The organism is Actinoplanes sp. NPDC026623, assembly GCF_040638275.1.
In the GTDB taxonomy this organism is placed as follows: domain Bacteria; phylum Actinomycetota; class Actinomycetes; order Mycobacteriales; family Micromonosporaceae; genus Actinoplanes.
Map to the genome: position 1 here is coordinate 1 of NZ_JBEZXZ010000033.1, position 57,671 is coordinate 57,671.

A 57,671-nucleotide genomic window follows, 5' to 3' on the forward strand; every position below is an offset into this window, starting at 1 on the left:
GCCGCCGGTACAGCGCGGCGAACACGTCCTGGACGATGTCCTCGGCGGTCGGCAGGTCGTCGACCATGAGCACCGCCAGCCGCACCAGGCTCAGCCGGCGCGCGTGGTAGAGCTCGTTGATCGCCGGTGGGCCGTCCCCGCCGGCGCCGCGCACCGCCGGGGCCGACCCGGACACGATCGAGCGCAGCAGGCGCAGCAGGGGCGCCGGCAGCGGCAAGACGAGGGTCATGGTGGTCCTGGGTTCAGCGCCGGGTCGAGGTGGGCGACGGTACCGCGATCGGGCCACGGGGTGTCGGGGTGGCGGCCGGATCGTGCGGCACCGGTGCGGCGGTCGGACGGCCGGGGCGCGTCGACGCGGTCGGCGCCGGTGCGGCGGTCGGGCGGCCGGGCCGCTTCGACGCGGTCGGCACGGGCGCCGGGTCACCGGGCAGCGACGTCTCGGCCGGCACGGGCCTCGGGCCACCGGGCACCGACGTCCCGGCCGGCGCCGGGTCTTCCGGCAGCGACGTCGAGGTCGGCGTGGGTGCCGCCGAGACGGCTGGGGCGGCCGGGGCGGCCGTCGGCCTCGGCGCGGTCGCCGGTGCCTCGTCCGCGAACGCCCCGGTGGCGGTCAGCGCACCGAGGACGACGACGGCGGTGCCGGCGACGGCGAGCGAGACAGTACGGACGGTCGGACGCATCACGGGAACTCCTGTGCGGTCGGGGGCGGGCCTTCGCAGGAGTAGACGCCCGGGGCCGCGGAAGGTTGGCGGCCGCACGGTGATCCACGCCACACCGCACCGCGCCTCGGCGGGTGGCCAGCCGATCATCGCGGCCCGACGCCGCCTAGACTCGCGGCCGTGCAGCCATCGATCCGCGCCTACGATCCCGCCGACCTCGACGCCGTCTACGACATCTGCATCCGCACCGCCGACGCGGGAGGCGACGCCCGCGGCCAGTACTCGTCCGACCGGCTCATGGGCGACGTCTTCGCCGTCCCGTACGTGACGCTGGAGCCACAGCACGCGCACGTGCTCGACGACGGCAGCGGCAACGCGGTCGGCTACGTGCTGGGCACCGCCGACACGGCCGCCTTCGCGGCGCGCTGCCGCGACGAATGGCTGCCCGCCACCGCCGGGCGCTACCCGGAGCCGCCGACGCCGCCGGTGACGCCGGAGGACGGCCTGCTGTGGCTGCACTTCCACCCGGAGCGCATGGTCGTGCCGGAGCTGGCGGCGTACCCGGCGCACCTGCACATCGATCTGCTGCCGCAGTGGCAGGGCAAGGGCTGGGGGCGCGGCCTGATGAACGCGTTCCTGGCCGGGCTGCGGGCCGCCGGCGTCCCGCGCGTGCACCTCGGCATGGCCGTCGACAATGTCAGCGCACGCGCCTTCTACGACCGGCTCGGATTCACCGAGATCCCGGTGCCCGGCGCCACCACCGTCACCTACATGGGTCGTGGCACCGCCGCGTAGTGGTGCTGCCCCGCTATTCGGCGCGACCGCGGCGCTGACGCACCTTGGCGAGCGCCTCGGCGAGGATCGCCGCGCCGTCGGCGTCGGAGCGCCGCTCCTTCACATAAGCCAGGTGCGACTTGTAAGGCTCGCTGCGCATCCGGCCGGGCGGGTTCTGCCGGTCGAGGCCGCCCGGCTGGCCGCACCGGGTGCAGTCCCACGTCTCCGGGGGAACCACGTCGGCGGCGAATCGGACCTCCACCGGGTGCCCAGCGGCACACCAGTAGGTCACCTGCCGCCGGGGGGCGGGCTCGCTGCGCTCGTCGGGACGCATCGGGCTGGAGCCGACGCGGCTACCGCGGATCGCACTGCCACTGGACACGGAAGTCACTCCTGTCTCGAGGGCGTTTCATCGCCGGGGAAAGCGGCGGTACAAGCGGCGGAAATACAACCGCGCGGCCCGGACCGGACCGCGCGGCAGAGTCTACGACTCACAGAGCGCCTGGAGAAGGGCTCAGCACGAACGCTTGGGAAGCGGACGTTAACTATCTGTTTCAGCCCGCCTGGACGGTCTTCAGCCAGAGCCCAAGGCCGACGATGCAGGCGAACCAGATGACACCCACAAGCACGGTGTAGCGGTCCAGGTTCTTCTCCGCGACCGAGGATCCGGCCAGGCTGGAGGTGACACCGCCGCCGAACATGCTGGACATGCCCCCACCCTTGCCGCGGTGCAGCAGGACGAGCAGGGTCAGCAGGACGCTGGAGATGAGCAGCAACACGATCAACGTGTACGCGAACGCGATCGGCATGGTCGGGTCATTCCTCTCGAAGGGCACAGCAGCGCCACCACAATAGCGGGTGCCCGGCCGCCACCACGAGGCGGCCGGGCATCCGGAACTCAGCGCTGTACGTGCTCGCGGAAACGGACGATCGAGGCGAACTCCTCGGCGTCCAGGCTCGCGCCGCCGATCAGCGCGCCGTCCACGTCGGGCTGCGCCATGATCGCGGCGATGTTGGCCGCCTTCACCGAGCCGCCGTACTGGATGCGCACCGCGTCCGCCGTCTCCGCGCCGTACTTCTCGGCGAGCCGCACCCGGATCGAGCCGCACACCTCCTGCGCGTCGTCGGGCGTGGCGGTCTTGCCGGTGCCGATCGCCCACACCGGCTCGTACGCGATCACGATGTTCTTGACCTGCTCGGCCTTGAGGCCCTCGAGCGCGCCGTCGAGCTGGCTCCCGCAGTGCGCGACGTGCGTCCCGGCCTCGCGGATCTCGAGGCCCTCGCCCACGCAGAGGATCGGCGTCAGGTCGTTCGCCAGGGCCGCCTTCACCTTGGCGTTGACCAGCGCGTCGCTCTCGTTGTGGTACTCGCGGCGCTCGGAGTGCCCGATCACCACGTAGCCGCAGCCGAGCTTGGCCAGCATCGCCCCGGAGATGTCCCCGGTGTAGGCGCCGCTCGGGTTCGGCGACAGGTCCTGCGCGCCGTAGCCGATCAGCACCTTGTCGCCGTCGATCGCCGTCTGCACGCTGCGCAGCGAGGTGAACGCCGGCAGCACGACCGCCTCGACGTCGGTGAGCTGCTGCTCGTTGAGGCTCGCGGCGAGCTTCTGCACCAGAAGGATCGCCTCGAGGTGGTTGAGGTTCATCTTCCAGTTGCCGGCCATGATCGGGCGGCGGGTCACGTCAGCCATGCTTCAGCTCTCCAGCGCGGCGAGACCCGGCAGGGTCTTGCCTTCGAGGTACTCCAGCGACGCGCCGCCGCCGGTCGAGATGTGCCCGAACGCGGACTCGTCGATGCCGAGCGTGCGCACGGCCGCGGCCGAGTCGCCGCCGCCGACGACCGAGAAGCCGTCGATCTTCGTGATGGCCTCGGCGACGCCCCGGGTGCCGGCCGCGAACGGCGCCAGCTCGAAGACGCCCATCGGGCCGTTCCAGAAGACGGTCTTCGCCGAGCCGATCGCGTCGGCGAACAGCACGACGCTCTCCGGGCCGATGTCGAGCCCGAGCCGGTCGGCCGGGATCTGCGACGCGGCGACCGTCACGTGGTCGGCGTCGGCCGCGAAGGCGGTCGCCGCGACCACGTCGACCGGCAGCACGATCCGGCCGTCGGCCTGCGCCAGCAGGTCGGCGCAGGTCGAGATCATGTCCTCTTCGAGCAGCGACTTGCCGACCTCGTGGCCCTGGGCCTTGAGGAAGGTGAAGCACATGCCGCCGCCGACGAGCAGCTTGTCGACCTTCGGCAGCAGCGCCTGGATCACGGCGAGCTTGTCGGAGACCTTCGAGCCGCCGAGCACCACCACGTACGGCTGCTCCGGGCTCTCGCTCACCCGGCGCAGGACCTCGACCTCCTTGATGACGAGGCCGCCCGCGTAGCGCGGGAGCCGCGCCGGGACGTCGTAGACCGAGGCGTGCTTGCGGTGCACCGCGCCGAACGCGTCGTCGACGTAGTACTCCGCCAGCGCCGCCAGCTCGTCCGCGAAGGCGCCGCGCTCGGCGTCGTCCTTGCTGGTCTCGCCCGGGTTGAAGCGCAGGTTCTCCAGCAGGAGCACCTGGCCGTCGGCCAGCGCCGCGGCCGACTCCGTCGCCGAAGGGCCGACGGTGTCGGAGGCGAACACGGCCGGGACGCCGAGCAGCTCACCGAGCCGCGTGGCGACCGGCGCGAGCGTGTACTTGGGGTCCGGCGCGCCCTTGGGACGGCCGAGGTGCGAGCACACGATCACGCGCGCGCCCGCGTCACGCAGGGCGATCAGGGTCGGCAGCACCGCGCGGATGCGGCCGTCGTCGCTGATCCGGCCCGGTTCGTTTTTGTCGAACGGGACGTTCAGGTCGGCGCGCACGAGCACGCGCCGACCCGAGACACCCTCGCCGAGCAGGTCGTCGAGAGTCTTCACGTGTGTCAGCCGACCAGCTTGACCAGGTCGACGAGGCGGTTCGAGTAGCCCCACTCGTTGTCGTACCAGCCGACGACCTTGACCTGGTTGCCGATCACCTTGGTGAGGCCGGCGTCGAAGATGCACGAGGCCGGGTCGGTGACGATGTCCGAGGACACGATCGGGTCCTCGGTGTAGACCAGGATGCCCTTGAGCGGGCCGTCCGCGGCAGCCTTGATGGCGGCGTTGACCTCGTCGACCGAGGTCTCCCGGGCCGCCGTGAAGGTCAGGTCGGTGGCCGAGCCGGTCGGGATCGGAACCCGCAGCGCGAAGCCGTCCAGCTTGCCCTTGAGCTCCGGCAGCACCAGGCTGACGGCCTTGGCGGCACCGGTCGACGTGGGCACGATGTTGAGCGCTGCGGCGCGGGCGCGACGCAGGTCGCTGTGCGGGCCGTCCTGCAGGTTCTGGTCCTGCGTGTAGGCGTGGATCGTGGTCATCAGGCCACGCTCGATGCCGATCGTGTCGTTGAGCACCTTCGCCATCGGCGCGAGGCAGTTGGTGGTGCACGAGGCGTTGGAGATGACCGTGTGCTTCGCGCCGTCGTACAGGTTGTCGTTGACGCCCATCACGATCGTGATGTCCTCGTTCTTGGCCGGCGCCGAGATGATGACCTTCTTCGCGCCGTTCGTGACGTGCGTCTTGGCCTTGTTGGCGTCGGTGAAGAAGCCGGTCGACTCGATGACGACGTCGGCGCCCAGGTCGCCCCAGGACAGGTTCGCCGGGTCACGCTCGGCGAAGGCCTTGAAGGTCTTGCCCGCCACGGTGATCTCGTCCGCGGTGGCCTTGACCTCGTGCGGCAGGCGACCCAGGATGCTGTCGTACTTGAGCAGGTGGGCGAGCGTGGCGTTGTCCGTCAGGTCGTTGACGCCGACGATCTCGATGTCCGCGCCGGAGGCGAGCACCGCCCGGAAGAAGTTGCGGCCGATACGGCCGAAGCCGTTGATGCCAACCCGGATGGTCACAGGTGGATCTCCTCGTTTCGGTCCGCCGGAATCTAGGACCGGCGGATGTCTGCGTGCCGACCGTATCGAGGGCCGGCTGTTGCTCATCTCAGGGCCGCCGCGCCTCCAGGGACAAGCCGCCGCGGCCAGGTCTTACCTGGTTCTTCCGGCGGCGCCCGGCGTGGGCGGCCATGTTGCCGGCTCCGTCGCCGTCGCCGTCACCCTATCCGAGTAGCTGTCCGCCCCTCGAATCGGGGCGCGACCTGATCGTTACCTAAGGTACCGAAAACCCTCCGGTACGACCGGCGAACCGCCGCCCCGGAGGGGGAACGTCAGCAGGCCATCATCTCCGGGGTGACGGCGGCCTCGGTGTCGGGAATGCCGAGGTCGCGGGCGCGCTTGTCGGCGAGGGCGAGCAGACGCCTTATGCGGCCGGCGATCGCATCCTTCGTCAGCGGCGGATCGGCGAGCGCGCCCAGCTCCTCAAGCGAGGCCTGGCGGTGCTCCAGGCGCAGCCGCCCCGCCGAGGTGAGGTGGTTGGGCGCCTCGTCGGCGAGGATCTCCAGCGCCCGGGTCACCCGCGCGGCCGCCGCGACCGCCGCGCGGGCGGAGCGGCGCAGGTTGGCGTCGTCGAAGTTCGCCAGCCGGTTCGCCGTCGCGCGGACCTCGCGGCGCACCCGGCGCTCCTCCCAGGCGAGCACGCTCGAGTGCGCGCCGATGCGGGTGAGCAGCGCGGCGATCGCGTCGCCGTCCTTGATCACCACCCGGTCGACGCCGCGCACCTCGCGCTCCTTGGCGGTGATCCCTATGCGGCGGGCGGCGCCGCGCAGCGCCAGGGCCGCCTCCGGCCCCGGGCAGGTGATCTCCATCGCACTGGACCGGCCGGGCTCGGTCAGCGAGCCGTGCGCCATGAACGCGCCGCGCCACGCGGCGACCGCGCAGCACACGTTCGCGGAGACGACGTGCGGCGGCAGCCCGCGCACCGGCCGGCCCCGCACGTCAAGCAGCCCGGTCTGCCGCGCCAGGGCCTCGCCGTCCTTGACGATGCGCACGATGTAGTGGCTGCCCTTGCGCAGGCCGCCGGAGGCGAGCACGTGCACCTCGCTGGGGTAGCCGTACACCTCGGCGATCTCACGGCGCAGCCGCCGGGCGACCGCGCCGGTGTCGAGCTCGGCCTCGACCACCACCCGGCCCGACACGATGTGCAGGCCGCCCGCGAAGCGCAGCAGGGCGGCCATCTCCGCACGGCGGCAGCACGGCTTGGGCACGTCCACCCGGCTCAGCTCGTCCTTGACCGCTGCCGTCATCGCCATCTTCGAAGTCACCTCATGCTTGTTTCGCGGTACGCCAGTTGCTTAACGATCGGAGCCGAGGAGCGGCACCAGTGCTGTGCCCAACGACTCAGGATCATGCTTGGGGCTACCGTCCGCCACCGCCAAGGATGCCAGGATCAGGCGCGCACCGAGCGCCTCGGCGGCCCGGTGCACCGGGTCCGGCTCGCCGACCCACTTGGCGTCGGCGAGCACCGTGTCGACCCGAAGCTGCGGAAGGTACCAGTGCAGGGCGGCCAGATGATCGGCCACGGAGAGCCCGAGGGTCTCGTTCTCGGCCGCGAGGTTGAGCGTCACCAGCCGCCGGGCCGGGCTGGCGACGATCGCGGCGGCGAGCTCCGGCACCAGCAGGTGCGGAAGCACGCTGGTGTACCAGCTGCCGGGCCCGAAGATCAGCCAGTCGGCCTCGGCGATGGCGGTGACGGCGGGAGGACAGGCCGGCGGCGCCGCGGGAACGATCCGCAGCGCCTCGACGTGACCGCTGGCGACCGCCACGGCGTGCTGACCGCGCACCGTGACGACGTCGTCGGGACGCTCCGGGTCGCCGCCGCGCACGTCGGCCTCGATGCCGACCGCGTGGCAGGCCATCGGCAGCACCCGGCCCCGGGCGCCGACCATGGCGCCGGCGTGCGCGAGCGCCTCGACGGGATCGCCGAGCAGCTCCATGAGCCCGAGCAGAATCAGGTTGCCGACGGCGTGACCGGCGAGCGGATCGTGCCGGCCGCCGACCGAGGCGATCCGCCGGTCGACGCCGCCCCACCCGGCCTTCGCGGCGCCGGATCCCTCGTCGCCCTCGGCGGGACCGTCCGGGGTCTCGTCGCCCTCGCGCTCGTTCCAGGCGGCACCGTCGGCCAGAACCAGGTCGGCCAGGCCGTCGTCGTCACCGAACTCGTAGTCCGCGTCGCCGCCGGCCGAGACGGGGATGCCGTCCGCCTCCGAGCCGCGGCGGGCCGTCCTGCCGACCAGCGCGAAGCGGTGCTGCAGCAGCGCCACCGTGCGCTGATGCGCCGGGTCGTCGCCGGCGAGCGCGGCGAGGGCCATGCGCAGGTCACCCGGCGGCAGCTGGGCGTCCCGCTCGGCGCGCAGCCGGCCGCTGGAGCCGCCGTTGTCGCCCACCGTGACCACGGCGGTGATGTCGAGGTCCAGCTCGGGCGCGCAGTTGCGCAGGCCCCGCAGCGAGACCGCCAGCCCGTGCCCGCCGCCGAAGGCCACGACCTTGATCGGCCGCCCGCCCGCCGCGGATCCGCCGCGCGGCTGCTCCGGATTACCGCCCGGCCCTCCCGGCTGACCCGCCCTCACTCCCGCCCCAGGTCGCGGTGCGAGGAATGTGCGGACAGGCGGATGTCGCGCAGCTGGGCCGTGAGCTCCTCTGCTATCGCGACGCTGCGGTGCTTGCCGCCGGTGCAGCCGATGGCGACGGTCAGATAGCGCTTGCCCTCGCGCTCGAACCCGGGCGCGGTCGTGGCGATGAGCCCGGCATAGGTGGCCACGAAGTCGTGCGCGCCCTCCTGGCCGAGCACGTAACCGCTGACGCCCTCCTCGAGCCCGGTGTGCTCACGCAGCTCGGGCACCCAGAAGGGGTTCGGCAGGAAGCGGGCGTCGAGCACGTAGTCGGCGTCCGGCGGCAGGCCGTACTTGAAGCCGAACGACAGCACGGTGATCCGCAGCCGGCGCGCGTCCTCGCCGCCGAAGAGCTCCTCGACGCGGCGGCGCAGCTGGTTGACGTTGAGGTGACTGGTGTCGATGATCACGTCGGAGTGCTCGCGGGCCTCCTCGAGCAGCTTGCGCTCGGCGGTGATGCCGTCGGCCAGCCGGCCGTCGCCCTGCAGCGGATGCGAGCGCCGCACGGACTCGAACCGCCGGATCAGCACCTCGTCGTCGGCGTCGACGAACACGACCCGCGGCGAGAACCCGCGGTCCTTGAGCGCGCGAACCGCGCCCGCCAGGTCGGTGGAGAACGCCCGGCTGCGCACGTCGAGCACCATCGCCGTGCGCCGGGCGGCGCCGCCGGCCTCGAACGCCAGCTGGGCCATGTCGAGCATGAGAGCCTGCGGCAGGTTGTCGACGACGTAGAAGCCGACGTTCTCGAGGGCCCGGGCGACCGTGCTGCGGCCACCGCCGGAGACCCCGGTGACCACCACGAGGTCGGTACCGGCCTCGTCGGGCGTTGGCTCCGGGGCGAACCCCGGCATCGACTCGGTCACGCAGACTCCTCCTGCACCGCACTGCTCTGCACCCCGTACGGGCGGACACTGCATCCTAGGCCGAAGGGTCGACCCGAGGCCTCCTGACGTCGTGTCCATTACCCGATCCGGTGCCCCGGAGGCACCGCAAGCCGCCCAGAACCACCACCACGGTGGAACGGCGGCCGTTACTCGGTCGGCGCGGGCGGGCGGGCGACCCGTGCGCGGTTCGCCCCGGACCTGGTCTTGCCCGCGCCGCCGGACGGCACGACATCCGGCGCGGCGTCCTTCTCGATCGGCTTCTCCGCGGCGGTCAGCGCCTTGAGGACCGCCTCCGCGGTGCGGCGGCCGATGCCCGGCACCTCGGCGATCTCCTCCGGGGTGGCCTGGCCCAGCCTCTTGAGCGACCCGAAGTGCCGCAGCAGCGCCTTGCGCCGGGTCTCGCCGAGCCCCGGGATGTCGTCGAGCGACGAGGCGGTCATCCGCTTGGAGCGGCGCTGGCGGTGGAACGTGATCGCGGAGCGGTGCGCCTCGTCGCGCACCCGCTGCAACAGGTAGAGGGCCTCCGAGGTGCGGGGCAGGATCACCGGGTAGTCCTCGCCCGGCAGCCACACCTCCTCCAGGCGCTTGGCCAGGCCGCACAGGGCCACATCCGTGATGCCGAGGTCGGACAGGACCGCCGCCACGGCGTTGACCTGCGGCTGGCCGCCGTCGACGACGACCAGGTTGGGCGGGTAGGCGAACCGGCGGGGCCGGCCCGTCAGCGGGTCGATGCCCGGCAATTCGCCGATCGCGGGCTCTCCCTCGCCGATCGCCGGCTCTCCCTCGCCGATCGCCGGCTCTCCCTCGCCGGCCGCCGGCTCCTCCTCGCCCCCGGCCCGGCCGGCGGTCACCGCCACGTCGCCGTTCACCGCCTCGCCGTCACCGGCCACCGCCATGTCCTCGCCGGCCACCGTCTCGCCCTCGCCGGCCACCGCCATGTCGCCGCCGATCACCGCCATGTCGTCGCCGGTCACCGCCATGTCGTCGACGGTGGCCGCCTTGTCCTCGTCGGCTGGGCCGGAGGTCAGCGCGGATTGGGCTCGGTAGCGGGCGAAGCGCCGCCGCATCACCTCGCTCATCGCCGCCAGGTCGTCGGTGCCCGAGCCGTCCGGATTACCCCGGACCGCGAAGCGGCGGTATTCGCTCTTGCGGGCCAGGCCGTCCTCGAAGACCACCATGCTCGCCACCACGTCGGTGCCCTGGATCTGGGACACGTCGAAGCACTCGATGCGCAGCGGCGCCGATTCCATGCCGAGCGCTTCCGCGATCTCGTCCAGCGCCTTGCTGCGGGTGGTCAGGTCGCCCGCGCGGCGCAGCTTGTGCCGGGCCAGCGACTCACCGGCGTTGCGCGCCACCGTCTCCAGCAGGGAACGCTTGTCGCCGCGCTGCGGCACCCGCAGGCTCACCCGGCTGCCGCGGTGCTCGGAGAGCCAGTTCTCCAGCGCGACCGCGTCCGGCGGCAGGGCCGGGACGAGCAGCTCCCGGGGCACGTCGTTCTCGCCGTGCTCGTCGCCGTAGACCTGGGTGCAGAAGTGATGCACGAGGTCGCCGGTGGTCAGGTCCTCGACCTTCTCCACCACCCAGCCGCGCTGGCCGCGGACCCGGCCGTCGCGGACGTGGAAGACCTGGACCGCCGCCTCGAGCGGGTCCTCGGCGAAGGCCACCACGTCCGCGTCGGTGCCGTCGCCGAGCACGACCGTCTGCTTCTCCATGGCCTTGCGCAGCGCGGCGATGTCGTCGCGCAGCCGGGCCGCCTTTTCGAACTCGAGCTCCTCGGACGCGTCGAGCATGTCGCGCTCGAGGCGCTTGACGAACGAGTCGGTGCGCCCGGCCATGAAGTCGCAGAAGTCGTCGACGATGGCCCGGTGCTGCTCGGCGGAGACCGTGCCGACGCACGGCGCCGAGCATTTGCCGATGTAACCGAGCAGGCAGGGCCGGCCGATCTGGCCCGCGCGCTTGAACACGCCGGTGGAGCAGGTGCGGGCCGGGAAGACGCGCAGCAGCAGGTCGAGGGTCTCGCGGATGGCCCAGGCGTGCGAGTAGGGCCCGAAGTAGCGCACGCCCTTGCGCTTCGCGCCGCGCATCACCTGCAGCCGGGGGTATTCCTCGTTGAGGGTCACCGCGAGGAACGGATAGGACTTGTCGTCGCGGTACTTGACGTTGAAGCGGGGGTCGAACTCCTTGATCCAGGAGAACTCGAGCTGCAGCGCCTCGACCTCGCTGCCGACGGTGACCCAGTCGACGGCGGCCGCGGTGGTGACCATCTGCTGGGTGCGCGCGTGCAGGGTCCACGTGTCGGCGAAGTAGGAATTCAGCCGGTTGCGCAGGCTCTTGGCCTTGCCCACGTAGATGACGCGGCCGGTCGGGTCACGGAAGCGGTAGACACCGGGAGCGTCGGGAATGGTCCCGGGCGCCGGCCGGTAGCTGGACGGGTCAGGCACGGCTCAACATTAGTGCGGACCCCTGACATGATTGTCCCGCCGGAGGCCCGTCGCCGCCGCCACGGCGCCGGGCCTCCGGCCGGAGCATTGCTGGGGCCGGCCGTGTCGGCAGGTCAGGCCGGCCCCAAGAATCTGCTAGGCGGAGACGATGTTGTCGCCGTCCACCGTGACCTTCTTCTCCGGCAGCGGCTGCTTCGCCGGGCCGCTGACCGGCGAGCCGTCCTCCATGGAGAACGTGCTGCCGTGGCACGGGCAGACGATCACGCCGCCGTCGACCTTGCTGACGTCGCAGCCCGCGTGGGTGCAGACCTTGCTGAACGCCTTGTACTTGCCCGCGGCGGGCTGGGTGATGACGTAGTCGCCCTTGATGATGCCGCCGCCCTCGGGGATGTCCGCGACCTGGGCCAGCGTGGCGCCGCCGCCGCTCGCGTCGTTGTCCGAGGTCGAGCCGGTGCCGCCGGCCTCGGCACCCTTGCTGCCGGCCGGCGCGGGGTCGTTGCTGTAGTCGCCGCCGTTGGCGCCGTTGCTGCCACCACCGCCGGTCGCGCTCGTCCCGCAGGCCGTCAGCAGGCACCCGGCGCCCAGCGCTCCGGCACCGACCAGCACGACACGGCGGGACTTGACGACTCCCGCACGGGCAGGCTGGTCGGCCGCGGTCTCGGCTTCAGGCCCCGTCTGCACGTCAGTCATATGATCCCGAACCCTTCGTTACCCCTGATCCGCGCGCTCAGGTCACGCGGCGTTGCTTGTAAGTACGCTCTCGCCACCGCAGTGGTTCATGAGCCGCGGGAAATTATGAGCCCGGTTGCTGTGTTTTCACCATGCTCCGAGGCAAACGTGAACGGCCGCACCCCGCCTGAGGTGCGGCAAATCACGTAGCTGTGTATTACCTGAAAGTCAGACGGCGGCCTTGGCCCGCGAGCGGGTCGCGCGCGGCTTCGCGGCGGCCTTCGGCGTGCCGTTGGCCTTGGCCGCGCGGGCCAGCGCCGCCGCCGCACCGGCCGGCTCGCCGGTCAGGCCGAGCATCGGGCGCAGGAACTGCCCGGTGTGGCTGCCCGGCACCTCGGCCAGCTCCTCCGGCGTGCCGGTGGCGAGCACCAGCCCGCCCTTGTTGCCGCCCTCGGGGCCCATGTCGATGAGCCAGTCGGCGTTCTTGATGACGTCGAGGTTGTGCTCGATCGTGATGACCGTGTTGCCCTTGTCGACCAGGCCGTTGAGCACGATCAGGAGCTTGCGGATGTCCTCGAAGTGCAGGCCGGTGGTCGGCTCGTCGAGCACGTAGACCGTCCGGCCGGTCGAGCGCTTCTGCAGCTCGGAGGCGAGCTTGACCCGCTGCGCCTCGCCGCCCGACAGCGTCGGCGCCGGCTGGCCCAGCCGCACGTAGCCGAGCCCGACGTCGACCAGGGTCCGGAGGTGCCGGTAGATCGCGGGGATCGCCTCGAAGAAGCCGGCGGCCTCCTCGATCGGCATCTGCAGGACCTCGGAGATCGTCTTGCCCTTGTAGTGCACTTCCAGGGTCTCGCGGTTGTAGCGGGCGCCCTTGCAGACCTCGCACGGGACGTAGACGTCCGGCAGGAAGTTCATCTCGATCTTGATGGTGCCGTCGCCGGTGCAGTTCTCGCAGCGGCCACCCTTGACGTTGAACGAGAACCGTCCCGGGCCGTAGCCGCGGACCTTGGCCTCGGTGGTCTCCGCGAACAGCTTGCGGACGTTGTCGAAGACACCGGTGTAGGTCGCCGGGTTGGACCGCGGGGTGCGCCCGATCGGCGACTGATCCACGCCGACGACCTTGTCGACGCCGTCGAGGCCGGTGATGCGGGTGTGCCGGCCGGGCACCATCCGGGCGCCGTTGATCTGGTTGGCCAGGACCGTGTAGAGGATGTCGTTGACCAGCGTCGACTTGCCCGAGCCGCTCACACCGGTCACCGCGATGAACTGCCCCAGCGGGAAACCGACGGTGATGTCGCGCAGGTTGTGCTCCCGCGCGCCCTGCACGACCAGTTCCCGGCCCGGCACCTGCGGGCGCCGGGTGGCCGGCGTCGGGATCTTCTTGCGGCCCGACAGGTAGGCGCCCGTCGGCGACTCCCGGTTGGCCAGCAGGCCCTTGACGGAGCCGCTGTGCACGATCCGGCCGCCGTGCTCGCCGGCGCCGGGGCCGATGTCGACGATCCAGTCGGCCGTGCGGATGGTGTCCTCGTCGTGCTCGACCACGATCAGGGTGTTGCCGAGCTTCTTGAGCCGGACCAGCGTCTCGATCAGCCGGTGGTTGTCGCGCTGGTGCAGTCCGATCGACGGCTCGTCGAGCACGTAGAGCACGCCGACGAGGCCGGAGCCGATCTGGGTGGCGAGCCGGATGCGCTGGGCCTCGCCGCCGGACAGCGTGCCGGCGCCGCGGTCGAGGGACAGGTAGTCCAGGCCGACGTCGACCAGGAACCGCAGCCGCGCGTTGATCTCCTTGAGCACCCGCTCGGCGATCATCTTCTCGCGGTCGGTGAGCTCGATCGTCGCCAGCAGCTCGGCGCACTCGCCGACGGACAGGTTGCAGACCTCGGCGATGCTCTTGCCCGCGATGGTGACCGCGAGGACCTCGGGCTTGAGCCGGGCGCCGCCGCAGGCCGGGCACGGGATGTCGCGCATGTAGCCCTCGTACTTGTCGCGCGACCAGTCACTCTCGGTGTCGCCGTGCCGGCGCTCGATCCACTGCACGACCCCCTCGAAGCCGGTGTAGTAGGAGCGCTCGCGGCCGTACTTGTTGCGGTAGCGGACGTGGACCTGGTCCTCGGAGCCGTACAGGATCGTCTTCTGCGCCCGGCTCGGCAGCTGCCGCCAGGGGGTGTCGACGCTGAACTTCTCGGCGGCGGCCAGGGCCTCGAGCAGGCGCAGGAAATACTCCATGGTCGTGCCGCCGGACCACGGCTGGATCGCGCCCTCGCGCAGGCTGCGCTCCTCGTCCGGGACGAGCAGCTCCGGGTCGACCTCCTTCTTGGTGCCCAGGCCGGTGCATTCCGGGCAGGCGCCATAGGGCGCGTTGAAGGAGAAGACCCGCGGCTCGAGGTCCTCGATCGCCAGGGGGTGGTCGTTGGGGCAGGCCAGATGCTCGGAGAAGCGGCGCTCGCGGTGCGGGTCGTCCTCGGGCAGGTCGACGAAGTCGAGCAGCACGATGCCGCCGGACAGCGCCAGGGTCGCCTCGACGGAGTCGGTCAGGCGCTGCTTGCTGCTCGCCTTGACGCTGAGCCGGTCGACGACCACCTCGATGGTGTGCTTTTCCTGCTTCTTGAGCTTGGGCGGCTCGGTCAGCGGGTGCACGACGCCGTCGACGCGGGCGCGGGCGTAGCCCTTGGACTGCAACTCGGCGAAGAGGTCCACGTATTCGCCCTTGCGGCCCCGGATCACCGGCGCCAGGACCATGAACCGGGTGCCCTCCTCCATCGCCAGGACCCGGTCGACGATCTGCTGCGGCGACTGCCGGCTGATCCGCTCGCCGCAGACCGGGCAGTGCGGGGTCCCCGTACGCGCGAAGAGCAGCCGCAGGTAGTCGTAGACCTCGGTGATCGTGCCGACCGTCGAGCGCGGGTTGCGCGAGGTCGACTTCTGGTCGATGGACACGGCCGGCGACAGGCCCTCGATGAAGTCGACGTCGGGCTTGTCCATCTGCCCGAGGAACTGCCGCGCGTAGGACGACAGCGACTCCACGTAGCGGCGCTGGCCCTCGGCGAAGATCGTGTCGAAGGCCAGGCTGGACTTGCCCGAGCCGCTGAGACCGGTGAACACGATCATCGCGTCGCGGGGTAGGTCGAGGTTGACGTCGCGCAGATTGTGCTCGCGCGCGCCGCGGATGATCAGTCGGTCGGCCACAGCCAGCCACTCCGTTTACGTCAGGACGATAGGCGCCGCCACCCTAGCCGCGGGGTACGACAATTTTTCCGGCGCCGAGGTGAAGCGCCGGGGAACGAGCGGGAATTCCCGTCACCCGGAAGGGGTAACCAGGCCCCGGACGTCCCACAACCGCACTCCCCCGACCTCACGCGGAGCGCTGCCGAGCAGGTCGGTCACCAGCGCCTGCAGCAGGTCGTGGTTCGGAGTGCCGGGAACCAGCACCACGACCGCGGCCCGCCAGTAGGTCAGGTCGGTGATCGCGGACCGCCGGTCGGCGTCCGTGACCACCGGCATCCGACCGTACGCCCCCGCGATGCGCAACAGGTCGGAGGTGGGCCGGGGCGCGGCCTTCCACGACCCGGTCCGGTCGCCCGGCGGGTCCGCCGGGCCCATGAAGTAGCCGCGCGGCACCGAGTAGCCGAGCCCGGACAGGGCGAACCACCGCATCCCGGCCCGCCCGGTGGTGACCTCCGGCAGCGGCACCGTGACCAGGGTGCGGTCGTCGGGCACGTACTGCCGCCACATCTGCTGGGCGATGAACGGCGGCAGCGGATCGGCGGCGACCACCGGCAGCGGCTTGGGCAGCACCGGCACGATCGCGACGGCGAGGCCGATCCAGAACGCGATCCGCCGCCGGCGCGGCAGCAGCGGCGCCCGGTCGGCGGCGAGGGCCAGCAGCACCCCGATGATCGTCGCGGGCACCATGGCGAACCGGGTCACGCTCACCAGGTCGATGATCGGCACGTGGCTGATCAGGGCGAACGGCAGCGGAATCCCGGTGTCGTGCCCGCCGGCCCGAAGCTCCGGGCCCATCGAGAAGAGCAGCAGCACCCCGGCGGCGATCGCGGCGGCCCGGGCGGCCAGGTTGTGCCACAGGAGCACCACCGCGATCACCAGCATCACCAGCATCGGCACGCCGAAGAACGTGTTGTCCTCGGTCGGGCTGACGCTCAGCGCCCGGGCGATCGCGCCGTTGCCGGCCAGCGACTGCCGCGCGTACGCGCCGAGGGCGAGCAGGTCGGTGACGAACTTGCCGGGCTCGAACGGCTGCCCGCTGTAGCTCTGCGGGCCGGTGAACTGGAACCACAGCGGGTACGCCAGCGGCACCAGCGCCGTCGCCATCGCGACCGCGATACCCGCGGCGAACCGGCGGGCGTAGCCGAGCACCGTGCGCCACGCGAACGCCGCGTACGCGATGACGAAGACGCCCAGCGTGAGCGCGGTGAACAGCAGGGTCTCCTCGTTGATGAAGACCTGGAGCGTCACCAGCAGCCCGAGCACGATCCCGCCGCGCACCGCCCGGCCGGGCTCGCGCAGCCGCAGCACCTGCCACACGATGAACGGCACGACGAACTGCGAGACGAAGTTGATGTGCCCGTTGGCGTGCGACACCATCGCCGGCGCGAAGCCGCACCACAATCCGCCGACCCAGGCGGCGACCTGGCTGCGGACCAGGTGCCGGGAAAGCACCCAATACCAGGCGAACGCGGTGCCGGCCAGGCCGAGGGTGAGCAGCACCACGACGGAGACGCCCACCCCGAGGAAGTGGGTGACCGGCGCCATCGGCAGGCTCAGCGCCAGCACCGTCGTGTTGGCCATCATGTTGACGCCGTCCGGCACGTTCATCCGGTCGCTGAACAGCGGGTTGGCGCCGTGGAAGAGCACCCGCTCGCCGTGCGCCATCACGAACGAGAAGAATCCGTGGTCGTCGTCGTTGGAGGCCAGCACCCGGGTGCCCGGGCTGAGCCACAGCTGGATCAGGACCAGCACCCCGAGCACTAGGTAGCTGAGCGAGGCCCAGGCGTCAAAATACCCACGGGTGTGCATTTCGGGCGCCGTCTCGATGGAGATTCCGGGCTTGTCCAGGACCTCCTCCACCGCGGGCACCGGTGAATTGTGCCAGAGCCGCTCACTCGCGCGCCCTGCGCGGCGACCGGCCGGCCGCACCGGCCAGCCGCACCGCACGCCGCCGGCTCTCGACGGCGACCTCGCGCTGCAGCTTGCGCCAGCTCTCCAGCCGCCGCGGCGGCAGCGTCCCGGCGGCCAGCGCGGCGGCGACCGCGCACCCCGGCTCCGCGTCGTGATGACAATCACCGAAGCGGCACTGAGCGGCCAGGTCGGCGATGTCGGCGAAGGCCCGGTCCAGCCCCTCGGCCGTGTCCAGCAGGCCGACCCCGCGGATCCCCGGCGTGTCGAGGACGGCGCCGCCGCCCGGGACCAGGACCAGATTCCGGTACGCGGTGGTGTGCCGGCCCTTGCCGTCGGCGCGCCGGATCTCCTGTACGCCCATCACGTCGGTGCCGGCGAGGGCGTTGACCAGCGACGATTTGCCGGCGCCCGAACGGCCCAGCAGGGCCAGGGTGCGCCCCGGCGCGACGTACCCGCGCAGCTCCTCCAGTCCGGTGCCGTCGTGCACGCTGACCGGCAGTACCCGTACCCGGGGAGCCACCCGCGAAAGCTGACGCGCGATCGCCTGCGGGTCGACCGCGGTGTCGCTCTTGGAGAGCACGATCAGGGGCTCCGCGCCGGACTCCCAGGCCAGCGCGAGGAGCCGTTCGACGCGGGCGTCGTCGGGCGCCGGGAGCATCGGCTCGACGACCGCGACGGCATCCATGTTGGCGGCCAGGACCTGGCCGGAGGCGTCCTTGTCGGCGGTACGCCGGATCAGCGCGGTGCGCCGCGGCAGCACACACTCCACGGTGGTGCGGCGGTCCGGCCAGCGGCGCAGCACCACCCAGTCGCCGGCGCAGGGCAGGTTGGCGGGGTCCTGGGCGGCGCCGAGCAGCACGCCGCCGGCGAGGCTGGCCCGGGTGACGCCCGACGGGTCGAGGACGGTGCAGACGCCGCGGTCGGCGCGCAGCACGCGGCCGGGCAGGGCGTCGGGACGGTCGAAGTTTCGGTAGGCGGAGGCGAACGTCTCGCCCCAGCCCAGCGCGGACAGGTCAGACATGAGTAACCCTTTGGGTGTGAGGAGGCGCGGCCCGACGGGTGTCAGGCCATGGCCTCCGGGCGAAGCCGGGACGCACAGATGACGGACAGCACGGTTCCCCACCCCCTCCGAGGTTGTCGTGATCGCGTCAGAAACGACGGTACGGTCGCCGCTACCGGCGCGAAAGCGAATTCCGGTGCCCCGGCGTCGTAGGCGGCCACTAGGGTCGAGCCGTGAGTCAAAAACCCTCCCCAGTCCGATGCGGCCGGTCATGACGACAGACCCGCTGGCCCTGATGACCGACGTCGATCAGGCGACCGAGCGCCTGATCCGCACCGCCGAGCGGCTGGACGACGCCGCGGTGACCGCGCCGTCCGCCCTGCCCGGCTGGACGACCGGCCACGTGCTGACCCATGTGGCCCGCAACGCCGACGCCTACACCAACCTGCTGACCTGGGCCCGCACCGGCGTCGAGACCCCGGCGTACGCGTCGCCGGCCGCCCGGGTGGAGGGCATCGACGCCGGGGCGGGGCGGCCGCTCGCCGAGCAGATCGCCGACCTCCGCGCGGCGCACGAACGCTTCGCGGACGCGGGCGCGGCGATGCCCGCGGAGGCGTGGACCTATTTCCTGCCGTCGACCGGCGCCTCCGCGGCGGCGGTGCCGTGGGCGCGGCTGCGCGAGGTCGAGGTGCACCACGTCGACCTCGGCGCCGGCTACACCCCGGAGGACTGGACCGACGCGTTCGCGCTGCGGCTGCTGCGCGAGATCGTCAGCGGGGCCAAGGGCGACGACTTCGCCGTGGTGCTGCGCCCGCACGGCGTCGACCACCCGCTGAGCATCGGCGCCGGCGACGGCGCGCCCACCGTCGGCGGCCCGACCCGCTCGATCGCCGCCTGGCTCGCCGGCCGCGGCGACGGCGCCGACCTGACCGTCTCGCCCGACGGCCAGCTTCCCCAGCCACCGAGGTGGAAATGACCTACACCGGAGACGTGACACACGGCGGCGGACCCGCGGTCCGCGAGCTCACCGGCCTCACCATGAAAAAGGTGTCGGTCGGCCCGATGGACAACAACGCCTATCTGTTGACCTGCCGCTCGGACGGTTCGCAGCTGCTGATCGACGCCGCGAACGACGCGGACACGCTGCTGGACCTGATCGGCCCGGCCGGGCTGACGACGGTCGTGACGACACATCGCCACTACGACCACACCGGCGCGCTGAAGCAGGTGGTGCAGGCCACCGGCGCACGCTCGGTGGCGGGCGCCGACGACGCTGCGGAAATCCCCGTCGTCACCGACACGGTGAGCGACGGCGACACCATCGCGGTCGGTGACTGCACCCTCGAGGTGATTCACCTGGTCGGCCACACGCCGGGCTCGATCGTGCTGCTCTACCGCGAGCCGGACGGCATCGCACACCTGTGGACCGGGGACAGCCTGTTCCCCGGCGGCCCCGGCGGGACGCGCAACCCGCAGGACTTCGCGAGCCTGATGGGAGACCTGGAGACCAAGGTGTTCGGCCGGCTGCCCGACGACACCTGGTTCTACCCGGGCCACGGCAAGGACAGCACGCTCGGCGCCGAACGCGCGTCCATCCCCGAATGGCGCGCACGCGGCTGGTGACCGGACGGCGGGACCGGCGTGCCGGGTTCGGCACCCGGCACCGCCGGACACGATCAGGCGCCGCCGAAGGTCTCGATCAGGATCTCGCGCTCGCCCTCCGTGAGGTTGGTCGCCAGCAGCTTCTTCTCCATGCCGTGGAAGCGCTCGCCCAGCCGGTCGAGGTCGCCCTCCTCGGTCACGATGAACAGCGCCGAGCTTCCCTCGGTGACCTCGGTGCGGATCGTCTCCAGCTGCTGCTTGGTGATCCCGACGTCCTCGGTCGACTTGGCGAGGGCGCCGATGGCGGCGCCGGCGACCCCGCCGGCCACCGGGACGAAGAACAGCGCCCCGACCAGGACGCCCCAGAACGCGCCCCATCCGGCGCCGCGCTTGTTCTCCTCGTGCGAGTGGGTCGTGGTCGGGTGCTCGGCGCCGACGGGCCAGCTGACGACCGCGTGATCGAGAATCCGGACCAGCCCGTCCCGCGCCGCGTCCCGCAGGACCAGAGCGGCCCGGTCGGCGCGTTCCGGACCGTCGAACTTCCACACCGTGAAAGTGGTCATAGTCCTACCCTTTCGAGAGTGGGAGGCATCCGTAGGTAGCAACGCACGCCCCCGGCCGTTCGCCTGCCATCCTGGCGGCCCGGCGGGGCACCCGACCTCATCCCGGCGGAAGGATATCCATCGATGCCGGCCCGCCCCGGTACGGCCACGGCAACGGCCACGATCGGCACGGGCAACAGCCCCCGGTGGCGGCGTACCGGAGCACACCCCGGCGCCCGGAATTCATCCCTGCTGGATGACGCGGCCGAGCGCGCCGCGGCTTAGAGAGCGGCGGTGACCCGGCCCGAATCCATCGGCAGCGAGAACATCGGGTAGTCGTACGCGATGGCGTTGTCGTGCTCCTCGTTCGAGGTCGCCGCCGTGCAGTCGGTCAGAGTGATGACCCGGTAGCCGTTCTCGTACGCGCTGCGCATCGTCGACTCGACGCAGCAGTTCGTCAGGAAGCCGGCGAGGATCACCGTGTCGATGCCGCGGCCGCGCAGGATGAAGTCGAGGTTCGTGCTGGCGAAGGTGTCCAGGCCGCGCTTGCCCTCGATGAGGATGTCGTCCTCGGCCGGCGTCAGGTCGTCGACGATCGCCGCACCCCAGGTGCCCTTCACGAACGCGTTGCCGTCGACGACTCCCTTGAGGATCCCGTACGGATGCCGCGACAGCTCGCCGTAGCCCGGCGCGAACGTGATCGGCGCGTGCATGATCGTTACGCCCGCGGCGCGGGCGGCGTCGACCAGGGCGACCGTGTTGGCCAGCATGCCGGTCTTCTGCATCACCGGCGCGACGGCGCTGTGCAGCACACCACCGTCCGAGGTGAACTCGTTCTGATACTCGATCAGCACGAGCGCGGTTCTGGCGGGATCAAGCTGCAGCGTCTCGGACATCGCGTCTCCCGGTGTGCGTTGGCTCACACCGACTCTAGTCCTAGCGCCTGCTTCGAAAAGAGGCTCGAGGCCCCCATTTCGAAAGAGGTACCAGTCCGCCCACGGCAGAACTGCGCGGCGATCGGGCCGGCGGCTACCTAGACTCGGGGAACCCCTCGACCCGCGGAGGCCCGGTGACACCCCACCTGCGATGGCAGCCCTCCCCCGTCCCCCAGCAGCCCGAACCCTGGCAGGGCGGGCCGGCCGTGCCGGGCTGGCTCGAGGAGCGGCTCTTCGACCAGCGCATCGTCATGATCCGCGGGCCGCTCACCGCGCAGGCGGCCTCCGGCATCGCCGCGGCGCTGCTCACCCTCGACGCCGCCGGGCCCGCCCCGATCCAGCTGCACATGGCCGGCTCCGGCGGGGACCTGAACGCCGCACACGCCGTCATCGACGTCATCGACGCGATGACCGCCCCGGTGCACGCCGTCGTCACCTCGGAGGCCGGCGACGCCGTGCTCGCGGTGCTGGTCGCGTCCGAGCGGCGCTCCGCGTACCGGCATGCCCGGTTCAAGCTGGCCGAGCCGCGGTCGGCCGCCGTCACCGGCACCGCCGACGAGGTGGCCGCCGCCGCCGGGCAGCACCTGCGCGAACTCGAGGAGGTCGTGCTGCGCCTGGTCGAGGTCACCGGGCAGTCGCGCAGCCGGATCGAGGACGACCTGTCCGCCGGGCGGACGCTCACCTCGATCGAGGCCCGCGACTACGGCCTCATCGACGACATCGTCGGCGACAAGGGCGAATGACGAACGGCGCGGACCCCACTCGGGGCCCGCGCCGTTCAACGCTCTATCGAGCTGCCTACTCTGCGACCTTGACGCCCATCGAGCGGGCGGTGCCGGCGACGACCTTGACTGCGGCGTCGACGTCGTTGGCGTTCAGGTCGGGGAGCTTGCGCTCGGCGATCTGCTTGATCTGGTCGGCGCTGAGCGTGCCGACGGTCTGGGTCAGCGGGTTGGAAGCGCCCGACTGGATGCCCAGAGCCTTGCGGATCAGGAAGCTCGTCGGAGGCGTCTTGTAGACGAGCTGGTGGCTACGGTCCTCGAAGACCGTGACGACGACCGGGATGATCTCGCCACGCTGCTTCGAGGTCGCCTCGTCATACTCGACCTTGACCGCGCGCATGTTGGCACCGGTCGGGCCGAGCATCTTGCCGAGGTCGACCATCGCGGCGTTACCCGCCTCAAGCGCGAGGGTTACCTCATGGGTCTTCTTCTTGGGCGGCATTACGCAACGGCTCCTTAGTGTGTGCTGCACGGGCCTAAGTCAGGAGCTCGCCAGCATCATCAACGCACGACAACCCCGAGACTTTACTACCGCGCTCGTTGGTGGGTCAAAGCGGCGGGCACAGTCCCGGGTTCCGCCGACAAGTGTAACCGGGCCGGTCGGGGGCCGATTACCCGGTGGGTGGACTAGTAGCGGTCGCAGTAGCAGGACTTCATCAGCGAACGGACCACGTCCACGTACTCCGGGTTCGGCAGCCGCCCGGACGCGTAGGTCTCGTCGACGGCCGCCCGGCCCGCGTTGTAGCCGGCGATCACCATGTTCAGCAGGCACATGCTCTCGTGGGTCTTGCACTTCTTGGCGCTCAGGTTGTAGCTCTTCTTGAAGTACTGGTCGCCGAAGGCCTTCGTGAGCCACGCCAGGTAGTTCGCGCCGAGCACCGCGTTCTGCCGGTAGTCGGTGCTCTCGAGGGACTCCCCGAAGCGCTGGTTGATGAACGCCTCGGTGTCGGGCATCACCTGCATCAGCCCGCGACCGCCGTCACAGTTGACGATGTTCGACGTCCAGCCGCTCTCGTGCCACGACGTGGTCAGCACCAGCCGGGACGGCACCTTGAGCCCCGGCGCCGAGGTCGGCCAGTATTTCTTCGCCGCGGCGGCGGTCAGCGCCGACTTCGCCTTCGCCTTCGACACCTCCTTGCCCTCGCGGTGCGCACACGGGGGAAGCTGGAAGTTGTTGGGGTCCTCGGTCGGCGTCGCCTTCGGCTTCGCGCGGCTCCTCGACGGCGGGGGAGACGCCGTCGTGGGCACCGGATCCGGCTCATCGGACTCGATCACCGGGTCGAAGACGTCCTCCGTCACGGACGCCGACGGCGCCGCCGCCGCGGGCACCGGATCGTCGTCGTTTCCGCGCACGAAACCGCAGCCGGCGACCACGATCAGCGCGGTCAGCGCCGTGACATGCAACAACATCCTGCGATTCATCGACGAAGTCCCTCCCCACGCCCGCCACCAACGATGGAACGCTAGCAGCGGGACGATCACGGCGTGGCCCGGAAAAACGGACGTTAGGGACGAGGTCCGCAACCGGTTCCGGGTATTGACCCCGGGACGCCGCCCGTTATAAACGCCGGGGACAATGGTGGTCATGCAGACCCGCACCGACCTACGCAACGTCGCCATCATCGCCCACGTCGACCATGGCAAAACCACCCTGGTCGACGCCATGCTGCGCCAGGGGAGCCAGTCCCACGCGCGTGGCGAGATGGCCGACCGCGCCATGGACTCCATGGACCTGGAGCGGGAAAAGGGCATCACCATTCTCGCCAAGAACACGGCGATCAGCTACCAGCCCGCCGACGGTGGACCCGTCACCATCAACATCATCGACACCCCCGGCCACGCCGACTTCGGCGGTGAGGTCGAGCGCGGCCTCACCATGGTCGACGGCGTCGCCCTGCTGGTCGACGCCAGCGAGGGCCCGCTGCCGCAGACCCGCTTCGTGCTGCGCAAGGCGCTGCAGGCCAAGCTGCCGATCATCCTGATCATCAACAAGGTCGACCGCCCCGACGCCCGCATCAAGGAGGTCGTGGACGAGACCTACGAGCTCTTCCTCGACCTCGACGCCGACGAGCACCAGATCGAGTTCCCCATCGTCTACGCGTGCGCGCGCGACGGCATCGCCTCCCTGACCCAGCCGAAGGACGGCACCGTCCCGGAGGACAGCACCGACCTCGAGGTGCTGTTCAGCACGATCCTGGAGACCATTCCGGCGCCGACCTACACCGAGGGCGCGCCGCTGCAGGCGCACGTCGTCAACCTGGACGCCTCGCCGTTCCTCGGCCGCCTCGCGCTCTGCCGCGTGCACGAGGGCACGATCCGCAAGGGCCAGACCGTCGCCTGGTGCAAGACCGACGGGACGATCGCCAGCGTCCGCATCTCCGAGCTGCTGATCACCGAGGGCCTCGAGCGCAAGCCCGCCGAGAGCGCGGGCCCCGGCGACATCATGGCCGTCGCCGGCATCGCCGACATCATGATCGGCGAGACCCTCGCCGACGCGGAGAACCCGATCCCGCTGCCGCTGATCAGCGTCGACGAGCCGGCCATCTCCATGGTGCTGGGCACCAACACCTCGCCGCTGGTGGGCAGGGTCAAGGGCGCCAAGGTCACGGCCCGCATGGTCAAGGACCGCCTCGACAAGGAACTGGTCGGCAACGTCTCCCTGCGCATCCTGCCGACCGAGCGCCCGGACGCCTGGGAGGTGCAGGGCCGCGGCGAGCTCGCCCTGGCCATCCTGGTCGAGCAGATGCGCCGCGAGTCCTACGAGCTGACCGTCGGCAAGCCGCAGGTGGTCACCAGGACGATCGACGGCAAGGTGCACGAGCCGGTCGAGCGCCTGACCATCGACGCCCCCGACGAGTTCATGGGCGCCATCACCCAGTTGCTCTCCACCCGCAAGGGCCGGATGGAGGAGCTGATCAACCACGGCACCGGCTGGCTCCGGATGGAGTGGCTGGTTCCGGCGCGCGGCCTGATCGGCTTCCGAACCGAGTTCCTCACCGAGACCCGCGGAACCGGCATCATGCACCACCTGTTCGAGCGCTACGAGCCGTGGTTCGGCGAGCTGCGCACCCGCAACAACGGCTCGCTCGTCGCGGACCGGGCCGGCGTGGTCACCGGGTTCGCGATGATCAACCTGCAGGAGCGCGGTCAGCTGTTCGTGGAGCCGACCACCGAGGTGTACGAGGGCATGATCGTCGGCGAGAACTCCCGCGAGGACGACATGGACGTCAACATCACCAAGGAGAAGAAGCTCACCAACATGCGGGCCGCGAGCGCCGACAACACCGAGCGCCTGATCCCGCCGCGCAGGCTGTCGCTGGAGCAGGCTCTCGAGTTCTGCCGCGAGGACGAGTGCGTCGAGGTCACCCCGTCCGCCGTACGCATCCGCAAGGTCGAACTCGACCAGCAGATCCGCGGCCGCGCCGCCGCGCGACGCAAGCACCAGTAGCAACGAGAAAAAGGGGGGTACGGGGCGCTGCGCTCCGTACCCCCCTTTTCTGTACCTATGCTCGGACCCGGGCCTCGATCAGTTCCCTTTTCCGGTCCCGGGAGGATTTGTAGAGGCTCGCGAACGTGGCGATGCCCAGCGTGCCGATGATGACCAGCAGCGACAGCCAGATCGGGATCTCCGGCGCCCAGTGAACGCCGTGCCCGTCGTTGATGAACCCCAGCGTGTTGGTGTGCAGCGCCTCGAGGAAGAGCTTCACGCCGATGAACGCGAGCACGAACGCCAGCCCGATATTGAGGTAGACCAGCCGCTCCAGCAGCCCGCCAAGCAGGAAGTACAACTGGCGCAGGCCCATCAGGGCGAAGACGTTCGCGGTGAAGACCAGGTACGGCTCCTTCGTGATGCCGAAGATCGCCGGAATCGAGTCGAGCGCGAAGATCAGGTCGGTGGTGCCGATCGCGATCATGACGATCAGCATCGGCGTGAACAGCCGCTTGCCGGTCTCGGTGATCAGGGTCATCCTGCCGCTGTCGAACGACGACGAGATCGGCAGCGCCCGCTTCGACCAGCGGATGAGAACGTTCTCCTTGAAGTCGTCCTCGTCGTTCTCACCCTGCCTGAACAGCGAGATGGCGGTGTAGACCAGGAACGCGCCGAAGATGTAGAAAACCCAGGAGAACTGCGTGATCAGCGCGGCGCCCGCGGCGATGAACGCGCCCCGCATGATCAGCGCCAGCACGATGCCGATGAGCAGCACCTTCTGCTGGAACTGCCGGGGCACGGCGAAGCGGGCCATGATGATCACAAATACGAAGAGGTTGTCGACCGAGAGGCTGTACTCGGTCAGCCAGCCCGTGTAGAACTCGCCCGCGGACTGGCCCCCGGAGACGAGCCACACTCCCGCACCGAACAGCAGCGCCAGGCCGACGTAGAAAGCAACCCACGCCCCGGCCTCGCGCATGCTCGGCTCGTGCGGTCGGCGGCCGACAATCAGCAGATCGACGGCTAGGACAACGACCAGGGCGATCAGGGTGGCGATCCAAACCCAGGCGGAAACGTTCAACGAGAACCTCCGGCAGACACGGTCCATCGCTGCGCCCGCTCTTTTCGAGGGTCACAGCGACGTGCGACTGTCGGAGGTCTCTTCCGCCACCGCCCGGCGGGCGGCGACCACCGGCCCCGGGCTCACCGCGAGGGTGAAGACCGTGCTGACGAGACCGGCGCAGAGGAATACTCCCCTCCTACGGGGCTATTGTGTCGCATCCACGACCGGATCCCCACATCACCCGGTCAATCGTGTTGCGCCTCTCGCGTTTTCATGCCACAGAACCGGACAGCGAGCGGGTTATCTCCTTCAGGTGTCGTGGCACACACTTCTCGGATGCCGTGATGTGCACCACTCTGAGAGTGGCTGCGCACCGCCTTCCGGGGCGGTGCCGGCCTCGGACCTGGGCACACGGGTGCCATTGCACACCACGGGTGAGCATCCTAGGAGGCTAGCTCTTTCGAATCGGCGGCGTGGCGGGTCGTTTCCGGCCATTGATGGGTCCAAATCGACCGGGATAATCCCAGGCCGCCGTAACGGCCGAGGCCACGGGAAATCCTGGCCAGGTGACGGCCGCGCCCACTGCGACAGCCCAGGCCGGGTGACGGCCGGGGACAACCACGGCCGGGAGACACCCGCCACCGCGATAGCCCAGGCCAGGTGACGGCCGGGGACAACCACGGCCGGGAGACACCCGCCACCGTGACGGTCGAGGCCGCTGCGATAGGTCCAGGCCCGCCGTGGCAGCGAAAGCCACCGCGATAGTCGAGGTCGTGGGACCGCCGAGACCATCGTGACAGTCCAGGTCGCTGTGACGGCCGGGACGACGGCGAGCGGGGCAGCGGCCAGTGCAAACGGTCCAAGTCACCAGGGTCCAAGTCGCCACGAACGTCCAGGCCGCGTGACGGCCGAAGTCACCGCGATAGCCCAGGCCGCCATGACGGTCCGGGTCACCGCGATACTCCCGGCCGCCATGACGGCCGAGGTCGCCGTGATCGCCTGGGCGGAGTTTGGTTCCGGCCGGACAGTCAGGTGGTGGTCGACGGGAAGCGGTAGCGAGCCCGGCGGCCCCGGTGCTCGAAACCCAGCTTCCGGTAGAGGCGGACGGCCGAGTTGTCGACGTTGACGTCGAGCCAGGCGTAGGTGCCGCCGTCGGCGCGCATCCGCCGCAGCGCCTCGGCGACGAGCGCTCCACCGATACCGCGACCACGGGCCGCGGGCACCACGCCGACCTGCACGATCCAGTCGACCGCCGCCGTCACGAAACCGGCGTCGCCGAGGCCGGGCGCGGTCGCCAGCACGGACCAGGCCGGCCGGAACTCGTCGTCCTCGGTCACGTCGGCGATCCACTCCTCGGCGGTCGACCCCGGAAATCCGGGCCGCTCACGGAACGCGGCGTCGTAGACCGCATGAAAGCGGCCCGTGGTCGCCTCCGCCCAGCCGGTCAGGATCGTGCCCGCCGGCCAGACTGGATCCGGCGCGGCGGCGGTCAGGTCGACTCGCATGACGTCTTCGGCGAAGACCTGCCGCAGTCCCCGCGCCGCGAACAACGCCTCGGCCCCATCGGTGAGCGATTCGGTCTCGACGGTGACCGGCCCCACGTGACGGCCGGCCTCCGCCAGACCCCAGCCGAGCAGGTGGGCGCCGAGCCCACGCTCCCGCGCGGCCGGATCGACCATCCCGGTGAACGTCGCGCCGTCACCGGCACCGCCGGGCCGCACCGCGCCCGCGGCGACGAGCATGCCCTCCTGGTCACGCGCCTGCACGGTCACGATGCCCGGGGCCGCCCAGCGGCGGCGCAGGAAACCGGGGTCGGCCGCCAGCGGCAGCCCGCCGTCGAGCTCAAGACACCGCCGGGCCAGCGTGATCAGGTCGGCGTCGTCCCGCGCGCCGCCCGGCCGCCGTTCGCGCCCGTTCTCGAACGCCGGCGGCACCCAGGTCACGCCATCGGGAACAGACACCCGGCCAGCCTAATGGCCAGTCACCAGCCATCCCCGCGACGTCACCTCCGCCCGCCGTCGCCGCAAACCCGTGCCAAACGCCGGCCGTCACGCCAGCCGACAGCCGCGCCCGGCTCCCGTCGCCGTCACGCCCGCCCACGGCAGGCCCGCGTTGCCGTCACCATCGCAGCAGCCCATCGCCCGCGCATGGCGCCAGGCCCGCGTTGCCGTCACGGCCACAGCAGCCGACAGCTTCCCTCGCCATCACGTCGGCGAGAGCCGCGCACAGCCCCCGTCACCATCGCGCCCGCGCATGGCGCCAGGCCCGCGTTGCCGTCACCATCGCAGCAGCCCATCGCACGCGCATGGCAACCGCGGCCGCGCTCCCGGTGTCACCGCAGCCCCTGGCTACCGCTCGCAGTCGCCACAAACGCGCTGCTGCGGGCGGTTGTCGCGGCTCCGTCACCGCCTGGCATCGCCGCGGACTCCGACGCCGCGCGCGGTTACCGCGACACCGTCACCGTCCGCGGATCTCGTCAGCGAACGCCGGCCACGTCCATGCCGCGGAGTTCCTTCTTCAGGTCCTTCACCTCGTCGCGGATGCGGGCCGCCAGCTCGAACTGCAGCTCGCGGGCCGCCGCCAGCATCTGATCGCTCAGATCCTGGATCAGCTGGGCCAGCTCGGCGCGGGCCATGCCCTCGCGGGCCGGCACCGCCGATCCGCGGGACTTCGAGCGGGTCTCCGGGACCGGGCCCTTGCCGCGGGACATCTGCCGGCCGCCGCCGCCCACCACGTGACCGCCGGGGCCGTGCCCGCCGATCGCCGTGTCCGTGTCCTCGGCCTCGCGGTAGATGTCGTCGAGGATGTCGTGGATCTTCTTGCGCAGCGGCTCGGGGCTGATGCCGTTCGCCTCGTTGTGGGCGATCTGCTTCGCCCGGCGGCGGTCGGTCTCCTCGATCGCGTTGCGCATCGACGGGGTCATCTTGTCGGCATACATATGGACTTCGCCGGAGACGTTGCGGGCCGCGCGGCCGATCGTCTGGATCAGCGAGCGCCCGCTGCGCAGGAAGCCCTCCTTGTCCGCGTCGAGGATCGCCACCAGCGACACCTCGGGCAGGTCGAGGCCCTCCCGCAGCAGGTTGATGCCGACCAGCACGTCGTAGTCGCCCTTGCGCAGCTCCTTGAGCAGCTCGACGCGGCGCAGCGTGTCCACCTCCGAGTGCAGATAGCGCACGCGGATGCCGTTCTCCAGCAGGTAGTCGGTGAGGTCCTCGGCCATCTTCTTGGTCAGCGTCGTGACCAGGATCCGCTCGTCCTTCTCCGTGCGCAGCTTGATCTCGTGCATCAGGTCGTCGATCTGGCCCTTGGTGGGCTTCACCACGACCTGCGGGTCGACCAGGCCGGTCGGGCGGATGATCTGCTCGACGAACTCCCCCTGCGCCTCCTGCATCTCCCATGGTCCGGGCGTCGCGGACAGGAAGACGAGCTGCCCGACCCGCTCCAGGAACTCGTCGAAGCGCAGCGGCCGGTTGTCGGCGGCGCTGGGCAGCCGGAAGCCGTGCTCGATAAGGATGCGCTTGCGGGAGGCGTCGCCCTCATACATCCCGCCGATCTGCGGGATCGTCACGTGCGACTCGTCGACGACGGTGAGGAAGTCGTCCGGGAAGTAGTCGAGCAGCGTGTATGCGGGGTCGCCGGGCGAGCGGCCGTCCATGTGCATCGAGTAGTTCTCGATGCCGTTGCAGAAGCCGACCTGGCGCATCATCTCGATGTCGTAGGTCGTGCGCATCCGCAGCCGCTGCGCCTCGAGCAGCTTGCCCTGGCGCTCGAGCTCGGCCAGCCGCTCGGCCAGCTCGGTCTCGATGTCGCGGATCGCCCGCTCCATCCGCTCCGGACCGGCCGCGTAGTGCGTCGCCGGGAAGATCACGAGCTGGTCCACCTCGCGGACGATCTCGCCGGTCAGCGGGTGCAGGTAGTAAAGCTTCTCGATCTCGTCACCGAACAGCTCGATGCGGATCGCGAGCTCCTCGTAGGCCGGGATGATCTCGAGGGTGTCGCCGCGGACCCGGAACGTGCCCCGCTGGAAGGACATGTCGTTGCGGGCATATTGGATGTCGACCAGACGGCGCAGCAGCTTGTCGCGGTCGATCTCCTGGCCGACCTTGGCCCGGACCGCGCGGTCCAGGTATTCCTGCGGGGTGCCCAGGCCGTAGATCGCGCTCACGGTCGCGACCACGATCACGTCGCGGCGGGTGAGCAGCGACATCGTCGCCGAGTGGCGCAGCCGCTCGACCTCCTCGTTGACCGACGAGTCCTTCTCGATGTAGGTGTCGGTCTGCGCGATGTAGGCCTCGGGCTGGTAATAGTCGTAGTAGCTGACGAAGTATTCGACCGCGTTGTTGGGCATCAGCTCGCGGAACTCCTTGGCGAGCTGGGCGCAGAGGGTCTTGTTGGGCGCGAGCACCAGCGCCGGCCGCTGCAGCTTCTCGATGAGCCAGGCGGTGGTGGCGCTCTTGCCGGTGCCGGTCGCGCCGAGCAGCACCGTGTTGCGGTCGCCGCGGCGCACCCGGCGCTCCAGCTCGGCGATGGCCGTGGGCTGGTCACCGGCCGGTTTGTAGTCGCTGATGACCTCGAACCGGCCATCGAGTCGTGGGATGTCGAGCGCCATGGGAACCACCGTACGTCGGGGGTGTGACAACTTTCAGCGGCTGCCGCCAGGGCCGGTTCAGAGGGTGCACATTCGGCCGCCGGAAACGGCATTGTCCACCGTTCGGCGCGGCGTTAACGTGATCAGGTAGGCCGCTCGCGGCGGCCGCCCGGCCCGGTCCGACACCACCACACGGTGCGGCTGCGCTGGCACGCAGGTTGCTGCCCCGACTCTGCTCGGCGCGCGCACCTGATGATGGTTCCGCTCTGCGCGGACCGGCCGCCGCGGGCGCCCCTTCCTGTCCGCGGGCCCGACCTAGTCGATCAGGCCCAGCGACTCGGCCTGCTCGGCACTGCCTTCCGGCCCGAGCGCCGTCCCAACGAGCGCCTTCCCACCGCGAAGCGCCTTCCCGCCGAAGCGCCCTCCCGCCGAAGCGCCCTCCCGCCGAAGCGCCCTCCCAGCATGGCCGGCCGCCCTGGCGCCTTCAGCCGCGGCGGTTACCCGCCCGACATGCCCCGCCGTGTCGAGTGGGCGGTCGACTACGGTCTTAGCCGGTCGGGTGCCGGCTGCCAGCCGGTCGCCCGGACCCACTCGTCGGCGGCCGCCGCCTCGGAGTCGAACCACGGCTCCTTCGCCTCCGCGTAGCTCTCGGTGTCGGCGTGCCGCGCCGTCCACCGCTGCTTCGCCGCGGCGTATTCGTCACGCGCCGCCGGGACCGCGCGCAGGTGGTCGCGCATGAGCAGCGCGAAGCGCCAGCCCGGCGACCCGGTCACCCGGATGTGCAGGTTCACCGGCCGGCCCGGATCCGCGTTCCCGTGCAGCCGCTTCGGCCAGGTCTCTCCGGGCAGGCCGCGGGCGTTGTCGTGCCACGGCCCCGACCGGCGCGGCAGGCCCGCGCGACCGAGCGCCTCCGCGAGCCGGTCGGCCTCCTCCAGCGTCGGCACGCCGAGCATCAGATCGAGGAGATCCTTGGCCGGCAGCCCGGGCACGGCCGTGGACCCGATGTGCGAGACCTCGGCGTCTCCGCCGAGCTGCTGCCGGATCCGGGCGATCACCCGGCCTGCCTGCTCCGGCCAGCTCGGATCCGACGGTACGACGTGCAGCGCGCCGTCGCGCGGGGCAGATCGCCCGAGGCGGAGATTCTCCTCGTACGGCAGCAGCCGGTCCCGCCACAGCCGCTCCACCTGTGCGTCGAGCTCCGCCAGGCCGGCATCGTTGACGAGCAGGGCGTCCGCGGCGGCCCGCCGCACGGCCTCGTCGGCCTGGACGGCGATCCGGGCGGCCGCCTGCTCCCGCGTCATGCCGCGGAGCGACACGAGGCGTTCGATCCGCAGGACCGGGTCGGCGTCGACCACGACGACCAGGTGGTACGACGGCGCCAGCCCGGTCTCGACCAGCAGCGGCACGTCGTTGACCACGATCGCGCCGGGCGCGGCCGAGGACATCAGTTCGGCCGTACGGGCGCGTACCCGGGGATGAATGATGCTCTCGAGCCGGCGCCGGGCCGCGTCGTCTCCGAAGACCCGCGCGCCGAGCGCGGGCCGATCGAGCTCGCCGTCCGGGCCGAGGACCTCCGGGCCGAACGCCTCGACGACCGCGGCCTGGCCGTCCGTGCCGGCGGCGACGACCTCGCGGGCCAGCTTGTCGGCGTCGATCAGGAGCGCGCCGCGCTGGACGAGGCGCTGCGCGACCGCGCTCTTGCCCGCGCCGATTCCTCCGGTGAGACCCACTTTCAGCACGCCGCAAGTATGCCGAAGGGCCGCCCGCGATCGCGGACGGCCCTAGGGCCTTGCTAACTGCCGACTAGCTGACTGCCGACTACGAGCTGGGTCAGCTCTTGCCGCCGGCGAGCTTCTCGCGCAGAGCGGCGAGCGCCTCGTCGGTGGCCAGGGTGCCGGCCGGCTCCTCCGCCGCACGCGCCGGCGAGGACGAGCTCGTCGACGTGGAGGTGGAGGTGGAGGTCGACGAGGTGGTCACGCCACCGGCCGGAACCGGGTTGAGCGCGGCTTCGGCGTCGGCCTCGCGGGACGCCTGCACCTGCTTGGTGTGGGCCTCCCAGCGCTCGCGAGCGTCGGCGTACTGCTTCTCCCACACCTCGCGCTGCTTGTCGAAGCCCTCGAGCCACTCACCCGTCTCGGGGTCGAAGCCCTCCGGGTAGATGTAGTTGCCCTCGTTGTCGTAGGTCGCAGCCATGCCGTAGAGGGTCGGGTCGAAGTGCTCCTCGCCCTCGACGAAGTTCTCGTTGGCCTGCTTGAGCGACAGCGAGATCCGGCGACGCTCGAGGTCGATGTCGATGACCTTGACCATGACGTCGGAGCCCACCTGGACGACCTGCTCGGGCAGCTCGACGTGCCGCTCGGCCAGCTCGGAGATGTGCACCAGGCCCTCGATGCCGTCGTCCACGCGGACGAACGCACCGAACGGAACCAGCTTGGTGACCTTGCCCGGCACGATCTGGTTGATCGCGTGGGTCCGGGCGAACTGACGCCACGGGTCTTCCTGGGTCGCCTTCAGCGACAGCGAGACGCGCTCGCGGTCCAGGTCGACGTCGAGCACCTCGACCTCGACCTCCTGGCCGACCTCGACAACCTCGGACGGGTGGTCGATGTGCTTCCAGGAGAGCTCGGAGACGTGCACCAGGCCATCCACGCCACCCAGGTCCACGAAGGCACCGAAGTTGACGATGGAGGACACGACGCCCTTGCGGACCTGGCCCTTCTGCAGCTTGTTGAGGAACTCGGTGCGAACCTCGGACTGGGTCTGCTCGAGCCAGGCGCGGCGGGACAGGACCACGTTGTTGCGGTTCTTGTCCAGCTCGATGATCTTCGCCTCGAGCTCCCGGCCCACGTACGGCTGGAGGTCGCGGACGCGGCGCATCTCGACCAGCGAGGCCGGGAGGAAGCCACGGAGGCCGATGTCGAGGATGAGGCCACCCTTGACGACCTCGATGACGGAGCCGCGAACGACGCCGTCGTCCTCCTTGATCTTCTCGATGGTGCCCCAAGCGCGCTCGTACTGCGCGCGCTTCTTCGAGAGGATCAGGCGGCCTTCCTTGTCCTCCTTGGTGAGGACGAGGGCTTCGATGTGGTCACCAACCGACACCACTTCCGCGGGGTCCACGTCATGCTTGATCGACAACTCGCGCGAGGGGATGACGCCCTCGGTCTTGTAGCCGATGTCGAGCAGGACCTCGTCCCGATCGACCTTGACGACGGTGCCTTCGACAATGTCGCCGTCGTTGAAGTACTTGATGGTCTCGTCGATGGCTGCGAGGAATGCTTCCTCCGAGCCAAGATCGTCGACGGTGACCCTGTTGGCGCTCGAGGTGGCCTCGATGCTGCTCGTCATGTGGACTGTTGCTCCGAACGGATGGTGTCGTGGTGACTCTCGCGCCCCGCGGAACTGCCGGCGGGCACAGCACGAGCATCCGGTGATCACGACAACTGAGGTCAGATCAGGCGAGCAGGATCATGCTGGGACCGACGACTTGCGGAACCTGCTCCCTGCCGAGGCACACGATCCGCGAGTGCATCGACTAGCTTACCGTGCGCATTACCACAGGTTGCAAGGCCTCCTGATGACCGAGGCACATTGTTCAAGGCAAACTCCGTACCGAGGGCTTTTTGTGCCCTTTTACGCCCATCCGGCCCTGGCCTGGGAGGTGTCGGAGGGCACCCGTACCGTCTGAACGGTGATCGAAGCGCAACCATCTCCCACGGCCGGCACGCTTCGCCGGGCGGTGACCGACGACGAAAGCCGCGCGGCCAGCCGGCACTGGTGGGACCTCGACGCGGACGACTACCAGGAGGAGCACGGCCCGTTCCTCGGCGACGTGGACTTCGTCTGGTGCCCGGAGGGGCTGCGGGAGGCTGACGCCCGCCTGCTGGGCGAGGTCCGCGGCAAACGGATCCTGGAGCTGGGCGCCGGCGCGGCAGCGGGAGCGCGCTGGCTGGACGGCCAGGGCGCCGACGTGGTCGCGCTCGACCTGTCGGCGGGGATGCTGCGCCACGCGCGCACCGCGGCCGGCCGCTGCGGGGTAGAGGTGCCGCTGGTCCAGGCCGACGCGCTGGCGCTGCCGTTCGCGACGTCGGCCTTCGACGTGGTCTGCACGGCGTTCGGCGCGATCCCGTTCGTGGCGGACTCCGGCGCGGTGATGAAGGAGGTCGCCAGGGTCCTCAGGCCCGGCGGCAGATGGGTGTTCTCGATCACCCATCCGATGCGCTGGATCTTCCTGGACGAGCCGGGCGAGGAGGGCCTCGTCGCAATGCACCCGTACTTCGACCGCCGGCCGTACGTGGAGCAGGACGCGGACGGGGTGCCGAGCTACGTGGAGCAGCACCGGACGCTGGGCGACCGGATCCGCGAACTGGTCGGCGCGGGGTTCGTGCTGACCGACCTGGTCGAGCCGGAATGGCCGGAGGGCCACGAGCAGATCTGGGGCCAGTGGAGCCCGCTGCGCGGCCGCCTCTTCCCCGGCACGGCGATCTTCGTCAGTCATCTGCCCTCGTAACCGCTCACGTCACGACCTCCGCCCTCGGCGCGGGCCGGGAGCGGGACGATCCGGATACCCGACCGTGAGCAGGAGGAGAGACCGCGGCGGCCGGGGACCGGGGCATGCTCACCGCCGTCTGCTCACCACGACCGGAACACCTGTTCAGCCGCTGGACCCGGCAGCCTGACCCGGACGATCCGCCGCGGCCAGGCGCACCGGGCCGCCCGGCGCGGCCTCGCCTGAACCCGCTCGACGTGACCGGGGTGGTCGGCACGAATGCCGCGACCAGCGACCCGGCCGGCCGGACGCCAAGCCGGACCAGGTGATTCCGGCGCAGGCCAGATGGAACCGTTGCGGCGGTGCGGCGGACCGGATCAGACCGTCGCGATGACGTCGCTGACGTCGAGGAGCCCGGCGAGCAGGGCGAGCGCGCCCGGGACGAGGCGGTAGTAGACCCACGTGCCGCGGCGGTCGCTGTCGACCAGGCCGGCCTCACGCAGGACCTTGAGGTGGTGCGAGATCGTCGGACCGGTCAGCTTGAACGAGCCGGTGAGGTCGCAGACGCAGACCTCGCCGCCGCCGGCGGACGCGATCATCGACAGGAGCCGAAGGCGCACCGGGTCGCCCAGCGCCTTGAACATCGGCGCGAACGCCCGCGCCTGGTCGGCATCGAGCGACCCCTGGACGACGGGCGCCCACACGCTCGACGACTTCGTCAATTCGATCGTTGAACTCGACATCAGCCCACCATTGCAAACCGAAGCAAGTTTCGGGTATCCGCAAAATGACTATGACTGCGGACAGCCGCCTTCTCGTCGCACTAACGACAGAATGCATTACCTGCCAACGAATTCCGCGTCGTACCGGAACAACGCCCCGGCCGATGCGGAATCCGAGGTGGACGGTGGTTCCGGAGGCCGATCCGGCGCCGGCACCGAGGCCTCGCCGGCCGTCGTTCACCTCGGACACCCGGGCCGGGACCTGACGCGGCACACGGCAACAGTGGCCGGGATCACCAGCGCCGAGGAGCGGGAGTTGCGGGAATCGTCGCCGCCGCGAGCTCAGGAGAGCCCATCTGGTCAGCGCCTGATCAGGGTGGGTGCGCTCGGTGAGGGTGGCCGCCGACCGCGGTTCGGCATGCGATCTGAGGTCGGCGGGACGGCCGTGCGCGAGACCGTCGCCAGCGGGGTCCGCACGGCGGCGGAACAGCCGGCGGTGCGGTGGCAGGCGCAGGCGGGTTCACCGGGCGGGCGTTCATTGTCAACCAGACTTCTCGCTCGAATTCACCTTCCAGTGAACAAGTATGTTTCTGATAGGCGTGCGGACGCGGCCGGGTGGACCTGTTTCGATCGAAGTCACCGAAGGTTGCCTGGAAACGGTGAACTCCGACCCCCCGACTTTCGCGCTATTGAAGCGGCGCAGCCGCAAGCCGGGCCGGTGGGTCCAGCCCGCCGACGCACCCCGTCAGCGGGCCGAACCGCAGGTGACTACCGCCCCGCGCGGGGCTGAGCGCCGGAGGTCCTCAGTGGTCGGCCGCGTTCCAGTCCTGGCCGCCGCCGACCGACACCTCGAGTGGCACCGACAGCGGGTAGGCGCCGCCCATCTCGCGGCGGACCAGGGCCTCGAGGGCCTCCTGCTCGCCCGGCGCGACCTCGAAGACGAGTTCGTCGTGCACCTGCAGCAGCATCCGGGACGTCAGGCCGGCCGAGCGCAGAGCAGAGTCGACGCGGAGCATGGCGACCTTGATGATGTCGGCGGCCGAGCCCTGGATCGGGGCGTTCAGGGCCATGCGTTCGGCCATTTCGCGGCGCTGGCGGTTGTCGCTGCTCAGGTCCGGCAGGTAGCGGCGGCGGCCGAGGATCGTGGCGGTGTAGCCGTCCTGCACGGCGCGGCGGACCACCGCCTGGAGGTAGTCGCGGACGCCGCCGAAGCGCTCGAAATACTCCTCCATGAGGGCGCGGGCCTCGTCGGTGCCGATGTTGAGCTGGTTGGAGAGCCCGAAGGCGCTCAGGCCGTATGCGAGGCCGTAGTTCATTGCCTTGATCTTGCGGCGCTGGTCGGGGACGACGTCGGCGACCGGGACGTGGAAGACCGACGAGGCGGTGGCCGCGTGGAAGTCGGCGCCGGAGTTGAATGCCGCGATCAGGGCCTCGTCGCCGGACAGGTGCGCCATGATGCGCATCTCGATCTGGCTGTAGTCGGCGGTCATCAGCCGCTCGTAGCCGTCGCCGACCACGAACGCCCGGCGGATGCGGCGGCCCTCCTCGGTGCGGATCGGGATGTTCTGCAGGTTGGGGTCCGTCGAGGACAGCCGGCCGGTCGCGGCGACGGTCTGGTTGAACGTGGTGTGGATCCGGCCGTCGTCGGAGACCGACTTCAGCAGGCCATCCACCGTGGACTTGAGCTTGGCGACGTCGCGGTGCCGCAGCAGGTGCTCCAGAACCGGGTCGCCGGTCTGCGCGAACAGGCTCTGCAGCGCGTCGGCGTCCGTGGTGTAGCCGGACTTGATCTTTTTGGTCTTGGGCAGGTTGCGCTCGTTGAAGAGGATCTCCTGCAGCTGCTTGGGCGAGCCGAGGTTGAACTCGCGCCCGACCACCGCGTGCGCGCCCTGCTGGGCCGCCTTCACCTCGGCGGCGAAGTGTGCCTCGAGCTCCGACAGGTAGCCCGTGTCGGCGGCGATGCCGACGTGCTCCATCTCGCCCAGCACGATCGCCAGGGGCTGCTCGACCTCGGCGAGCAGCCGGTGCGAGGCGCCGTCGTCGCGGGACAGCTCCTCGGTGATCGTGTCGGCCAGGTCGAGGGTGGCGCGGGCGCGGAGCATGACGTTCTGCTCCGCGGTGCCCTCGTCCTCGCCGAGGCCGTCGAGGGTGAGCTGGCCGTTTTCGGGGGCGTCGACGCGCAGCTCGCGCTTGAGGTAGCGCAGGGCCAGGTCGGTCAGGTCGTAGGCACGCTGGTCGGGCTTGGCGAGGTAGGCCGCGAGCGCCGTGTCGACGCGCACGCCGGCCAGGGACCAGCCGTGTGCCCGGAACGCGAGCATGGCCGACTTGGCCTCGTGGATGGCCTTCGGCCGGGCGGCGTCGGCCAGCCAGGCCGCGACCGTGCGCTCGTCGCCCTCGTCGAGGGTGGTGGGGTCGAACCAGGCGGCCGGGCCGTCGCCGGTTGCGACGGCGATGCCGGTCAGCTCGCCGGTGCCGCGGCCGAAGCGGCCGGTGACGGCGACGCCGACCGGGGCCTCCCGGGCGTGCTCGGCCAGCCAGCCGGCGACCTCGCCCGCGCGCAGCACGACGCCGGACAGGTCGAAGCCGGACTCGGCCTCGGGCTCGACCGCCTCGAGGTAGGAATAGAGCCGCTCGCGCAGCACCCGGAACTCGAGCGCGTCGAAGACCTGGTGCACGGCCTCGCGGTCCCAGCCGTGCCACTTGACGTCCTCGGGGCCCAGCGGCAGCTCGAGGTCGCAGACGAGCGCGTTGAGATCGTAGTTGCGCATGACGTCGGCCAGGTGGGCGCGCAGGTTCTCCCCCGCCTTGCCCTTGATCTCGTCGGCGCGCGCGATGACGCCCTCGAGCCCACCGTATTGATTGATCCATTTTGCGGCGGTCTTGTCGCCGACCCCGGGCACGCCGGTCAGGTTGTCGCTGGAGTCGCCGACCAGGGCCGCCTTGTCGCGGTAGCGGCCGGGCGGCACGCCGTATTTGGTCTCGATGGCCTCGGGGGTCATCCGCCAGACCTCGGACACGCCGCGCACCGGGTAGAGGATCGTGACGTGCTCGCCGGCGAGCTGGAACGAATCCCGGTCGCCGGTGGAGATGACGACCTCCATGCCGGCGTCGCGGGCCTGGTGGGCGAGCGTGCCGATGACGTCGTCGGCCTCGTAGCCGGGCTTCTCCACCACCGGGATGCGCAGCGCCGCGAGGATCTCCTTGATCAGGCTGACCTGGCCCAGGAACGGCGTCGGGGTCTCCGCCCGGCCGGCCTTGTATTCGGCGTAGCGCTCGGTGCGGAACGATTTCCGCGAGACGTCGAAGGCGACCACGATGTGCGTGGGCTTCTCGTCGCGCAGCATGTTGATCAGCATCGAGGTGAAGCCGAACACGGCGTTGGTCGCCTGGCCCGTCTGCGTCGAGAAATTATCCACCGGCAGCGCGTGGTAGGCACGGAAGGCCAGCGAGTGCCCGTCGAGCAGCAGCAGGCGGGGGGTCTGGGCGTCGTCACTCACGGGTCAGAACTCTAGTCTGCGGGTACGACAGCTTCGCGGAAAGGCTTGCCGGGAACGGCACAGGGCGCCTCCGGCCGGAGACGCCCTGTGACGAGAAGCCAGGTGTCACGCGACACCCAGGTACGCCTCCTTGACCGCCGGGTCGACGAGCAGATCCTGGCCGGATCCCTCCTTGACGATCCGACCGGTCTCCAGCACGTAGGCGCGGTGTGCCCGCGACAACGCCTGCTGGGCGTTCTGCTCGACGAGCAGCACCGTGGTGCCCTGCTGGTTGATCTCCGTGATGATGTCGAAGATCTGCCGGATGACCATGGGCGCGAGTCCCATCGACGGCTCGTCCAGCAGCAGCAGCTTCGGCCGGCTCATCAGCGCCCGGCCCACCGCGAGCATCTGCTGCTCGCCGCCGGACAGGGTGCCGCCGGCCTGCTTACGCCGCTCCTGCAACCGCGGGAACAGGCCGAAGACCCGTTCCAGGTCGGACGCGATCGCGGCGCTGTCGCGGCGGGTGTACGCACCCATGTCGAGGTTCTCCGCCACGGTCATGCCCGGGAAGATGCCCCGGCCTTCCGGTGACTGGCAGATCCCCTTGACCACCCGAAGATCGGCCCGCATGCCGGTGATGTCGGCGCCATCGAAAAGGATCTTGCCCGAGGCCAGCGTGTTCAGGCCGGAGACGGCACGCATCGTGCTGGTCTTGCCGGCGCCGTTCGCGCCGATGAGCGCCACGATCTCGCCCTCTTCGACCTGCATGGTGATCCCGTGCAGAGCCTCGATGCGGCCGTACCGCAGGGTGACGTCCTGCAACTCAAGCAGCATCGGTGGACTCCCCCAGATAAGCGGCGATCACCTTCGGGTTGTCCCGGATCTCCGCCGGGCTGCCCTCCGCGATCTTCTTGCCGAATTCGAGCACCACGATCCGGTCGGTAACACCCATGACCAGCCGCATGTCGTGCTCGATCAGCAGCACGGTGTACCCCAGGTCGCGGATCTTCTTGATCAGCTGGTTCAGCTGTTCCTTCTCCGCGGGGTTGAAGCCGGCCGCCGGCTCGTCGAGGCACAGCAGCTTCGGCTCGGTCGCCAGTGCCCGGGCGATCTCGAGACGACGCTGGTCACCGTACGGCAGGTTGCGGGCCAGGTCGTTCGCCCGGCCCTCGATGCCGACGAACTCGAGCAGGTCGCGCGCCTTACGCTCGCCCGCCCGCTCCTCCAGCGTGTGCCGGGACAGACCGAAGATCTTCGCGGACGTGCGACGAAGCTGCTGAATGGCCCGCACCACGCCGTTGGACGCGTTGACCCGGGGCAGTTCCTCCGGCTTGGGCCGCACCCGGTACAGCCGGAACAGCGCACCCACCACGCTGGTGAAGTGCTGGGAGTCCGCACCCACCATGACGTTCTCGAGCGCCGTCATCTCGGGGAAGAGCCGGATGTTCTGGAACGTCCGGGCCACACCCATCCGGTTGATCTCGTGCGGCTTACGACCGGTGATCCGCTGCGAGTCGAACTTCACCGCGCCGGACGTCGGCTTGTACACGCCGGTCATGACGTTGAAGCACGTCGTCTTGCCGGCACCGTTCGGGCCGATCAGCCCCAGGATCTCGCCCTTGTACAGGCTGAAGCTGACGTCGTTGAGCGCTACCACGCCGCCGAACCGCAGCGTGACGTGGTCGACGTCGAGCAGAACTTCCCGCTTTTCGTCAGACACCCGCAGCCACCTCCTCCTGACGATCCTTCAACTCACGCGTACGCCGCCGGCTGGGCAGCAGGCCCTGCGGACGCAGCAGCATGACCAGCACCAGCGCCAGGCCGAAGACGAGGAACCGGTACTCCGCGAAGTCACGGAACCGCTCCGGCAGGTACGCCAGCAGCACCGCGCCGAGTGCCGCACCCGCCATGTTCCCCGAACCGCCGACGACGACCATCGCGACGAACAGGATGGAGAGGTTGGCGTTGAACTGGTTCGGCTCGATGAAGCCCTGCCGGCTGGCGAACAGGAAGCCCGACAGGCCGCCGAGGGCAGCGCCGATCGCGAAGGCCCACAGCTTGAACTTGAACGGGTTGACACCCATCACCGCGGCGGCGTCCTCGTCCTCGCGGACCGCCAGCCACGCCCGGCCGACCCTGCTGTTCTCCAGCCGCCGTACCAGGAAGACCACGACAAGCACCACGCTCAGCGCCAGCCAATACCACGGCTTGGGGTCGATCAGACCGAAAATGTTGTTGTCCGCCGACGGCTCGCCCTGCGGGCCGGGGATGGCCGCAACGCCGGCCGGGCCACCGGACCAGCCGACCGAGTTACGCACGACGATCCGGATGATCTCGCCGAAGCCGAGCGTGACGATCGCGAGGTAGTCACCGCGCAGTCGCAGCGTCGGCCAGCCCAGGATCACGCCGGAGATCATCGCCAGGGCCAGCGCGATCGGGATGCAGATCGCCCAGGCGATCGCCCACTCCGGTGGCAGGTCGTACTTCTCCTGCAGGGCCTGCACGATCGGCGACTGCCGGGATCCGAACAGGGCGACGCTGTAGGCGCCGATCGCGAAGAAGCCCACGTATCCGAGGTCGAGCAGGCCGGCGAGGCCGATCACGACGTTCAGGCCGATCGAGATGAGCACGTAGATGGCACAGGTGAAGAGCACACCCGCCCAGTTGTTGCCGCCCTCGATCGAGTCGGTCCGCAGCCAGGTGAGACCGGGGATGCCGAGCAGGGGGAGGTAGTACAGGAACACCACGAAGGCGAGGAAGCCGGTGACGCGCTGCCACTTCGGCAGGCCCCGGAACCGGTTGCCGACGTCACCGAAGTTCCTGCTCATGAAGCTCGGGCGTCCGCCACTATCTTGATCGACGGTCATGCGCGTGCCCTCCCCAAAGACTCTCCGAGCAGACCCGTGGGCCGGAACAACAGCACCACGACAAGCACGACGAACGCAGCGACGTCTTCCCAGTTGGACTGGGTGAGGGTGGCCGCGTAGACCTCGACCACGCCGAGGAGCAGACCGCCGACCAGCGCGCCACGCAGGTTGCCGATGCCGCCGAGAACAGCGGCGGTGAAGGCCTTGAGGCCGAGCAGGAAGCCGACGTTGAACCGCGTGTTTCCGTACCGAACGGAGTACAGCAGCGCGGCGGCGCCGGCCAGCAGGCCGCCGAGCAGGAAGATGAGCATGATGACTCGGTCTTTGTTTACACCCATCAACGCGGCGGCGTCCGGGTTCTGAGCCACCGCCCGCACTCCCCGGCCGTACCGGGTGCGGTTGATGAACTGGTCGAGCGCGACCATCATCACCAGCGCCGCCACCACGGTAATGAGCTGCGTGTTGGTGACGTCGGTGCCGAAGAAGCTGAAGACGACCTTCTGACGGACGAGCGTCGGCATGCCCAGGACGAGTCGGCCCTGCCAGATACCGAAGGTCTCCGACAGCACCAGCGAAACGCCGATCGCCGTAATGAGGAAGATCAGCGGTGGTGCGTTCATCCTGCGCAGTCTTCGGTAGGCCACCCGCTCGACGGCTACCGCCGTCACACCGGATGCCAGGGCCGCCCCCAGCAGACCGGCAGCGAGCAGCAGGAGGGTCATGCCCACGCCCTCGTTGCCGGTAGCGCCCATCAGGTTCCACACCCCGAGAACGGCAAAGGTGCCGATCATGAAGACCTCGGAGTGTGCGAAGTTAATCAGCTTCAGTACGCCGTAGACCAACGTGTAGCCAAGCGCGACGAGGGCGTAGATAGAGCCCTTCGCCAAGCCGTCCACCGTGTGCTGGCCCAGGTGCCCGAAGAGTTCATCGAAGTTCACGAAATCCCCTTTGCACCAGACGCGGCCGGAGGCTTTCGCCTCCGGCCGCCTCATAGAACCAACGTCAGCTGAGCTTGATCTCCTCGCGAGGCTTGAAGCCCTCGCCCACAACGTCGTACGACCAGACGACGACCTTGCTCTTGTCCACGTCGCCGTTCTCGTCGAACTTCAGGTACTTGGAGACGCCAGGCTTGTCGTACGACTTGACGAACGCGAGGATGTCCGCGCGCGACGTCTTGCCGGCCTTGTAGGCGTCCAGGATGATCGTCGCGCCGTCGTAGCCCTCGGCACCGTAGGAACCCGGCGCGACGCCGAACTCCTTCTGGTAGTCGGCGGCGAACGTGCCACCGGCCTTGTCGGCGGGCAGACACGGGCAGGTCACGATCGCGCCCTCGGCGGCCTTACCGGCACCCTTGGCGAAACCGGGGTCGTACAGACCGTCGAAGCCGAGGAACTTGGCGGTGATGCCCGCGGCACGCGCCTGCTTCAGGAACGGAGCGGCCTCGTTGGTGTAGCCACCGAACGAGATGATGTCCGGACCGGCCGACTTGATCTTCGAGATCGTCGCGTCGAAGTTGGTCTGGTCCGTCTGGACCTTGTCCGAACCGACGACGGTCGAGCCGAGGCCCGCCTTGATCCGGTTGATGATGCCCACGCCGTAGGGCTGGCCGTCGTCGATGACGAAGACCTTCGTGCCCTTGAGGGTGTTCTTGATGTATGTGACGGCCGCGTCGCCCTGCGTGTTGTCGTTACCGACCACGCGGAAGAAGTTCTTGCTGCCGAGCGTGGTGAGCTCGGCGGCGGTCGCCGACGGGCTGACCATGACGAGGCCGGCGGCCTCGTACGTCTTCATCGTCGCCTTCGTCTCACCGGAGAAGTGACCGCCGATGACAGCGTTGAACGACTGGTCCTGGGCGACCTGGTTCGCGATCGGGGTGGCCTGCTCGGCGTTGCCCTGGGTGTCGTACTCCTGGAGCGTGACCTTGCAGTCGGGGTTAGCCGCGGTGAACTGCTTGACCGCCAGCTTCGCGCCGTTCAGCGACGGAAGGACCAGGCCGGCGTTGGCGCCGGTGAAGGCGCCGAAGATGGCGATCTTGCCACCGCACTTCGCAGCGGTGGCGGTGTCGCCGCCGCCCGAGTCCTGGCAAGCCGTCATTCCCAGCAACGCCGCGGCAAGACCGACAGCGCCGAGGGCCCGTACGTAGTTTCGACTCAAGGCTCATGACCTTTCATTCAGGTGCAGGCGCGGCGCCGCGGACGTAGTCCCACCACGTGTCCGTTGCCGTATCCGTCGTGTCCGAACCGCGAAACCTGCTTACTGCTTGTGATGGCGCAGCGTACTTGGCTCAGGAATTGCCACGTAAGTCATAGGGCCCACGCTTGCCAAACCGTTACCTCCAGGCCCGCGGCCACAAAACGATCAGGGGCATTGATCCCTCACCGTCCGTTTCGGGCTGACCGCTTCGTCCCTCGTGGCGGGTTCGGTGTATCGAGCGCCGTTTCGGGCGTACCCGGTCCTCCCGGCGCCGGAACGCTCTTTGCCCGGTCCCTGCGCCGGCCCGGAGGTCGCGTTCGACGCCCACGGCGGAGTCCGATCACACAGGAAGGGCTGCCGGCCGGGACGCCGCACACGGGTGGTGCTAGCCGTCGGTCCTGGCCAGGTAGATCCGGCCCCGCACACCATCGTCATGGAGCAGGAGCAGCTGCCGGTCCGCGCCGACCACCGCAACCGCACGGTCCGCACCTACCGGCGCGGCCGCCGGCAGACCCGCCCGCCGCCACCCGCCGCCGCCGTCGGTGGACACCCACAGCGAATGCGACTGATCGTTCGATGTCACGCAGAACAGACTCGCGCCGGCGACCGTGAGCGACCGGACGCCCGACTTCCCATCCAGCCGCACCTGCCCGAACGAGGCGCCCGGATGCCACTTGTCCCCGTCGAGGCGCCACACACCGAAGGCGGTGCCCCGCACGCCCACCGCGACCGGCGACGTATCCAGGGCCACCCGCTGCAGCTCCTCGTAGACGGGCTCGGCGTCGACGGCCGGCAGCCGCCGCCAGCTGACACCGTCCGCCGACTGCCAGCCCACCGCGTCGCGATCGATCCGGCCCTCGGCCTGCTCGCCTCCGACCATCGTCCAGCCGCCACCCGCGGCCACCGCGTCGAAGGACCAGGTCTCCCCCGCGGCGCTCGACGCCAGAACGGGCGCCCGCTCGACGATCCGGAACGCCGCCGCATCACGCGACACCCACGCCGCGGCGCCGCTCATCCGATTGCCGGAGATCAACCACCCCGGCGGGCCGGCATCCAGCCGCGCCACATTGACCGCCTGGGGGCCACCGAACAGCTCGAACGGCGCACTCACCTCGTGCAGCACCCCGTCCGGCGTCTCACGCCAGGAACTCGTCCGGGGATAGCCGTGCGCCCCGCCCGGCTTCGCGCCCAGCGCGGCCATCCGGCCGTCACGGCACGCCACCGAATAGAACACGTTCTGCCGGCCGTAGTAGGACCGGGCGTCGATCTTCATCGAGGTCCACGCCTTGGCGTCGGCGCTCGACCACGCCGCGGGCACCGTGTCGCCGGCGGGGGTCTGCATCGTGCCGACCACGAACCACCGGCCCTGACACGTGGCCGCGTCTTTGAGCACGATCCGCCCGGCCGCGCCCGCGGGCACGGGCAGCACGGACTCCGTCCATTGCAGAGCCACCGTCGGGACGGAAACCTCCGGATCGGGTACGCCCCGGGCCGAACACCCCGCCGGCACCAGTCCGGCCGTCAAAAGGATCGAGAGAATCCTGAACCGTGTCGTCACACCCGTCACAGCCCAGACACTAACGCCGGGCTGGTACTAAGGCTGTGCCCCGACGCCCGGAGACTCCTCGCCCTCCGCGAGGATCCGGTCGGCGACCTCACGCATAGTCATCCGGTGATCCATCGCGGTGCGCTGGATCCACTTGAACGCCTGCGGCTCGGTCATCGAGTACTTCGTCATGAGCTCGCCCTTGGCGCGCTCCACCGACTTGCGCGTCTCGAGCCGGTCGGTGAGCCCGGCCACCTCGGCCTCGAGCGCCGAGATCTCCGAGTACCGCGAGAGCGCTATCTCGATCGCCGGCACCAGGTCCGACTTCTGGAAGGGCTTCACCAGGTACGCCATGGCACCGGCGGCGCGCGCTCGCTCGACAAGATCGCGCTGGCTGAACGCCGTCAGGATCACGACGGGCGCGATGCGACCGGCGGCGATCCGCTCGGCGGCGGCCAGGCCATCCATGATCGGCATCTTGATGTCGAGGATGACCAGGTCCGGCCTCAGATCCTCGGCCAGCCGGACGGCGGTCTCGCCGTCGCCGGCCTCACCGACGACGTCGTAGCCCTCCTCCACGAGCATCTCGGCAAGATCCAGCCGGATGAGCGCCTCGTCCTCGGCGATCAGCACCCGCCTGCGCTCAGCGCTCGCTTGCGTGTCGGCCACGTAACCCCTACCCCCAACGCTCCCGATGTCGCGACACCCGGGTATCTGGGTGCCCCCGCCCTCAGCGTAGTGGGTAGGCTGTCAGGTGCTCGGCATGGAGTCGCCAACTCGCGATCAAAGCCGGGCGTCGTTGTCCCCGTATTCCAACGGCAGAGAAGATGGTCTCAAACACCATACAGTGTGGGTTCGAATCCCACCGGGGACACAAAGCAGACCATCCGCGGCCCGGGGCATCCATTTCTGGACATCGCCTTGGAAGCCGCAACGTGGAGAGAACCGGCCGAGCCGGAAAGCCCGCCCATTGAGACTTTCCCGGGTACGGGCGTTGCGTTCAGTGACGTTGTCGGGCGGTACGGCCGTGTTGGATGTGCGGGGCCACGAACGCCGCGGCGATGGTGTCGCAGAGCCTTGAATGTGTTCTCCGCGTTCACCGATAGCGCGGACGGGCGTCAGTGCAGGTGACGTGCTTCGGATTGTCGCTAGCACCTTCGTGGCCGAGATCGCCGAGCACGCGCAGGTGATCGTCGGTCCAGGTGGGGAACAGGGGCAGGATCTCGCCGTGCGCGCAGGCGGCGGCATCGCGTTTCCCGCCGGCTTGCCCGGATGAGGTCAAGAGCGGCCAGCCGTCCCGGGCCTTATTGACTTACTCACCATACGCGTGAGACATCCGGCCGAAGTATCCCGCCGAGCATCCCCGCACCAACTGCCGGTTGCAAAGATATTCAGATTGGCCAGCAGGCTTCCTCGTCATCTCATCAGGGTGTGCAAGCGCCGGCGGCCGAGGCTGCGCCTGCCGTGAAAGTCGCGATCGCCGATCGGTCCTTTCCTGTCAGATCCAGGGGCCTGCATCAGGCCTTTCAGGGCAGCGCCTCACCCAATTTGGGGCTGGACCGCCTACCGCGGAAGGAAACTCCGGACGATGACGGCGTCATTTCCTTTGGACGCAGCTCAAAGTCGGCGCACGGACATGGCCGAATGCGGCGAGCTACCGCGACTCGCCCGCCTGACTCACCGAACACGATCGATGCCTGCCTCGATACATCCGCCCGCGCATAAATCGAAGGCCATTTTGAGTTCCCAAGCTACCTTGTCTGCGCGGCAATTGTAGCTACACTCCAGCCCATTCCCCACAGAATATGATTTGCGGCCATCAATTAGATGCTCGCGTTTCACCGCGGCTCGGAAGGACTCGCCGATACCTTGACATTCAACGAATCAAGCAAGGTCTGATTTATATGGACAGGATTTACCGAAGGCTGCGGTCGGCGCGATAGCTGCGAGCCCACCCGAGACCGCAACACTGCTGTTCCGGAAAGCGTCGACGAACCGTAAGGGTAGCCGCCGGCAACGCAGGACGGGATCGAAGGTCACCCCTTCCGGGGCAGATGCGCCACCGAACCACAGGTCAATTGGTAAGTCGACAACGTTCATGCGCGCGCCTCGGGCGAACAGGTGTTCCATACCACAGCGGGCGTCGCCGAGCAGGCGGCTCATATCGGCGGTTCGCCCGGCGGTCCGGGTCGACTCAGGTCGGTCTGCAGGGCGCCCCGTACGCGCCACGGATGACGTGATCCACCACGACAACGACCGCGGCGCTGGGGACATCGCGATGAGGGGCTCGCGCGCCGAACGGTCAAACGTACCGAGGCGCTGGCTACACCCATCACGACCTAGGACAAGCGGTCAGCGACCGCTCGGTTTCCGCGAAAGACCGGTCTGCCGCTCCCGCCAGTGTTGTCATGGCATTACCAGCACCGGTAGGAGGCTCCATGTTGTGGTCCGGCTCCGCACCCTTGACCGTCGTGCGTGACGGAATGTGGGGGTTCCTCCTATTTTCAGGCGTGGCGTGGCTGGCGATCGCCTGGAGCGTGCTGCGGCTCGAGCCCGTCGACATCGTGAACGTGGCCGGGCCGGTGATCCTGTTCGGCGCCGCCACCGAGGTGCTCCGCGCCCTCGCCGGGACCCGGACCTGGTGGCTGAACGCCGGCATGGCCGTCCTGTTCACCGCCACCGGGTTGATCCTGATGATGGACAGCGGCAGCACCTGGACGTCGCCCGCGGCGCTGATCGGCTGGTACCTGATGGTGCGGGGCGCCGCCGACCTGGCCATCTCGATGATGACCCGGGAAACCGACCGGATCTGGGGCCTGCTGACGGTCCTCGGCGTGGCCGAGCTCGCGCTGGGCTTCTTCGCCGCAAGCTCGTACGCCCGCACGGCCGAGGTGATCGTCCTCGTGCTCGGCGCCACCGCGCTGCTGCGGGGCACCGCCGACCTCGTCGCCTCGATGCGGCTGCGCGAGGTCTCCGTGGCGATGGATGACGACCGGGTGCTGCAGCTGACGCCGGAGCGGGCGATCGGGGTGGCCGGCTACTCGGCAGGGCTGACCGACTTCGAGGCCGGGAGCCCGCCGCGGGGCGCGCGCCCCCGGCACCGGGCGGCGACCACGGCCGTGCCCGACGTGTCGGCGCCGGGCGGCACCGGCCCGCTGGAGCCGCAACCGCAGACCGCCGCGCCGCTGCCGCCCGCGGCGTGGGAGGCGAGCCAGGACCCGTCGGCCCGGCCGCCGGACAGCTTCCACGACGAGGTGCTGCGTACGACTGCCGACCTGGACGCGATGCTGGCCCAGGCCGGGGTGACCGGCGCGATCATGCCGGGTCCCGCGGCGCAGGCCGCTGCCGAGGAGCGGGTCGAGGTCCCGGACACCGCCGAGGGCGCGGAGCTGCCCGACCCGCACGAGGCGGCCGACGCGGCCGCCGAGGTGGCGCACCGTCAGGTCGCCGCCGAGATGGACGACTCGACCCTGCCGCTGCTTGACTCGGCGGCGCGTGCGGCCGAGACGGCCGCGCCGGGCCCCGACGACACCGCGATCATCGCGAAGCGCTGGGTCGACTAAGCCCTGTTTCACAAGGGATGGCCCGCCGCAGAACGGCCATCCCTGGTGAGACAGGGCCTAGGTCTATCGAGCGCCGACGCGGCGGAGCAGGCCTTCCTGCACGGCGCTGGCGATGTGCCGCCCGTCCTCGGTGAACATCCGGCCGCCGGCCAGTCCCCTGCTGCCGCTCGCCGACGGGCTGCTGCAGTCGTAGAGGAACCATTCGTCCGCGCGGAACGGCCGGTGCAGCCACAGCGCGTGGTCCAGGCTGGCGCCGATCACCCCGCCCGGCCCCCAGACCTCGCCGTGCATCGAGAGCACGGCGTCGAGCAGCGACAGGTCGGACGCGTACGCCAGGGCGCACGCGTGGATCAGCGGATCGTCCGGCAGCTTGCCGTTGATGCGCATCCAGACCCGCTGCTCGTCGGCCGCGTCCCGGTCACCCGGCGGCACCCAGCCGGGGGTGCCGACATAGCGGACGTCGACCGCCTGCGGCGACGCCTTGAAGGCCGCCGCGCGGTCCGGGTAGCGGGCCAGCCAGTCCCCCATCGTCGGGGTCTCGTCCGGCCCCGGCACGCCCTCCGGCGCCGGCGAGTGGTGGTCGAGGCCCTCCTCGACGACCTGGAACGACGCGGACATGAAGAAGATCGTCCGGCCGTGCTGTTTCGCCGTGGACCGGCGCACCGAGAAGGAGCGTCCGTCGCGGATGTTCTCGACGGTGAACTCGATGGGGACCGTGGGGTCGCCGGGGCGCACGAAGTAGCCGTGCAGCGAGTGCACGAAGCGCTCCGGTTCGACCGTGCGGCCGGCCGCCACCAGCGCCTGGCCGGCGACCTGCCCCCCGAAGACGCGCTGGGCGCCGGTCTGAGGGCTCTCACCCCGGAACGTGGCCGCGTCGATCCGCTTCAGGTCGAGAATGTCGAGGAGCTGATCGACGGCGGCCTGTCCCACCAGTGGGGTGTTGTTCACTTGACCGTGGTCACCGTGACCGGGTCGACGAGCGAGCCGAGCTGGTGCACCCGCAGGGTGTTGGTGGAGCCGGGTGCGTTCGGCGGGCTGCCGGCCACGACGACCACGTATTCGCCCGGCTTGGCCAGCCCGAGTCCGAGCATGGCCTGGTCGACCTGGCGGAACATGTCGTCGGTGTGCTGGACGAAGTCCGTCAGGAACGTCTCGACGCCCCAGGAGAGTGCGAGCTGGTCGCGGACCTCGGGGACCGGGGTGAAGGCGAGCAGCGGGAGCTCGCAGTGCAGCCGGGAGAGACGGCGCACGGTGTCGCCGGTCTGCGAGAACGCGACCAGGGCCTTGGCGCCGATGTTGCGGGCGATGCGGCTGGCGGCGACGGTCAGCGCACCGCCGTGGGTGCGCGGGTCGTGCTGCAGGACCGGCACCCCGAAGTCGCCGCTCTCGGTGGTGGTGACGATCTTCGCCATGGTGCTGACGGTGAGGACCGGGTACTTGCCGACCGAGGTCTCGCCGGAGAGCATCACGGCGTCGGCGCCGTCGAGGACCGCGTTGGCGACGTCGGAGGCCTCCGCGCGGGTCGGCCGGGAATTCTCGATCATCGAGTCGAGCATCTGGGTGGCGACGATGACCGGCTTGGCGTTCTCGCGGCAGAGCTGGACGGCGCGCTTCTGCACCAGCGGGACCTGGTCGAGCGGCAGCTCGACGCCGAGGTCGCCGCGGGCGACCATGACGCCGTCGAAGGCCAGCACGATGGCCTCCAGGTGGATCACGGCCTCCGGCTTTTCGACCTTGGCGATGACGGGGAGGGTCTTGTTCTCCTCGGCCATGATCTGGTGCACGAGCTTGATGTCGTCGGGCGAGCGGACGAACGACAGGGCGATCAGGTCGACGCCGAGGCCGAGGGCGAAGCGCAGGTCCGCCTCGTCCTTGTCGCTCATCGCGGGGACACTGACGGCGACGTTCGGCAGCGAGACGCCCTTGTTGTTGCTGACCGGGCCGCCCTCGGTGACCAGGCAGCGGATGTCCTCGCCCTCGACGGCGGTGACCTCGACCGCGACCTTGCCGTCGTCGATCAGCAGGCGGTCGCCGACCTTGACCTCCTTCGGCAGCTTTTGGTAGGTGCAGCTGACCCGGTCCGGGGTGCCGAGGATGTCCTCGCTGGTGATGGTGACGACGTCGCCGGTGCGCCACAGGTGCGGGCCGTTGGCGAACCTGCCGAGGCGGATCTTGGGACCCTGCAGGTCGGCGAGGACCGCGACGGCGCGGCCGGTCTCCTTCGCGGCGGCGCGGACCATGTCGTAAATCTTCTGGTGATCATCGTGGCTGCCGTGGCTGAAGTTCAGCCGGGCCACATCCATGCCGGCCTCGACCAGTCCGAGCATGCGCTCGGGGGAGGCGGTGGCAGGACCCATGGTGCAGACGATCTTTGCGCGGCGTGTCACAGCCATCAGGCTAGTCTCTCTTTCGGGTCGGCTCGCTGGCCGACCCTCGTCATAAGGATGAACTGCGAATGGCGACGCCCCGGCGGTCCGTCGGGCGCGCTTCGATCAGCAGGGGCCGCGGGCGTCAGCGACCGCAATCGTCTTCAGCTTATCGGTCTGCTTCCGGCGACCGCCGGGAGATGGCCCGACCGGGTACGGCCCGGCCTCGTCGCCACCCGCGATGGACCCAGGTGACGATGCCCGGCGAAGTGCGGGCGGGTGGCCGAACTGTCGAAAAGTCGTCAAATCGGCGGGCGTCAGCGACCGCAACGGCCTCACCCTATCGGTCCCCGCGGGGCCGCTCACCAGCGGCGCGGCGCGCGCGACTGAACCCGAACACCGAAAGTCACGTGTTGACAGCAGTCGGTTAAATCGGGGCAGCGGCATGGGGGTGCGCGATGGCGGTTCGGTGGTGGGAGATCAGGCGGCAGCGGGTGCTGGAACGCGCGGCCCGCGAGCAGGAGCGCGAGAGCGAAGCGGCCCGGCAGCGGCTGCTGTGCCACGCGGCGCAGTGCGGCGGCGCCCGGCGGGTGCCGCGGCCGAGGACGGCCCCGGCGGCGGCCCGCGCCTGATGGGCGCGACCCGATCGATCACGGGGCGGCAGAACCGCCCCGTGATCAACGGTGAGCAGCTGTCAACCTGGGCCGTCGACCTCCGCAGCGCGCTGCCGCCCGGGCCACGTTGAAAAGGCTCAGTCAGCGGATGGCGGCCAGCGGCTGCGACGACGGCTTCACCGGTGCCGGCAGCTCGCCGAATCCGCCCAGGTAGGTGTGGATCGCCGCGGCGGCCGCCCGGCCCTCCGCGATCGCCCACACGATCAGCGACGCGCCGCGGTGCATGTCGCCCGCGACGAACACGCCCTCGGCCCCGGTCTGCCAGTCGTCGCCGGCGTCGACCGCTCCCCTGCCGTTGCGGCTCACCCCGAACTGGGTGAGCAGCGGCTGCTGCTCGGTGCCGTCGAAGCCGATCGCCAGCAGCACCAGGTCGGCGCGCAGGTCGCGCTCCGAACCCGGCTGGACGGTGACCGTACGGCGGCCGTCGATGCGCTCGACGGCGACGTCGGCGACGCGAACCGACACGACGTTGCCGTTGCCGTCGTCCACGAACTCCTGCACGGCCACGCCGAAGACGCGTTCGCCGCCCTCCTCGTGGGCCGGGTAGTTGCGCAGGATCACCGGCCAGGTCGGCCACGGGTGCAGCTCGCCGGCCCGGACCTCGGGCGGGAGCGGGTACTGGTCGAGCTGGATCACGCCGGCCGCGCCCTGGCGGTGTGCGACGCCGAGGCAGTCGGCGCCGGTGTCACCGCCACCGATGATCACGACGTGCCGGCCGTTGGCGTCGATCGGCGTGGTGTCCTGCAGGCCGGCCACCACGCGGTTGGCGGGCACCAGGTGCTCCATCGCGAGGTGCACGCCCGCGAGCTGCCGCCCCGGGGTGCCCGGGGTGTCGCGCCCGGCGAGGGCACCGCAGGTGAGCAGCACCGCGTCGAAGCGTTCCCGCAGGTCGTCGGCGGTCACGTCGACGCCGACGTTGACGCCGGTCTCGAAGATCACGCCCTCGGCCGCCATCTGGGCGAGGCGCTCGTCGATGCGCACCTTCTCCAGCTTGAAGTCCGGGATGCCGTAGCGCAGCAGGCCACCGATCTTGTCGTCCCGCTCGTACACGGTGACGGCGTGACCGGCGCGGGCCAGTTGCTGCGCGGCGGCGAGCCCGGCCGGGCCCGAGCCGACCACGGCGACGCTGCGGCCCGACAGGACGACCGGCGGCTGCGGCACCAGGCCGGCGGCGAACGCGTGGTTCGCGATCTCCACCTCGACCTGCTTGATCGTCACCGGGTCGTCGGAGATGCCGAGCACGCAGGCGGCCTCGCACGGTGCCGGGCAGAGCCGCCCGGTGAACTCCGGGAAGTTGTTCGTCGCGTGCAGGCTCTCCGCGGCCGCCGCCCAGGCGTTCGTGCGGACCAGGTCGTTCCAGTCCGGGATGCGGTTGCCCAGCGGGCAGCCCTCGTGGCAGAACGGGATGCCGCAGTCCATGCACCGGGTGGCCTGGTCGCGGATGAGCTCGCCGTCGGCCGGCGGGTACACCTCGCGCCAGTCGCGGATGCGTACCGGCACCGGGCGACGCTTCGGCAGTTGCCGCTCGTAACGCAGGAAACCGTTCGGATCAGGCACGGGTGACCCCCATAACCGCCTCGTCGATGTTCCGACCGGCGGCTTCGGCGGTCCTGATCAGCTCCATCACGCGCTTGTAGTCGCGCGGCACCACCGCGGTGAACTCCGCCACCGCCGTCTGCCAGTCCTTGAGCAGCCGCTCCGCCACGGCGGAGCCGGTCTCGGCGAAGTGCTTCTCCACCAGGTTGTGCAGTCGTTCCCGCTCCTCGCCGGTGAGCGGCGTGAGCTCGACCAGCTCGGGGTTGATCCGGCTCTGTTCGAGGTTGTGCACGAACGCCGTGCCGCCGCTCATGCCGGCGGCGAAGTTGCGCCCCACGGGCCCGAGCACGACCACGGTGCCGCCGGTCATGTACTCGCAGCCGTGGTCGCCGACGCCCTCGACGACCGCCGAGGCGCCGGAGTTGCGCACCGCGAACCGCTCGCCGGCGCGGCCACGCAGGAACACCTCGCCGCTGGTGGCGCCGTACAGGATGGTGTTGCCCGCGATGATGTTCTCCTCCGCGACGAACGGCGCGTTCGCCGCGGGGCGCACGATCACCCGGCCGCCGGAGAGCCCCTTGGCCACGTAGTCGTTGGTGTCGCCGATCAGCCGCAGGGTGACGCCGCGCGGCAGGAACGCCCCGAACGACTGCCCGCCGGTGCCCCGCAGGGTGAACCCGATGGTGTCGTCGGGCAGGCCGTTGCCGCCGTAACGGCGGGTGACCTCGCCACCGAGCATCGCGCCGACGCTGCGGTGGTCGTTGCGCACGAGCACCTCGGCGCGGACCTGGGCGCCCGCCTCGAGCGCGGGCGCGGCCAGCGCGATGAGCTCGTTGTCGAGCGACTTCTCCAGGCCGTGGTCCTGCTTGACGATGCCGCGGCGCGCGGCACCCTCGGGCAGCTCCGGCACGAACAGCACCGGCGACAGGTCCAGGCCCTTGGCCTTCCAGTGCGACACGGCCGGCTCGATCTCGAGGATCTCGGCGTGCCCGATGGCCTCGTCGATGGTGCGGAAGCCCAGCTCGGCGAGGTAGCCGCGGACCTCCTCGGCGAGGAACAGGAAGAAGTTTTCCACGAACTCGGGCTTGCCGGTGAACCGCTCGCGCAGCACCGGGTTCTGCGTGGCGATGCCGACCGGGCAGGTGTCCAGGTGGCAGACCCGCATCATGATGCAGCCCGAGACGATCAGCGGCGCGGTCGCGAAGCCGAACTCCTCGGCGCCGAGCAGCGCCGCGATGACCACGTCACGGCCGGTCTTGAGCTGGCCGTCGACCTGCACGGTGACCCGGTCCCGCAGCCCGTTGAGCAGCAGCGTCTGCTGCGCCTCGGCGAGGCCGAGCTCCCACGGGGAGCCGGCGTGCTTGAGCGAGTTGAGCGGGGACGCGCCGGTGCCGCCGTCGTGACCCGAGATCAGGATCACGTCGGCCTTGAGCTTGGCCACGCCCGCCGCGACGGTGCCGACCCCGATCTCGGAGACCAGCTTCACGTGTACGCGCGAAGCCGGGTTGACGTTCTTGAGGTCGTGAACGAGCTGAGCCAGGTCCTCGATCGAGTAGATGTCGTGGTGCGGCGGGGGCGAGATCAGCCCGACGCCCGGCGTGGCGTGCCGGGTCTTGGCGATCCACGGCCACACCTTGTTACCGGGCAGCTGGCCACCCTCGCCGGGCTTCGCGCCCTGCGCCATCTTGATCTGCAGGTCGTCGGCGTTCACGAGGTATTCGCTCGTCACACCGAAGCGCCCGGAGGCGATCTGCTTGACCGACGAGCGGCGCTGCGGGTCGTAGAGGCGCTCGACGTCCTCGCCGCCCTCGCCGGTGTTGGACTTGCCGCCGAGGCGGTTCATCGCGATCGCGAGGGTCTCGTGCGACTCGGCCGAGATGGAGCCGTAGCTCATCGCGCCGGTGGCGAAACGCTTGACGATCTCGGAGGCCGGCTCGACCTCGTCCAGCGGCACCGGCTCGCGGTCCCTGAAGCGGAACAGCCCGCGCAGCGAGCCCGCCGCCTCGGCCAGCCCGTCGACCTTCGCCGTGTACTGCCGGAACACGTCGTACTGCTTGCTGCGGGTCGCGTGCTGCAGCAGGAAGACGGTCTCCGGGTTGAAGAGGTGGACCTCGCCCTCGCGGCGCCACTGGTATTCGCCGCCGACCTCGAGGCGGCGGTGGCTGCGCTCGGCCGGGTTGCGCGGGTACGCCTTCGCGTGCCGGGCGGCGACCTCCGCGTGGATCTCGGCCAGGCCGGAGCCGCCGATGCGCCCGGAGGTGCCGGCGAAGTAGCGCTGCAGCAGCCGGTTGTCGAGGCCGACCGCCTCGAACACCTGCGCGCCGCAGTACGACGACACCGTCGAGATGCCCATCTTGGACATGATCTTCAGGACGCCCTTGCCGAGCGCCTTGACGTAGTTGCGGACCGCCTTCTTCGACTCCATGCCCGCGAGCGGGCCGGTGGCGATGAGGTCGTCCACGCTCTCGAACGCCAGGTACGGGTTGACCGCCGCGGCGCCGTACCCGATCAGCACGGCCGCGTGGTGCACCTCCCGGCAGTCGCCGCTCTCCACGACGAGCGCCACCTGCGTGCGGGTCTGCTCGCGCACCAGGTGCTGGTGCACCGCCGCGGTGAGCAGCAGCGACGGGATCGGCGCCAGGTCGGCGTTGGAGTCGCGGTCGGAGAGCACCAGGATGCGTACCCCGTCCTCGATCGCCTCGGACACGTGGCGGCAGATCTGCGTCAGCCGCGCCTTGATGCCCTTCGCGCCCTCCCGCAGCGGGTACAGGCCGGAGACCCGGACCGCCTTGAAGCCGGGCAGGTCGCCGTCCTCGTCGATCGAGAGCAGCTTGGCCAGCTCGTCGTTGTCGATGACCGGGTACGGAAGGACGATCTGCCGGCAGCTCGCCGGGCCCGGGTCGAGCAGGTTGCCCTCGGGCCCGATGGTCGTCGACAGGCTGGTCACCAGCTCCTCGCGGATGGCGTCCAGCGGCGGGTTGGTCACCTGGGCGAACAGCTGGTGGAAGTAGTCGAACAGCAGCCGCGGTCGGGTCGACAGCGGCGAGATCGGCGTGTCGGTGCCCATCGAGCCGAGCGGCTCGGCGCCGCTGCGGGCCATCGGCGCGACCAGGATCTTCAGCTCCTCCTCGGAGTAGCCGAAGATCTGCTGGCGGCGCATGACCGAGTCGTGGGTGTAGATGATGTGCT

The 57,671-nt window shown here is 70.2% G+C and carries 44 protein-coding genes, 1 tRNA gene and 1 pseudogene (1 of these 46 running past the window's edge); 9 read left to right on the forward strand and 37 right to left on the reverse strand.

The features are described 5' to 3' along the window. Together AB0F10_RS13095 and AB0F10_RS13100 are read right to left on the reverse strand one after the other, a co-directional pair. A pseudogene (locus AB0F10_RS13095) lies at window positions 1–229 on the reverse strand (sigma-70 family RNA polymerase sigma factor); the annotation flags it as partial. Between the two features lie 13 nt (window positions 230–242). Next, window positions 243–683, reverse strand: coding sequence for a hypothetical protein (locus AB0F10_RS13100; RefSeq protein ID WP_360623270.1), 441 nt, complete (start codon window positions 681–683; stop codon window positions 243–245). A gap of 156 nt (window positions 684–839) precedes the next feature. On the opposite strand from AB0F10_RS13100, the gene AB0F10_RS13105 reads away from it, so the two are divergent. After that, the gene (locus AB0F10_RS13105; RefSeq protein ID WP_360623272.1) at window positions 840–1,454 is read left to right on the forward strand and encodes a GNAT family N-acetyltransferase; all 615 of its coding nucleotides are present in this window, start codon (window positions 840–842) and stop codon (window positions 1,452–1,454) included. 13 nt (window positions 1,455–1,467) lie between these two features. On the opposite strand, the gene AB0F10_RS13110 is transcribed toward AB0F10_RS13105, so the two are convergent. From AB0F10_RS13110 to rsgA, 13 genes are all read right to left on the reverse strand, one after another. After that, on the reverse strand, window positions 1,468–1,815 hold the full coding sequence (locus tag AB0F10_RS13110; protein ID WP_360623274.1) for an RNA polymerase-binding protein RbpA: 348 nt from the start codon (window positions 1,813–1,815) through the stop codon (window positions 1,468–1,470). A 172-nt stretch (window positions 1,816–1,987) separates the two neighbouring features. Beyond that, complete coding sequence (secG, locus tag AB0F10_RS13115; RefSeq protein ID WP_360623276.1) at window positions 1,988–2,242, reverse strand: preprotein translocase subunit SecG; 255 nt, start codon at window positions 2,240–2,242, stop codon at window positions 1,988–1,990. An 89-nt stretch (window positions 2,243–2,331) separates the two neighbouring features. Further along, a complete protein-coding gene (tpiA, locus tag AB0F10_RS13120; RefSeq protein WP_360623279.1) occupies window positions 2,332–3,123 on the reverse strand; it encodes a triose-phosphate isomerase in 792 nt (263 codons plus the stop codon). Between the two features lie 3 nt (window positions 3,124–3,126). After that, window positions 3,127–4,323 (reverse strand): phosphoglycerate kinase, encoded by a 1,197-nt coding sequence (locus AB0F10_RS13125; RefSeq protein WP_360623281.1) that lies wholly within the window; start codon window positions 4,321–4,323, stop codon window positions 3,127–3,129. A 5-nt stretch (window positions 4,324–4,328) separates the two neighbouring features. Then, the gene (gene gap / locus AB0F10_RS13130; RefSeq protein ID WP_360623283.1) at window positions 4,329–5,324 is read right to left on the reverse strand and encodes a type I glyceraldehyde-3-phosphate dehydrogenase; all 996 of its coding nucleotides are present in this window, start codon (window positions 5,322–5,324) and stop codon (window positions 4,329–4,331) included. A gap of 311 nt (window positions 5,325–5,635) precedes the next feature. Next, complete coding sequence (whiA, locus tag AB0F10_RS13135) at window positions 5,636–6,616, reverse strand: DNA-binding protein WhiA (RefSeq protein WP_360623357.1); 981 nt, start codon at window positions 6,614–6,616, stop codon at window positions 5,636–5,638. 42 nt (window positions 6,617–6,658) lie between these two features. Then, window positions 6,659–7,846, reverse strand: coding sequence for a 2-phospho-L-lactate transferase CofD family protein (locus tag AB0F10_RS13140; protein ID WP_360623285.1), 1,188 nt, complete (start codon window positions 7,844–7,846; stop codon window positions 6,659–6,661). A gap of 83 nt (window positions 7,847–7,929) precedes the next feature. After that, window positions 7,930–8,826, reverse strand: coding sequence for an RNase adapter RapZ (gene rapZ, locus AB0F10_RS13145; RefSeq protein ID WP_360623359.1), 897 nt, complete (start codon window positions 8,824–8,826; stop codon window positions 7,930–7,932). A gap of 179 nt (window positions 8,827–9,005) precedes the next feature. After that, window positions 9,006–11,300, reverse strand: a complete 2,295-nt coding sequence (gene uvrC, locus AB0F10_RS13150; RefSeq protein ID WP_360623287.1) for an excinuclease ABC subunit UvrC — start codon at window positions 11,298–11,300, stop codon at window positions 9,006–9,008. Window positions 11,301–11,435: 135 nt separating this feature from the next. After that, a complete protein-coding gene (locus AB0F10_RS13155) occupies window positions 11,436–11,990 on the reverse strand; it encodes a Rieske (2Fe-2S) protein (protein WP_360623289.1) in 555 nt (184 codons plus the stop codon). Between the two features lie 207 nt (window positions 11,991–12,197). Beyond that, a complete protein-coding gene (gene uvrA / locus AB0F10_RS13160; RefSeq protein WP_360623291.1) occupies window positions 12,198–15,155 on the reverse strand; it encodes an excinuclease ABC subunit UvrA in 2,958 nt (985 codons plus the stop codon). Window positions 15,156–15,266: 111 nt separating this feature from the next. Further along, window positions 15,267–17,063, reverse strand: a complete 1,797-nt coding sequence (locus AB0F10_RS13165; protein ID WP_360623293.1) for a hypothetical protein — start codon at window positions 17,061–17,063, stop codon at window positions 15,267–15,269. A 22-nt stretch (window positions 17,064–17,085) separates the two neighbouring features. Continuing rightward, window positions 17,086–18,126, reverse strand: coding sequence for a ribosome small subunit-dependent GTPase A (gene rsgA, locus AB0F10_RS13170; protein WP_360623295.1), 1,041 nt, complete (start codon window positions 18,124–18,126; stop codon window positions 17,086–17,088). A gap of 250 nt (window positions 18,127–18,376) precedes the next feature. Between rsgA and AB0F10_RS13175 the strand changes: the two genes are divergently transcribed. Continuing rightward, window positions 18,377–19,081, forward strand: coding sequence for a maleylpyruvate isomerase family mycothiol-dependent enzyme (locus AB0F10_RS13175; RefSeq protein WP_360623297.1), 705 nt, complete (start codon window positions 18,377–18,379; stop codon window positions 19,079–19,081). Then, window positions 19,078–19,728 carry an MBL fold metallo-hydrolase gene (locus AB0F10_RS13180; RefSeq protein ID WP_360623299.1) on the forward strand — a complete coding sequence of 217 codons (651 nt, stop codon included), beginning with the start codon at window positions 19,078–19,080 and terminating at the stop codon, window positions 19,726–19,728. Before AB0F10_RS13175 ends, AB0F10_RS13180 begins: the two co-directional genes overlap by 4 nt. A gap of 53 nt (window positions 19,729–19,781) precedes the next feature. On the opposite strand, the gene AB0F10_RS13185 is transcribed toward AB0F10_RS13180, so the two are convergent. Further along, complete coding sequence (locus AB0F10_RS13185; RefSeq protein ID WP_360623301.1) at window positions 19,782–20,270, reverse strand: DUF1269 domain-containing protein; 489 nt, start codon at window positions 20,268–20,270, stop codon at window positions 19,782–19,784. 260 nt (window positions 20,271–20,530) lie between these two features. Next, window positions 20,531–21,145, reverse strand: coding sequence for a cysteine hydrolase (locus AB0F10_RS13190; protein WP_360623303.1), 615 nt, complete (start codon window positions 21,143–21,145; stop codon window positions 20,531–20,533). Between the two features lie 173 nt (window positions 21,146–21,318). Here AB0F10_RS13190 and AB0F10_RS13195 point away from each other — a divergent pair, with 173 nt between their 5' ends. Then, the gene (locus AB0F10_RS13195) at window positions 21,319–21,927 is read left to right on the forward strand and encodes an ATP-dependent Clp protease proteolytic subunit (protein WP_360623305.1); all 609 of its coding nucleotides are present in this window, start codon (window positions 21,319–21,321) and stop codon (window positions 21,925–21,927) included. Between the two features lie 55 nt (window positions 21,928–21,982). Here the strand turns inward: AB0F10_RS13195 and AB0F10_RS13200 are convergent, their stop codons facing one another. Then, a complete protein-coding gene (locus AB0F10_RS13200) occupies window positions 21,983–22,408 on the reverse strand; it encodes a 50S ribosomal protein L11 (RefSeq protein ID WP_360623307.1) in 426 nt (141 codons plus the stop codon). Between the two features lie 185 nt (window positions 22,409–22,593). Further along, window positions 22,594–23,388, reverse strand: coding sequence for a lytic transglycosylase domain-containing protein (locus tag AB0F10_RS13205; protein ID WP_360623309.1), 795 nt, complete (start codon window positions 23,386–23,388; stop codon window positions 22,594–22,596). A gap of 163 nt (window positions 23,389–23,551) precedes the next feature. Between AB0F10_RS13205 and typA the strand changes: the two genes are divergently transcribed. Beyond that, on the forward strand, window positions 23,552–25,414 hold the full coding sequence (gene typA, locus AB0F10_RS13210) for a translational GTPase TypA (protein WP_360623311.1): 1,863 nt from the start codon (window positions 23,552–23,554) through the stop codon (window positions 25,412–25,414). Window positions 25,415–25,469: 55 nt separating this feature from the next. Here the strand turns inward: typA and AB0F10_RS13215 are convergent, their stop codons facing one another. The 5 genes from AB0F10_RS13215 to rpsA form a co-directional block, all read right to left on the reverse strand. After that, window positions 25,470–26,477: a TerC family protein gene (locus tag AB0F10_RS13215; RefSeq protein ID WP_360623313.1), complete on the reverse strand. Its 1,008-nt coding sequence runs from the start codon at window positions 26,475–26,477 to the stop codon at window positions 25,470–25,472. 1,010 nt (window positions 26,478–27,487) lie between these two features. Next, complete coding sequence (locus AB0F10_RS13220) at window positions 27,488–28,420, reverse strand: N-acetyltransferase (protein ID WP_360623315.1); 933 nt, start codon at window positions 28,418–28,420, stop codon at window positions 27,488–27,490. A gap of 515 nt (window positions 28,421–28,935) precedes the next feature. After that, entirely contained in the window at window positions 28,936–31,068 is a 2,133-nt protein-coding gene (gene uvrB, locus AB0F10_RS13225) for an excinuclease ABC subunit UvrB (protein ID WP_360623317.1), read from the reverse strand. A gap of 518 nt (window positions 31,069–31,586) precedes the next feature. Beyond that, on the reverse strand, window positions 31,587–32,786 hold the full coding sequence (coaE, locus tag AB0F10_RS13230; RefSeq protein WP_360623319.1) for a dephospho-CoA kinase: 1,200 nt from the start codon (window positions 32,784–32,786) through the stop codon (window positions 31,587–31,589). A 91-nt stretch (window positions 32,787–32,877) separates the two neighbouring features. After that, window positions 32,878–34,395 carry a 30S ribosomal protein S1 gene (rpsA, locus tag AB0F10_RS13235; RefSeq protein WP_360623321.1) on the reverse strand — a complete coding sequence of 506 codons (1,518 nt, stop codon included), beginning with the start codon at window positions 34,393–34,395 and terminating at the stop codon, window positions 32,878–32,880. Window positions 34,396–34,738: 343 nt separating this feature from the next. On the opposite strand from rpsA, the gene AB0F10_RS13240 reads away from it, so the two are divergent. Next, window positions 34,739–35,557 carry a class I SAM-dependent methyltransferase gene (locus tag AB0F10_RS13240; RefSeq protein ID WP_360623323.1) on the forward strand — a complete coding sequence of 273 codons (819 nt, stop codon included), beginning with the start codon at window positions 34,739–34,741 and terminating at the stop codon, window positions 35,555–35,557. 356 nt (window positions 35,558–35,913) lie between these two features. On the opposite strand, the gene AB0F10_RS13245 is transcribed toward AB0F10_RS13240, so the two are convergent. The 9 genes from AB0F10_RS13245 to AB0F10_RS13285 form a co-directional block, all read right to left on the reverse strand. Beyond that, on the reverse strand, window positions 35,914–36,279 hold the full coding sequence (locus AB0F10_RS13245; RefSeq protein WP_360623325.1) for a metalloregulator ArsR/SmtB family transcription factor: 366 nt from the start codon (window positions 36,277–36,279) through the stop codon (window positions 35,914–35,916). Window positions 36,280–37,061: 782 nt separating this feature from the next. Next, a complete protein-coding gene (polA, locus tag AB0F10_RS13250) occupies window positions 37,062–39,755 on the reverse strand; it encodes a DNA polymerase I (protein WP_360623327.1) in 2,694 nt (897 codons plus the stop codon). Window positions 39,756–39,860: 105 nt separating this feature from the next. Beyond that, the gene (locus AB0F10_RS13255) at window positions 39,861–40,571 is read right to left on the reverse strand and encodes an ABC transporter ATP-binding protein (RefSeq protein ID WP_360623329.1); all 711 of its coding nucleotides are present in this window, start codon (window positions 40,569–40,571) and stop codon (window positions 39,861–39,863) included. Then, window positions 40,561–41,457, reverse strand: a complete 897-nt coding sequence (locus tag AB0F10_RS13260; protein WP_360623331.1) for an ABC transporter ATP-binding protein — start codon at window positions 41,455–41,457, stop codon at window positions 40,561–40,563. Before AB0F10_RS13260 ends, AB0F10_RS13255 begins: the two co-directional genes overlap by 11 nt. After that, window positions 41,450–42,565 carry an ABC transporter permease subunit gene (locus tag AB0F10_RS13265; protein ID WP_360623333.1) on the reverse strand — a complete coding sequence of 372 codons (1,116 nt, stop codon included), beginning with the start codon at window positions 42,563–42,565 and terminating at the stop codon, window positions 41,450–41,452. Before AB0F10_RS13265 ends, AB0F10_RS13260 begins: the two co-directional genes overlap by 8 nt. Before the next feature lie 35 nt (window positions 42,566–42,600). Continuing rightward, window positions 42,601–43,542, reverse strand: a complete 942-nt coding sequence (locus AB0F10_RS13270) for a branched-chain amino acid ABC transporter permease (protein WP_360623335.1) — start codon at window positions 43,540–43,542, stop codon at window positions 42,601–42,603. Window positions 43,543–43,606: 64 nt separating this feature from the next. Beyond that, complete coding sequence (locus tag AB0F10_RS13275; protein WP_360623337.1) at window positions 43,607–44,758, reverse strand: branched-chain amino acid ABC transporter substrate-binding protein; 1,152 nt, start codon at window positions 44,756–44,758, stop codon at window positions 43,607–43,609. A 424-nt stretch (window positions 44,759–45,182) separates the two neighbouring features. Beyond that, window positions 45,183–46,250 (reverse strand): hypothetical protein, encoded by a 1,068-nt coding sequence (locus tag AB0F10_RS13280; RefSeq protein ID WP_360623339.1) that lies wholly within the window; start codon window positions 46,248–46,250, stop codon window positions 45,183–45,185. Between the two features lie 141 nt (window positions 46,251–46,391). Next, entirely contained in the window at window positions 46,392–47,012 is a 621-nt protein-coding gene (locus AB0F10_RS13285) for a response regulator (protein ID WP_360623341.1), read from the reverse strand. 132 nt (window positions 47,013–47,144) lie between these two features. Here AB0F10_RS13285 and AB0F10_RS13290 point away from each other — a divergent pair. Together AB0F10_RS13290 and AB0F10_RS13295 are read left to right on the forward strand one after the other, a co-directional pair. Then, window positions 47,145–47,217: transfer RNA gene (locus tag AB0F10_RS13290), tRNA-Leu, on the forward strand. A gap of 1,597 nt (window positions 47,218–48,814) precedes the next feature. Further along, complete coding sequence (locus AB0F10_RS13295) at window positions 48,815–49,906, forward strand: DUF308 domain-containing protein (protein WP_360623343.1); 1,092 nt, start codon at window positions 48,815–48,817, stop codon at window positions 49,904–49,906. A gap of 63 nt (window positions 49,907–49,969) precedes the next feature. Here the strand turns inward: AB0F10_RS13295 and AB0F10_RS13300 are convergent, their stop codons facing one another. After that, the gene (locus tag AB0F10_RS13300) at window positions 49,970–50,854 is read right to left on the reverse strand and encodes an acyl-CoA thioesterase II (RefSeq protein ID WP_360623345.1); all 885 of its coding nucleotides are present in this window, start codon (window positions 50,852–50,854) and stop codon (window positions 49,970–49,972) included. Then, complete coding sequence (gene pyk, locus AB0F10_RS13305; RefSeq protein ID WP_360623347.1) at window positions 50,851–52,299, reverse strand: pyruvate kinase; 1,449 nt, start codon at window positions 52,297–52,299, stop codon at window positions 50,851–50,853. Before pyk ends, AB0F10_RS13300 begins: the two co-directional genes overlap by 4 nt. A 431-nt stretch (window positions 52,300–52,730) precedes the next feature. On the opposite strand from pyk, the gene AB0F10_RS13310 reads away from it, so the two are divergent. Beyond that, the gene (locus AB0F10_RS13310; protein ID WP_360623349.1) at window positions 52,731–52,904 is read left to right on the forward strand and encodes a hypothetical protein; all 174 of its coding nucleotides are present in this window, start codon (window positions 52,731–52,733) and stop codon (window positions 52,902–52,904) included. A 123-nt stretch (window positions 52,905–53,027) separates the two neighbouring features. Here AB0F10_RS13310 and AB0F10_RS13315 read toward each other — a convergent pair whose 3' ends face one another. After that, the gene (locus tag AB0F10_RS13315) at window positions 53,028–54,503 is read right to left on the reverse strand and encodes a glutamate synthase subunit beta (RefSeq protein WP_360623351.1); all 1,476 of its coding nucleotides are present in this window, start codon (window positions 54,501–54,503) and stop codon (window positions 53,028–53,030) included. Beyond that, on the reverse strand, window positions 54,496–57,671 hold the 3' portion of the coding sequence (gene gltB / locus AB0F10_RS13320; protein ID WP_360623353.1) for a glutamate synthase large subunit. 1,393 nt of this gene lie beyond the right edge of the window; only the last 3,176 of its 4,569 coding nucleotides appear in the window; its start codon lies off the right edge, out of view; it ends in the stop codon at window positions 54,496–54,498. Before gltB ends, AB0F10_RS13315 begins: the two co-directional genes overlap by 8 nt.

What these genes read in the sequence shown, in the direction of transcription:
- secG (WP_360623276.1), bottom strand. Translation starts at nt 2,242, where the DNA reads ATGCCGATCGCGTTCGCGTACACGTTGATCGTGTTGCTGCTCATCTCC.
- tpiA (WP_360623279.1), bottom strand. Translation starts at nt 3,123, where the DNA reads ATGGCTGACGTGACCCGCCGCCCGATCATGGCCGGCAACTGGAAGATG.
- whiA (WP_360623357.1), bottom strand. Translation starts at nt 6,616, where the DNA reads ATGGCGATGACGGCAGCGGTCAAGGACGAGCTGAGCCGGGTGGACGTG.
- rapZ (WP_360623359.1), bottom strand. Translation starts at nt 8,826, where the DNA reads ATGCCGGGGTTCGCCCCGGAGCCAACGCCCGACGAGGCCGGTACCGAC.
- AB0F10_RS13155 (WP_360623289.1), bottom strand. Translation starts at nt 11,990, where the DNA reads ATGACTGACGTGCAGACGGGGCCTGAAGCCGAGACCGCGGCCGACCAG.
- rsgA (WP_360623295.1), bottom strand. Translation starts at nt 18,126, where the DNA reads ATGTCTGACCTGTCCGCGCTGGGCTGGGGCGAGACGTTCGCCTCCGCC.
- AB0F10_RS13175 (WP_360623297.1), top strand. Translation starts at nt 18,377, where the DNA reads ATGACGACAGACCCGCTGGCCCTGATGACCGACGTCGATCAGGCGACC.
- AB0F10_RS13180 (WP_360623299.1), top strand. Translation starts at nt 19,078, where the DNA reads ATGACCTACACCGGAGACGTGACACACGGCGGCGGACCCGCGGTCCGC.
- AB0F10_RS13185 (WP_360623301.1), bottom strand. Translation starts at nt 20,270, where the DNA reads ATGACCACTTTCACGGTGTGGAAGTTCGACGGTCCGGAACGCGCCGAC.
- AB0F10_RS13190 (WP_360623303.1), bottom strand. Translation starts at nt 21,145, where the DNA reads ATGTCCGAGACGCTGCAGCTTGATCCCGCCAGAACCGCGCTCGTGCTG.
- AB0F10_RS13200 (WP_360623307.1), bottom strand. Translation starts at nt 22,408, where the DNA reads ATGCCGCCCAAGAAGAAGACCCATGAGGTAACCCTCGCGCTTGAGGCG.
- AB0F10_RS13205 (WP_360623309.1), bottom strand. Translation starts at nt 23,388, where the DNA reads ATGAATCGCAGGATGTTGTTGCATGTCACGGCGCTGACCGCGCTGATC.
- typA (WP_360623311.1), top strand. Translation starts at nt 23,552, where the DNA reads ATGCAGACCCGCACCGACCTACGCAACGTCGCCATCATCGCCCACGTC.
- uvrB (WP_360623317.1), bottom strand. Translation starts at nt 31,068, where the DNA reads ATGGCGCTCGACATCCCACGACTCGATGGCCGGTTCGAGGTCATCAGC.
- rpsA (WP_360623321.1), bottom strand. Translation starts at nt 34,395, where the DNA reads ATGACGAGCAGCATCGAGGCCACCTCGAGCGCCAACAGGGTCACCGTC.
- AB0F10_RS13245 (WP_360623325.1), bottom strand. Translation starts at nt 36,279, where the DNA reads ATGTCGAGTTCAACGATCGAATTGACGAAGTCGTCGAGCGTGTGGGCG.
- AB0F10_RS13255 (WP_360623329.1), bottom strand. Translation starts at nt 40,571, where the DNA reads ATGCTGCTTGAGTTGCAGGACGTCACCCTGCGGTACGGCCGCATCGAG.
- AB0F10_RS13265 (WP_360623333.1), bottom strand. Translation starts at nt 42,565, where the DNA reads ATGAGCAGGAACTTCGGTGACGTCGGCAACCGGTTCCGGGGCCTGCCG.
- pyk (WP_360623347.1), bottom strand. Translation starts at nt 52,299, where the DNA reads ATGGCTGTGACACGCCGCGCAAAGATCGTCTGCACCATGGGTCCTGCC.
- AB0F10_RS13310 (WP_360623349.1), top strand. Translation starts at nt 52,731, where the DNA reads ATGGCGGTTCGGTGGTGGGAGATCAGGCGGCAGCGGGTGCTGGAACGC.